The organism is Schaalia georgiae DSM 6843 (assembly GCF_000429245.1).
Classification (GTDB): Bacteria; Actinomycetota; Actinomycetes; order Actinomycetales; family Actinomycetaceae; genus Pauljensenia; species Pauljensenia georgiae.
Window position 1 is genome coordinate 46,163 of the sequence record NZ_AUBM01000007.1, and the last position, 57,671, is coordinate 103,833.

47 protein-coding genes, 4 tRNA genes and 1 pseudogene are annotated in these 57,671 nt (G+C 68.8%); 15 read left to right on the forward strand and 37 right to left on the reverse strand.

All coding sequences use genetic code 11. The features are described 5' to 3' along the window. A partial coding sequence (locus tag G447_RS12840) for a variant leucine-rich repeat-containing protein (protein WP_481133056.1) occupies positions 1–240 on the reverse strand: 240 nt, incomplete at its 3' end. A 159-nt stretch (positions 241–399) separates the two neighbouring features. Here G447_RS12840 and G447_RS0102265 point away from each other — a divergent pair. Both G447_RS0102265 and G447_RS0102270 read left to right on the forward strand, forming a co-directional pair. Then, positions 400–651, forward strand: a complete 252-nt coding sequence (locus G447_RS0102265; RefSeq protein WP_026429885.1) for a hypothetical protein — start codon at positions 400–402, stop codon at positions 649–651. After that, complete coding sequence (locus G447_RS0102270; RefSeq protein WP_026429886.1) at positions 648–1,340, forward strand: MgtC/SapB family protein; 693 nt, start codon at positions 648–650, stop codon at positions 1,338–1,340. Before G447_RS0102265 ends, G447_RS0102270 begins: the two co-directional genes overlap by 4 nt. A 72-nt stretch (positions 1,341–1,412) precedes the next feature. Here G447_RS0102270 and G447_RS0102275 read toward each other — a convergent pair whose 3' ends face one another. From G447_RS0102275 to G447_RS0102290, 4 genes are all read right to left on the reverse strand, one after another. Continuing rightward, the gene (locus G447_RS0102275; protein WP_005871607.1) at positions 1,413–1,973 is read right to left on the reverse strand and encodes a pyroglutamyl-peptidase I; all 561 of its coding nucleotides are present in this window, start codon (positions 1,971–1,973) and stop codon (positions 1,413–1,415) included. A gap of 236 nt (positions 1,974–2,209) precedes the next feature. Next, positions 2,210–2,286: transfer RNA gene (locus G447_RS0102280), tRNA-Met, on the reverse strand. Between the two features lie 167 nt (positions 2,287–2,453). Continuing rightward, entirely contained in the window at positions 2,454–3,239 is a 786-nt protein-coding gene (locus tag G447_RS0102285) for a hypothetical protein (RefSeq protein WP_026429887.1), read from the reverse strand. 152 nt (positions 3,240–3,391) lie between these two features. Then, positions 3,392–6,445: a UPF0182 family membrane protein gene (locus G447_RS0102290; RefSeq protein WP_424141088.1), complete on the reverse strand. Its 3,054-nt coding sequence runs from the start codon at positions 6,443–6,445 to the stop codon at positions 3,392–3,394. A 100-nt stretch (positions 6,446–6,545) separates the two neighbouring features. Here G447_RS0102290 and G447_RS0102295 point away from each other — a divergent pair, with 100 nt between their 5' ends. The 7 genes from G447_RS0102295 (at position 6,546) to G447_RS12760 (ending at position 15,071) form a co-directional block, all read left to right on the forward strand. After that, a complete protein-coding gene (locus G447_RS0102295) occupies positions 6,546–7,115 on the forward strand; it encodes a PPA1309 family protein (RefSeq protein ID WP_026429889.1) in 570 nt (189 codons plus the stop codon). A gap of 233 nt (positions 7,116–7,348) precedes the next feature. Next, the gene (proC, locus tag G447_RS0102300; protein WP_005871606.1) at positions 7,349–8,155 is read left to right on the forward strand and encodes a pyrroline-5-carboxylate reductase; all 807 of its coding nucleotides are present in this window, start codon (positions 7,349–7,351) and stop codon (positions 8,153–8,155) included. A 132-nt stretch (positions 8,156–8,287) separates the two neighbouring features. Next, on the forward strand, positions 8,288–9,649 hold the full coding sequence (locus G447_RS0102305) for a Na+/H+ antiporter family protein (RefSeq protein ID WP_005871602.1): 1,362 nt from the start codon (positions 8,288–8,290) through the stop codon (positions 9,647–9,649). 348 nt (positions 9,650–9,997) lie between these two features. After that, positions 9,998–12,727 carry a valine--tRNA ligase gene (gene valS, locus G447_RS0102310; protein WP_026429890.1) on the forward strand — a complete coding sequence of 910 codons (2,730 nt, stop codon included), beginning with the start codon at positions 9,998–10,000 and terminating at the stop codon, positions 12,725–12,727. Between the two features lie 146 nt (positions 12,728–12,873). Then, complete coding sequence (locus G447_RS12845) at positions 12,874–13,170, forward strand: AAA family ATPase (protein WP_081697834.1); 297 nt, start codon at positions 12,874–12,876, stop codon at positions 13,168–13,170. Beyond that, positions 13,142–14,245 (forward strand): AAA family ATPase, encoded by a 1,104-nt coding sequence (locus G447_RS11890; RefSeq protein ID WP_081697835.1) that lies wholly within the window; start codon positions 13,142–13,144, stop codon positions 14,243–14,245. The genes G447_RS12845 and G447_RS11890 overlap by 29 nt, the downstream gene beginning before the upstream one ends. Positions 14,246–14,945: 700 nt before the next feature. Beyond that, complete coding sequence (locus G447_RS12760) at positions 14,946–15,071, forward strand: hypothetical protein (protein ID WP_279378375.1); 126 nt, start codon at positions 14,946–14,948, stop codon at positions 15,069–15,071. 387 nt (positions 15,072–15,458) lie between these two features. Here G447_RS12760 and G447_RS11895 read toward each other — a convergent pair. Together G447_RS11895 and G447_RS0102335 are read right to left on the reverse strand one after the other, a co-directional pair. Further along, positions 15,459–15,653 (reverse strand): annotated as a pseudogene (locus tag G447_RS11895) (transposase); the annotation flags it as partial. A 296-nt stretch (positions 15,654–15,949) separates the two neighbouring features. Next, the gene (locus G447_RS0102335; RefSeq protein ID WP_026429893.1) at positions 15,950–17,413 is read right to left on the reverse strand and encodes a glycoside-pentoside-hexuronide (GPH):cation symporter; all 1,464 of its coding nucleotides are present in this window, start codon (positions 17,411–17,413) and stop codon (positions 15,950–15,952) included. Between the two features lie 197 nt (positions 17,414–17,610). On the opposite strand from G447_RS0102335, the gene lacZ reads away from it, so the two are divergent. Further along, the gene (gene lacZ, locus G447_RS0102340; RefSeq protein WP_026429894.1) at positions 17,611–20,676 is read left to right on the forward strand and encodes a beta-galactosidase, LacZ type; all 3,066 of its coding nucleotides are present in this window, start codon (positions 17,611–17,613) and stop codon (positions 20,674–20,676) included. Between the two features lie 58 nt (positions 20,677–20,734). Here lacZ and G447_RS0102345 read toward each other — a convergent pair whose 3' ends face one another. After that, on the reverse strand, positions 20,735–21,751 hold the full coding sequence (locus G447_RS0102345; protein ID WP_026429895.1) for a LacI family DNA-binding transcriptional regulator: 1,017 nt from the start codon (positions 21,749–21,751) through the stop codon (positions 20,735–20,737). A gap of 194 nt (positions 21,752–21,945) precedes the next feature. On the opposite strand from G447_RS0102345, the gene G447_RS0102350 reads away from it, so the two are divergent. Beyond that, entirely contained in the window at positions 21,946–23,853 is a 1,908-nt protein-coding gene (locus G447_RS0102350; RefSeq protein WP_026429896.1) for an AMP-dependent synthetase/ligase, read from the forward strand. Between the two features lie 456 nt (positions 23,854–24,309). Here the strand turns inward: G447_RS0102350 and G447_RS0102355 are convergent, their stop codons facing one another. From G447_RS0102355 to tig, 11 genes are all read right to left on the reverse strand, one after another. Further along, on the reverse strand, positions 24,310–24,540 hold the full coding sequence (locus G447_RS0102355; protein WP_131295660.1) for a hypothetical protein: 231 nt from the start codon (positions 24,538–24,540) through the stop codon (positions 24,310–24,312). Positions 24,541–24,698: 158 nt separating this feature from the next. After that, positions 24,699–25,628, reverse strand: coding sequence for a hypothetical protein (locus tag G447_RS0102360; protein WP_026429898.1), 930 nt, complete (start codon positions 25,626–25,628; stop codon positions 24,699–24,701). A gap of 360 nt (positions 25,629–25,988) precedes the next feature. Continuing rightward, positions 25,989–27,191: an ABC transporter permease gene (locus G447_RS0102365; protein ID WP_005872109.1), complete on the reverse strand. Its 1,203-nt coding sequence runs from the start codon at positions 27,189–27,191 to the stop codon at positions 25,989–25,991. Next, the gene (locus G447_RS0102370; protein WP_026429899.1) at positions 27,184–27,879 is read right to left on the reverse strand and encodes an ABC transporter ATP-binding protein; all 696 of its coding nucleotides are present in this window, start codon (positions 27,877–27,879) and stop codon (positions 27,184–27,186) included. Before G447_RS0102370 ends, G447_RS0102365 begins: the two co-directional genes overlap by 8 nt. Next, positions 27,876–29,051: a peptidoglycan-binding protein gene (locus G447_RS0102375; RefSeq protein WP_005872085.1), complete on the reverse strand. Its 1,176-nt coding sequence runs from the start codon at positions 29,049–29,051 to the stop codon at positions 27,876–27,878. The genes G447_RS0102370 and G447_RS0102375 overlap by 4 nt, the downstream gene beginning before the upstream one ends. Next, on the reverse strand, positions 29,048–29,527 hold the full coding sequence (locus G447_RS0102380; protein WP_005872083.1) for a hypothetical protein: 480 nt from the start codon (positions 29,525–29,527) through the stop codon (positions 29,048–29,050). Before G447_RS0102380 ends, G447_RS0102375 begins: the two co-directional genes overlap by 4 nt. Positions 29,528–29,739: 212 nt before the next feature. Next, positions 29,740–30,078, reverse strand: a complete 339-nt coding sequence (locus tag G447_RS0102385) for a chorismate mutase (RefSeq protein ID WP_026429901.1) — start codon at positions 30,076–30,078, stop codon at positions 29,740–29,742. 26 nt (positions 30,079–30,104) lie between these two features. Continuing rightward, positions 30,105–31,364: an ATP-dependent Clp protease ATP-binding subunit ClpX gene (gene clpX / locus G447_RS0102390; RefSeq protein WP_005872113.1), complete on the reverse strand. Its 1,260-nt coding sequence runs from the start codon at positions 31,362–31,364 to the stop codon at positions 30,105–30,107. Positions 31,365–31,720: 356 nt separating this feature from the next. After that, the gene (locus tag G447_RS0102395; RefSeq protein WP_005872095.1) at positions 31,721–32,365 is read right to left on the reverse strand and encodes an ATP-dependent Clp protease proteolytic subunit; all 645 of its coding nucleotides are present in this window, start codon (positions 32,363–32,365) and stop codon (positions 31,721–31,723) included. After that, positions 32,365–32,976 (reverse strand): ATP-dependent Clp protease proteolytic subunit, encoded by a 612-nt coding sequence (locus G447_RS0102400; RefSeq protein WP_026429902.1) that lies wholly within the window; start codon positions 32,974–32,976, stop codon positions 32,365–32,367. The genes G447_RS0102395 and G447_RS0102400 overlap by 1 nt, the downstream gene beginning before the upstream one ends. 216 nt (positions 32,977–33,192) lie before the next feature. Beyond that, positions 33,193–34,545 (reverse strand): trigger factor, encoded by a 1,353-nt coding sequence (gene tig, locus G447_RS0102405; protein ID WP_026429903.1) that lies wholly within the window; start codon positions 34,543–34,545, stop codon positions 33,193–33,195. Positions 34,546–34,708: 163 nt separating this feature from the next. On the opposite strand from tig, the gene G447_RS0102410 reads away from it, so the two are divergent. Further along, positions 34,709–36,121, forward strand: a complete 1,413-nt coding sequence (locus G447_RS0102410; protein ID WP_026429904.1) for an MBL fold metallo-hydrolase RNA specificity domain-containing protein — start codon at positions 34,709–34,711, stop codon at positions 36,119–36,121. On the opposite strand, the gene G447_RS0102415 is transcribed toward G447_RS0102410, so the two are convergent. Then, positions 36,108–36,428, reverse strand: a complete 321-nt coding sequence (locus tag G447_RS0102415; protein WP_026429905.1) for a hypothetical protein — start codon at positions 36,426–36,428, stop codon at positions 36,108–36,110. The two genes, G447_RS0102410 and G447_RS0102415, sit on opposite strands and share 14 nt — an antisense overlap. Positions 36,429–36,454: 26 nt before the next feature. Beyond that, positions 36,455–36,528, reverse strand: a tRNA-Pro gene (locus G447_RS0102420). A 102-nt stretch (positions 36,529–36,630) separates the two neighbouring features. Here G447_RS0102420 and G447_RS0102425 point away from each other — a divergent pair. Next, positions 36,631–36,701: transfer RNA gene (locus tag G447_RS0102425), tRNA-Gly, on the forward strand. A gap of 157 nt (positions 36,702–36,858) precedes the next feature. On the opposite strand, the gene G447_RS0102430 is transcribed toward G447_RS0102425, so the two are convergent. Both G447_RS0102430 and G447_RS0102435 read right to left on the reverse strand, forming a co-directional pair. Beyond that, positions 36,859–37,905 (reverse strand): NAD(P)-dependent alcohol dehydrogenase, encoded by a 1,047-nt coding sequence (locus tag G447_RS0102430; RefSeq protein WP_026429906.1) that lies wholly within the window; start codon positions 37,903–37,905, stop codon positions 36,859–36,861. A gap of 283 nt (positions 37,906–38,188) precedes the next feature. After that, complete coding sequence (locus G447_RS0102435; protein WP_026429907.1) at positions 38,189–38,800, reverse strand: TetR/AcrR family transcriptional regulator; 612 nt, start codon at positions 38,798–38,800, stop codon at positions 38,189–38,191. A 69-nt stretch (positions 38,801–38,869) separates the two neighbouring features. Between G447_RS0102435 and G447_RS0102440 the strand changes: the two genes are divergently transcribed. After that, positions 38,870–40,117, forward strand: a complete 1,248-nt coding sequence (locus G447_RS0102440) for an alpha-amylase family protein (RefSeq protein ID WP_026429908.1) — start codon at positions 38,870–38,872, stop codon at positions 40,115–40,117. A 211-nt stretch (positions 40,118–40,328) separates the two neighbouring features. Here the strand turns inward: G447_RS0102440 and G447_RS0102445 are convergent, their stop codons facing one another. The 14 genes from G447_RS0102445 to leuC all read right to left on the reverse strand — a co-directional run bounded on the left by G447_RS0102445 (position 40,329) and on the right by leuC (position 55,853). Then, the gene (locus G447_RS0102445; protein WP_005869866.1) at positions 40,329–40,751 is read right to left on the reverse strand and encodes a hypothetical protein; all 423 of its coding nucleotides are present in this window, start codon (positions 40,749–40,751) and stop codon (positions 40,329–40,331) included. Positions 40,752–40,809: 58 nt separating this feature from the next. Further along, a complete protein-coding gene (locus tag G447_RS0102450; RefSeq protein WP_026429909.1) occupies positions 40,810–43,767 on the reverse strand; it encodes a hypothetical protein in 2,958 nt (985 codons plus the stop codon). Beyond that, positions 43,764–45,569 (reverse strand): HSP90 family protein, encoded by a 1,806-nt coding sequence (locus tag G447_RS0102455; RefSeq protein WP_026429910.1) that lies wholly within the window; start codon positions 45,567–45,569, stop codon positions 43,764–43,766. The genes G447_RS0102450 and G447_RS0102455 overlap by 4 nt, the downstream gene beginning before the upstream one ends. A 2-nt stretch (positions 45,570–45,571) precedes the next feature. After that, on the reverse strand, positions 45,572–46,045 hold the full coding sequence (locus tag G447_RS0102460; protein ID WP_026429911.1) for a YbjN domain-containing protein: 474 nt from the start codon (positions 46,043–46,045) through the stop codon (positions 45,572–45,574). Further along, positions 46,045–46,488, reverse strand: coding sequence for a hypothetical protein (locus G447_RS0102465; protein ID WP_026429912.1), 444 nt, complete (start codon positions 46,486–46,488; stop codon positions 46,045–46,047). The genes G447_RS0102460 and G447_RS0102465 overlap by 1 nt, the downstream gene beginning before the upstream one ends. A gap of 159 nt (positions 46,489–46,647) precedes the next feature. Beyond that, positions 46,648–46,723 (reverse strand) — tRNA-His (locus G447_RS0102470). A 124-nt stretch (positions 46,724–46,847) separates the two neighbouring features. Further along, on the reverse strand, positions 46,848–47,765 hold the full coding sequence (locus G447_RS0102475; protein ID WP_026429913.1) for an ATP-grasp domain-containing protein: 918 nt from the start codon (positions 47,763–47,765) through the stop codon (positions 46,848–46,850). Between the two features lie 182 nt (positions 47,766–47,947). Further along, the gene (locus G447_RS0102480; RefSeq protein WP_026429914.1) at positions 47,948–49,084 is read right to left on the reverse strand and encodes a D-alanine--D-alanine ligase family protein; all 1,137 of its coding nucleotides are present in this window, start codon (positions 49,082–49,084) and stop codon (positions 47,948–47,950) included. A gap of 30 nt (positions 49,085–49,114) precedes the next feature. Beyond that, on the reverse strand, positions 49,115–50,146 hold the full coding sequence (locus G447_RS0102485; RefSeq protein WP_005869861.1) for an NAD(P)H-dependent glycerol-3-phosphate dehydrogenase: 1,032 nt from the start codon (positions 50,144–50,146) through the stop codon (positions 49,115–49,117). 172 nt (positions 50,147–50,318) lie between these two features. Beyond that, positions 50,319–51,116, reverse strand: coding sequence for a lysophospholipid acyltransferase family protein (locus tag G447_RS0102490; RefSeq protein WP_026429915.1), 798 nt, complete (start codon positions 51,114–51,116; stop codon positions 50,319–50,321). Between the two features lie 162 nt (positions 51,117–51,278). Then, positions 51,279–52,196 (reverse strand): diacylglycerol/lipid kinase family protein, encoded by a 918-nt coding sequence (locus tag G447_RS0102495; RefSeq protein WP_424141089.1) that lies wholly within the window; start codon positions 52,194–52,196, stop codon positions 51,279–51,281. A 3-nt stretch (positions 52,197–52,199) separates the two neighbouring features. Continuing rightward, complete coding sequence (murA, locus tag G447_RS0102500; protein WP_005869884.1) at positions 52,200–53,522, reverse strand: UDP-N-acetylglucosamine 1-carboxyvinyltransferase; 1,323 nt, start codon at positions 53,520–53,522, stop codon at positions 52,200–52,202. Positions 53,523–53,794: 272 nt separating this feature from the next. After that, complete coding sequence (leuD, locus tag G447_RS0102505) at positions 53,795–54,433, reverse strand: 3-isopropylmalate dehydratase small subunit (protein WP_026429917.1); 639 nt, start codon at positions 54,431–54,433, stop codon at positions 53,795–53,797. A gap of 19 nt (positions 54,434–54,452) precedes the next feature. Then, a complete protein-coding gene (gene leuC / locus G447_RS0102510; RefSeq protein WP_026429918.1) occupies positions 54,453–55,853 on the reverse strand; it encodes a 3-isopropylmalate dehydratase large subunit in 1,401 nt (466 codons plus the stop codon). Positions 55,854–56,036: 183 nt separating this feature from the next. Between leuC and G447_RS0102515 the strand changes: the two genes are divergently transcribed. Then, positions 56,037–56,771 (forward strand): IclR family transcriptional regulator, encoded by a 735-nt coding sequence (locus G447_RS0102515; RefSeq protein WP_005869873.1) that lies wholly within the window; start codon positions 56,037–56,039, stop codon positions 56,769–56,771. Positions 56,772–57,671 lie beyond the last annotated feature (900 nt).

Genomic DNA, 57,671 nt, shown 5'->3' on the forward strand with positions numbered 1-57,671 from the left:
CCACTGACCCTGAACCGGCTGAACCTGCCCACCCGGCTGCTGCCACTGACCCTGAACCGGCTGAACCTGCCCACCGGGATGCTGCGCCTGGATCCACGCGACCAGAGCGGGGTAGACGGAGGGGTGCCGCACGACGAACGGGTGCAGGTCCGGACGGGCCTGGGCGATGACCGCCAGGTCATTGGCCGTCAGGCCCGGGTTCGCCATATCGCTGGCCTGCAGCCGCGACGGATCGATCATGATCGTGTAACTCCTTTCGCGCCCCGGTGGTGCTGTGCCGCATGCCTGCACCGGCACCGCCGAAGCCACCCCCATCCTAGCCTCCCCGCCGCTGCGGTGAACGCCCACCGTTCCTGCGCAGCACCCGCCCAACCTTCCGGGCTCCGTTAAACTAATGCGATGAACGCACCCGCCCCGGCACCACGGACGCCAGCGACGACGCGGATCCTTCGCAATCCCAGCATCCGGTTCGCCCTGTCCATCATCCCCGCCACGATCGTGCTCGCACTCGTCGTTGAACCAGTCCAACCCGGTGCCCCCACGTGGCTCGTCGGCGGAGTCGTCGGAGCCATGGGGTACCTGCTGCGACGCCTCACCCAGCCCCACGCGCCTGGGCGCGACGGGACGATCGAGGAGGCGCCCGCCTCGTGAACCCCTACCTCACTGAGATCGCGTGGATGGTACTGGCGCTCGCACTGTCCACCCTGATCGGGCTCGAGCGCCAGATCCGCGGCAAAAGCGCGGGCATCCGCACGCAGGCGATCGTGGGGCTCACCGCGGCGCTCATGGTCCTCGTATCCAAGTACGGCTTCCAAGACGTCCTCACCGACGGCATCACCCGTTTCGACCCGTCCCGAGTCGCCTCGCAGATCGTGTCCGGCATCGGTTTCCTGGGGGCGGGCATCATCCTCACGCGCCACGGAGCGATCCGCGGTCTGACGACGGCGGCCACCATCTGGGAGACCGCGGCGATAGGCATGGCGTGCGGAGCGGGCCTGTGGTGGCTCGCGATCGCCGGTACCGCGTTGCACTTCCTGATCGTCCTGGTGATGAGCCCGGTCATTCAGCGCATCACGAAGCGCGCCCGGGGGAGCAAGACAGTGGTCGCCGTCCGTTACTGGCCCGGCCACGGGATGGTCGCCGAGCTCCTGCAGCAGGTGGGCGCCCTCGGCTGGCAGGTCCACCGACTCTCGTCGCACGCGGACGGTAAGGACAGCCCCACGGTGGCCCGTCTCGTCGTGTCCACCGCGCAGCCACTGGCGACGTCGGCGCTGGTCGCTTCACTGGTCGATCTGGAGGGGGTGCTCGGCGTCGAAGTCGTGGAGGACGACGAGGAGTAACGCCCCGCCGGGCAGTCGGCGCCCGGGGGTGCCCGCCCTGAAACTTGCACGCCGCCCCCGGTCTACCCCCGGTCAGGCGCGCCCAGTCCCCTCCGCCCACGCGTCGAGGGCCTCCGCGAGCCGCACGGTGTCAGTGTCGGCCGGAATGTGGAGGAAACCCGCCGCACCCCCATGGGCTCGTGCGGCTGTCAGCGCCGCGTAGAACACGGAATTGCACACGAAGGTGCCCGCGCTCCAGGACTCCTCCGCCTCGAATCCCGCTGATCGCAACCCAGCGAGGAGCGCCCTCCAGTCGATCGACGCGAATAGCCCGTCAGGCCCGGAAGGATCGACGGGCTCGTGGTCGCATGACAGTCCGTCATTGTCCGTGCCCGTGCGCTCGTTGACGGCGACGCGCTCTACGCACAGGGGCCGACGGGACGCGGCGAGGCCGACGCAGAGGACCGCGCGCGGCCTGATCCGCTCGATGAGCACCCGCACGAGGCGGGGGCCCGCCTCGAAGCCCACCGGCAGCAGGGCGGTGGTGACCCGTGGCGGCCGACGGGCGCTGAGGCGCTCGATGAGGAGTTGCGAGGGATTGACGGCGTGGGGGCCGAAGGGCTCGAAGCCTGTGATGAGAACATCCGCGTCCATGGGGGCACATTACCAAGACCTGGACAGCGCAGCCCCCGCAGCACCGGCCACGCGGACGGCGGCTCTGGTGGTGGTCTGGTCGGCTCCGGCCGAGCGCTCCCCCGCAAGGGACCGGGACCTGGATCGTGGGCGTTCCCTCGTCCCGCGCCCGGATGGGGCGGGGGGCTGGGTTCCTGCCCCGTTCAAGCCGGGCGCGCGGAAGGGCCCGGTCTCGGTTGAGACCGGGCCCTCTGGGTTGGTAGCGGGGACAGGATTTGAACCTGCGACCTCCGGGTTATGAGCCCGGCGAGCTACCGAACTGCTCCACCCCGCGTCGGCTCTGTAGAGTCTAGCGCACCGGTACGGGGGGCACAAACTGAACGCGGTGATGTGGGTCCTAGCAGCGCGCGGGCACTGCTCCAGCGGGGCGCGGTGGCACGTTCGGCACGGCGGGCACTGGCGCTTCCGTCACTCCTGGGGCCCTTGAGAGGTTCGCGGCGGCTACTGGCCGCCGCCCGGGGACTGGAAGCCCTGCGCGCCAGAGCTCTGCGGGCCGCCCGTGTACTGGGCCCCGCCCGGGGACTGGTCAAGGCCCTGAGCCGACACTGGATACCCGCCCTGCGCGGGCTGGGGGAACTGCCCACCGGGGGAGCCGTAGGGCGCCATTGCGCCATAGGCCGGCATGGCGGCACTGGGGCGCCCGTCGGGAACCGCCAGGCAGATCGCGCAGACGACACCGATCCAAGAGAGCACCCATACCACCATCGCGCGCCAATACAACGAGGAGAAGACGTAATCGAACTGCGGGGGGAGGAAGCCGGTGTACCAATCCTCTCCGAGGAGGGTTTGGATCACAGGAGCGAGGACGAAGGTCTCCACGAGCAAGCACCCGGCGAGGGTGTAGCGGGCGGCGCTGCCGTGCCGCGCCAGGAACGTCGCGGCCAGAACGATCATCACGACGTTGAACACGGTCCAGAACCAAGTGGTCCAGTTGACGAGAGCAATATAGTACAACTCGAGATAGCTGAAGTCCCACGGGATAAAGCGGTTCAGGATGAAGCAGAACTGCAGGCAGAGGAGCACACGCGCGCACACGCGCGCACGACGCGAGGTGAACGCGCCCGGGCGGGCGCCCTGCTGGACGGGCGCGCCCGGCGCCGCCTGTCCGTACTGGTAGGGCCCCCCTTGGGGAGAGGCCGGCTGGTAGGGCGTCCCTGGGGGGATGGACGACTGCTGCGCCCCGCCGGAATTGAGATCCACGGAGTACGGGCCTTGGGGAGCGGTCATGGTGCTCCTTCCACTGAGTTAAAGGTTCAACACTGCATGTGCTTTGCATCATAGTAGCAAGCCGCTGCCGCTTGGACCGCATTGCCCCGCCCCGTCGACGGCGGTGGCCCCCGCCTTGACTGGGCGGGGGCCACCGAGGCCGGTGCACCGCTCTAGGAGCCGGGCTGTCCGCCGGTTGAAGCGGCACTCGGGGTCGGAGCGGGCGTGCCCGCAGCGGCCTGTGCGGCCTCAGCGCGGTTCAACGCCTCCTTCAAGCGGTTCTGGGCCTCGCCGTAGGCACTCCAGTCGCCCCTCTTCAAGGCCGAATCGGCGTCCCGCATCGCCGCGGAGGCATCGGCGAGGGCCTGGGCCACCGTGGGCGTGCGGGGCTGGGCCGTGGAACCGGACTGAGCGCCGGACTGCGATCCATCGCCGCCGTCCCCGCCGCCCGGCGACGGCCTCGTTGAGGACCCGTCGTCGGAGATCAGCTGCTTGAGCGATTCCTCCAACGTGGACGCGAAGCCCACCTTGTCGCCGAACGCTGTGAGCACCGAACGGAGCACCGGGTACGAGGCGCTGCCCGTCCCCTGCACGTAGACGGGCTGGACGTAGAGCAGGCCGCCGCCGACGGGAAGCGTCAGCAGGTTGCCCCTGATAACCGTCGAGTCGGCCTGGTTGAGCAGGTTGAGCTGCGTGGCGATCTTCTCGTCGGAGTCGTACTTGTTCTGCACCTGCCCAGGGCCGGGCACAGTCGTCGACGACGGCAGCGCCAGCAGTCTGAGTTTCCCGTAGCCCTCGCGCACCGCGCCCGGCTGGGAGCCCGTCTCCGAATCGACTGCCAAGAAGCCGGCCATCGCCTCGCGCCGCCCCTCGCCGCCGCCTCCGGGGACGAACACGCTGGTGAGCGAGAACTCCGCGCTCTCCTGGCCCGGCATCTGCATGGTGAGGTAGTACGGCGGCTGCAACGAGGTCGAGGCGGGCGCCTGCGAACCGGCGGCCTGGGCGTGGGAGGCGCCAATGGTGGAGGTCTCCTCGGCCAGACGCCACCTGTCACCGCCCGCGTAGAAGCCGGCCGCGTCAGTCACGTGGTAGGTGGCCAGCAGGTTGCGCTGCACCTTGAACATGTCCTCCGGGTAGCGCAGGTGGCTCATGAGGTCGCCGGAGACATTGGCGATGGGCTCGACCGTCCCCGGGTAGATCTTCTCCCAGGTCTTGAGGACCGGGTCCTTGTCGTCCCAGCGGAACAGCCGCACGGAGCCGTCGTAGGCGTCGACGACAGCCTTGACGGAGTTGCGCATGTAGTTGATCTTATTGGCCTGGACGTACTGCCCCACCTGCGTGGCCTGCGAGTCCACCGTCGCGTCGGACAGGGACTCGTGCTGCGAGTACGGGTACTGGTTGGTCGTCGTGTACGCGTCGACCACCCACACGAGGCGCTTGGGGGTCGAGGCGTCGTCGTCCATGTCGACCACCGCCGGGTAGGCGGACTGCTCGAGGGTCAGATAGGGGGCGACCTTCGCCACCCGCTGGAGGGGGTCGCGGTCGTAGAGGATCTGGGACGCCTCGTTGGTCTGCGAGGAGAAGAACAAGTCGGTGGAGCCGAACTTGATGGCGTAGAGGAGCTTGTTCCACACGTTGCCCACCGAGGGGCCGCCGTTGCCGGTGAAGGTCGTGGAGACCTGGCCGCCGACCGCAGTGTCGTCCGGGTAGTCGAGCTCTTGGGGATCGGCTCCTTCGGGTGCGCCGACGATCGAGTAGTCGGGCGCGTTGGGGCTGAAGTAGACGCGCTCCTCGTAGTCGCCCATCTCGCCGACCGAGGGAACGGACTGCTCCCAGTAGGAGGGCAGGCCGTCGCTGGTGAGCTGGTTGCCGTAGGCCGCAATCGCCCCGTACCCGTGCGTGTACACGGTGTGCTGGTTCACCCACGTCTGCTGCTCGGCCGACAGTCCCGCCAGGTTGAGCTCGCGCACGGAGACCACGGTGTCGCGGCGCTCGCCGCCCACGTTGTAGCGGTCGACCTTCATCCCCGAGTTGAAGCCGTAGTACAGGCGGGACTGCTGAAGCTGCTGGACGGTCTTGGTGATGACCTTCGGGTCGAGCAGGCGCACCTGGCCGGTGAGGGCGTCGTTATCGAACTGCCCCGCCGAGGCGGTCGTCGCCGCGTCGTAGTTGGTCTGGTAGTCCACGTCGTCCAGGCCGTAAGCCTCCAGAGTCGCGTCGATGTTGCGCTGGATGTAAGGGGCCTCCAGGGTGCGCTGGTTGGGGCGCACCCTGAACTGCTGGATGAGCGCGGGGTAGGCCATCCCCAGGACCAGGGCGGCTACCACGGTCACAGCGATGCCCGACCCGGGCAGGCGCCACGTCCCGCGGTAGGCGGCGACCACGAAGAGGACAGCGACCAACACGGAGATCACCGCGAGGATCGAATGCGCGGGCAGCGTCGCGTTGATGTCGGAGTACATGGCCCCGTCGATGTTCATGCTGGAGTTCGTGCTGGTGAGCAGTTCGTAGCGGCCCAGCCAGTAGTTCGCGCCGATCATCAGGGAGACGGCGGCGGCCAGCATGCCCGCCTGCAGGCGGGCGGGCTTGGAAGCGTGGGGGCGCGGGGCCAGTCGGACCGTCCCGTAGAGGTAGGAGACGACCAGGCCCGCCACCAGGCAGATCCCGGCGGCGCTCATCAGGAAGGACACTAGGACCTTCAAGGCCGGCAGGGTGAAGACGAAGAAGGAGATGTCGAGGCCGAACTCGGGGTCGACGCGGTCGAAGGACGAGCCGTTGACGAACTGCAGGAGGGTCTGCCAGTTCGCGGCCATGCGCACCCCCGCGGTGAAGCCGAAGAACAGCGCGACGCCCCAGAACGCGAGTTTGCGGACCGGCGCGAGAGCCTTCTGGTAGGCGCGCAGCGACGCAGCGGCTTCCCCCCGCGTCGATGCCTCGCGGTGCTTGTAGGCGTGGGCCATCGACAGGTACACGACGGTCGTCATCACGCCGAAGCCCACCAGGAACAGCCCGATGTGGGCGCCCCACTGCGTCAGGAGCACCCGCGTCGCCCGCATCTGGTTGAACCACAGGACCTCGGTCCACACGATCGAGGCGGCGTAGACGACGCCCGCGATGACGACGAGGGCGGCGACGGTGATCCCGAAGGGCCCGACCCTGGGCGCGGACCTCCGTGAAGCGGGGCGGCGCTCGGGCCGGGCGCCTTGGGCGAAGGGGAAGGAGCTCACGGCGTTGTCCTCTCTGTTGATGTGCAGCTCCGCCCAGTCTAGCGGTGCCGTGCGATCGGGACTGAGGCGGGAGTTGCGCTGTCCGTGAGACGATGGGTCCATGAACGGATCCATGACCCCGACGGCCCCCGAGGTCGCGCTGGCCAACGTAGTGGTCGACATCGAAAAGGGCGCTGCCCGCGCGGGCTGGGACCACGCGCCCACGCTGTACGCGCTGGTCCCCACGGCGCGGCTGCTCGACGACCCCCTGCTGCCCGACGAGGTGGCCGCCCACCTGCGGTCGGGCTGGGACGGCAGCGACGACCATCTGTCGGCCGTCGTCCAGGAGGACATGGCCGACGACGACCTCGAGGAGGTGCTGGGGCACTTGGCGTGGCCGCCCGAGGTGGCGGGGGCCGCGCTGACCGTCGAGCGCGTCGTCGTCCCCCCGGAGGTGGAGGCCCAGGCGCCCAAGGATCCGGAGGCCGCGATCGAGTTCGTGTCCAACCACCCCTCCCGCACGGAGGTGCGCCTAGCCGTCGGCGTCCTGCGCAGCGGGGAGTCGTGGTGCGCGCTGCGCATGCGTCCCTTCGACTCCGATGACAAGGTGGGGCAGGGGTCGGTGCTGGTCCCAGCCCTCGTCGATGCGCTGCGCGTCTCGTTGGAGCCGGACGAGGCGGGAGCCTCGTAGGCCGCAGGCGCCTCGTCGGCCGCGGGATCCGGAGCAGGCCAGGGGCCCGGGCCCCGTGGGCCGCCGCGTCGTCTGCGCCACCGTCAAGCGCGGGAGCAGGCCGGGGGACGCGGGCCCGTGGGCCACTTGGCGGGGCCGCCCGTCTCACCACGTGGCCAAATCCCCACCCGCTGGGCGCCCGACGGGGTACTCTAGGCGCATTCCATTTCTTTGACGATTTCTTGGGAGCGGCAATGAAGTTCGGTTTCGTCGGCACCGGGGCGATGGTGAGCGCCATCGTCCGGGGGGCCGCTGCGGCCGGATTCGACGCCTCCAAGTTCGTCCTTTCGAACCGCACGCCCCAGGACGCCCAGGCCCTGGCCGACGAGGTGGGCGCCACGACCGCCCGTTCCAACGGCTCCCTGGCCCACCAGGTCGACGTGCTGGTGCTGGGCGTAAAACCCGCCGTTCAGCCCGAGGTCATCGAGCAGATCGCCCACATCGTGCGCGAACGCCCGGAGATGTGCGTCGTCTCGCTGGCTGCGGGGCGCACCCTGGACACGATCCTCGAGGACTTCGGGGCGTGTGTGCCCCTGGTGCGCGTCATGCCGAACGTCGCGGCGCAGATCGGGCAGTCCATGAGCGCCCTGTGCTCCGTGGGAGCCACCGACGACCAGGTCACCGCGGTGCGCCGACTGATGGACGCGGTGGGGCGCACCGTGGTCATCGACGAGAAACTGTTCCCAGTTTTCCAGTCCCTGGCCAGTTGCTCGCCCGCGTGGCTGTTCCAGATCATCGACAGCCTCGCCCGTGCTGGAGTCAAGCACGGACTCCCCAAGGACATCGCCGTGCGGGTCGTCGCGCAGGCGATGACGGGTTCTGCCTCCCTGGTGCTCGCAGCATCGGCCGAGGGGCGCGTGCCCGCCCAGCTCATCGACCAGGTGTGCTCGCCCGGCGGCACGACAATCGCAGGATTGCTCGCCGCCGAGGAAGGTGGTTTGTCGGCTTCGCTGGTAGGCGCTGTCGACGCATCCATCCACGCCGACTCCCATCTCGGCTGACCCCGCTCCGGCGGGCATCCCCCGCGGGCCGCGCGCCCGCCGGGCACCACCCCAGCGCACCCGCCGCGCCGCTCCCTCATCCGCGCGTACCCGGCGGTCCGACTGCGCTCCCCTTCCAACACAGGAATAGTCATGTTGGTCTTCAACGCCGTTGTCGTCTCCGTGCTCGTGATGCTGGTCCTCTCAATCGCCCGCGTGCACGTCGTCATCTCATTGTTCGTCGCCTCACTGGTGGGCGGCCTGGTCTCCGGCATGGGCTTGTCGGCGACGATGGTCGCCTTCCAGGAGGGTCTTGCCGGGGGCGCGAAGATCGCCCTCTCCTACGCGCTTCTGGGTGCCTTCGCCATGGCCGTCGCCCACTCGGGCCTGCCGCAGCTGCTGGCGAATTGGATCATCGTCCGCATGAAGAACGCCGACGAGTCCAACCAGGCCAGGATCGCCCGCGGCGCCAAGTGGGGGATCCTGTGCGGGGTGATCGCCATGGGCATCATGAGCCAGAACCTCATCCCCATCCACATCGCCTTCATCCCCCTGCTGATCCCGCCGCTCATCGGCGTGATGAACCGGCTCGGGCTGGACCGCCGCGCCGTGGCCTGCGCGATCACCTTCGGCATCGTCACGACGTATATGTTCCTGCCCGTGGGCTTCGGGCGGATCTTCTTGCACGACATCCTCTACAAGAACATTATCGAGGCGGGCCTGGACGTGTCCGGGGTGAGCCCGACGGCCGCTATGGCGATCCCGGCTGCCTCGATGCTGGTGGGATGCCTGATCGCGTTGCTCTTCTCGTACCGGGGGCGCCGCGAGTACGAGGACCGCAGTGACTCCTTCGGGCGCCCGGCTGAGGAGCCCATCGACATGAAACGGGTGTGGGCCGCTCTGGCGGCCATCGTCTTGTGCTTCGTGATCCAGACGTGGCTGACGCTGGTCGAGTCCGAGGCGGATCCCCTGCTGATGGGGGCCATCGTGGGCCTGTGCGTGATGCTGTCGATGCGCGTGGTGCCCTGGCAGCAGGCGAACGACATCTTCAGCACCGGCATGAAGATGATGGCGATGATCGGACTCATCATGATCGCCGCGCAGGGCTACGCCTCGGTCTTGAAGGCGTCCGGCCAGATCGAGCCCCTCGTCACCGGCACGGCGGCTGTGTTCTCCGGCTCGAAAGCCCTGGCGGCGTTCGTGATGCTGCTGGTCGGCCTGGTCATCACGATGGGCATCGGGTCGTCTTTCTCGACGTTGCCGATCATCTCGGCGATCTACGTGCCCCTGTGCGTGGCACTGGGCTTCTCCCCCATTGCGACGGTGGCGATCATCGGCACCGCGGGGGCGCTGGGCGACGCGGGCTCGCCCGCTTCGGATTCGACGCTGGGACCGACGACCGGTCTCAACGTCGATGGCCAGCACGACCACATGCGAGACACGGTGATCCCCACGTTCCTCCACTACAACGTTCCACTGCTGGTCGGCGGCTGGATCGCGGCGATGGTCCTGTGACCCGCCCCGGTCCGCGCCGGGGGCCGCAGTCGGCGGGGTCGGCCCGTGCGCTCCCGCGCGGGCAGACCCCGCCGAGCACCGTGGCACCACTGGCCCGCGGCGCCCCATGTCGCACACAACGGCCCGAATTACGCAACACGGTAACGCACACAACGGCTTGATCCCACCGTTGTGTGCGGAAGACGTTTCGTAAATCACCTCCCTTGTGTGCGTACCCCCGCTATCCGGTTCCCCGGAGGGGGTGTGATGAAGACTCACGCTCCCCCGGGCGGGGCCGGTGGACCGGGCGCGGTACCGAAAGTACGCTTGTCGGGTACTAGTCCACGACTCGGATGGAGATAACAGAACATGGCAGATCGACCCGATCAGCTGCCCGCCACCGCCCGCGCCCCCCGTGTGCCCGACCGCGCGGCGCCGGAGGGGCTGGAGCACAAGTGGGGTTCGGCCTGGGAGGCCGAGGGGACCTACTCCTTCGACCGCACGGCCGCCCGCGAGCAGGTCTACTCGATCGACACCCCGCCCCCCACGGTGTCCGGCTCACTGCACATCGGCCACGTCTTCTCCTACACGCACACCGATGTCGTCGCCCGCTTCCAGCGTATGAGGGGCAGGGCCGTGTTCTACCCGATGGGGTGGGACGACAACGGGCTGCCCACGGAGAGGCGCGTGCAGAACTACTTCGGGGTCCGCGTGGACGCGACACTGCCCTACGACCCCGACTTCGAGCCGCCGCACGTGGGCGGCGAGGGCAAGTCCATCAAGGCCCGCGACCAGAAGCCTATTTCACGCCGCAACTTCGTGGAGCTGTGCGAGCGCCTCACTGTCGAGGACGAGGCCCAGTTCGAGGCCCTGTGGCGCTACCTGGGGCTCAGCGTGGACTGGAAGCAGAACTACCAGACGATCGGGCGGCGCGCCCGCAAGGTCGCCCAGGCGGCGTTCTTGCGCAACCTGGCGCGCGGCGAGGCGTACCAGGCGGAGGCGCCGGGCCTGTGGGACGTGACCTTCCAGACGGCGGTCGCCCAGGCTGAGTTGGAGTCCCGCGAGTACCCGGGCTTCTACCACCGCATCGCCTTCCACCTCACGGACGCGTCGGCCGCGGCCGAGGCCGCCCGGGCGGGCGCCCCCGTGGAGGACGGCGTCGACGTGTGCATCGAGACGACCCGCCCGGAGCTGCTGGCCGCGTGCGTGGCGCTGATCGCCCACCCGGACGACGAGCGCTACAAGCCGCTCTTCGGCACAACGGTGGCCTCCCCCGTCTACGGCGTCGAGGTGCCCGTCCTGGCCCACCCGGCCGCTGAGAAGGACAAGGGCGCGGGCATCGCCATGTGCTGCACCTTCGGCGACACCACGGACATCGACTGGTGGCGCGACCTGGGCCTGCCGCTGCGCGCGATCCTGCGCAAGGACGGGCGCCTCGTCGCCGATACGCCCGAGTGGATCACCACGGAGGCGGGCCGCGAGGCGTTCGCCGAGATCTCGGGCAAGACGACGTTCTCGGCCCGCGAGGCCGTGGTGGCGCGCCTGCGCGGCAGCGGCGAGCTCAAGGGCGAGCCCACCAAGACGGTCCGCCAGACGAACTTCTTCGAGAAGGGCGACAAGCCCTTGGAGATCGTCACCTCCCGCCAGTGGTACATCCGCAACGGCGGCCGCCCATGGACGAGGCCCGCCTCGGGCGCCGACCTCAACGACGAACTGGTGGAGCGGGGCCGCCAGCTGGAGTTCCACCCGGATTTCATGCGCGTGCGCTACGAGAACTGGGTGCGGGGCCTGAAGGGCGACTGGCTGGTGTCGCGCCAGCGGTTCTTCGGCGTGCCCTTCCCGCTGTGGTACCGGGTGGGCGCGGACGGCCAGGTCGACTACGACTCCGTCATCACGCCTTCCGACGACAGCCTGCCCGTGGACCCATCGACGGACGCGCCGGAGGGCTTCACGGAGGAGCAGCGCGGCGAGCCGGGCGGTTTCGTGGGCGAGCTCGACATCATGGACACGTGGGCCACGTCCTCCCTGTCGCCGCAGTTGGCGTGCGGCTGGTTGCACGACGACGACCTCTTCGCCCGCACCTACCCGATGGACCTGCGCCCCCAGGGCCAGGACATCATCCGCACGTGGTTGTTCTCCTCGGTGGTGCGCGCCGACTTGGAGTTCGGGGCCCTGCCGTGGCGCCACACGGGCCTGTCGGGGTGGATCCTGGACGCCGACCACAAGAAGATGAGCAAGTCCAAGGGCAATGTGGTGACCCCGATGGGCTTGCTGGAGAAGTACGGGTCGGACGCGGTGCGCTACTGGGCGGCATCCGCGCGCCTGGGCCTGGACGCCGCTTTCGACGAGCAGCAGATGAAGATCGGGCGGCGCCTGGCGATCAAGGTCCTCAACGCCTCGAAGTTCGCGCTCACCATGGGCGGCGAGGGCGCCCGGCTGGACCTGGATCCGGCTCTGGTGACGGTGGACCTGGACCGTTCCGTGCTGGCGGAGCTGGCCGGGGTGGTCGCCGAGGCGACCGGGGCCCTGGCCTCCTACGACCACGCGCGCGCCCTGGAGGTCACGGAGTCGTTCTTCTGGACGTTCTGCGACGACTACTTGGAGCTGGTGAAGGAGCGCGCCTACAACCGCGAGGGCGCGTGGGACGAGGCGTCGGCTGCGTCTGCGCGCGCCGCCCTGGCCCTGGCGATCGACACGGTGGTGCGCCTGCTGGCCCCCTACCTGCCGTTCGTGACGGAGGAGGTGTGGAGCTGGTACCGGGAGGGTTCGGTGCATACCGCGCCGTGGCCGACCGGCGCCCCCCTGGCCTCCGCCGCCGGGGACCCGTCTGTGCTTGCCGCGGCCTCCGGCGCCCTGATCGCGCTGCGCCGCGTGAAGTCCGAGGCGAAGGTCTCCCCGCGCACCCCGTTCCTGTCGGTGGTGCTCGAGGTGCCCGCCGCGTCCCTGGGGGCCCTGGAGTCCGTCAAGGGCGACCTGGAGGCCGCGTCGAAGGCCGTGGGCGCGCTGACTGTGTCCGCGTCCCAGGACTCCGAGGCCACCGACGCCGTGGTCGAGTCTTTCGAACTGGGCGAGGCCCCGGCCAAGCGCAAGAAGGGCTGAGCCTGTAGCCGCATTGATTGGCGGGTGTGTGCCCCGGGCCCTGCGGCCCGGGGCACGGCCTTGTTCCGGATCCGTACCTGTCACATTCCGGGCGCAATGTGATACAGTTTACTTGGATTCTGGTGTCGTCTGCTGAAGGTATAGACATGCTCACCCGTTTTGAAGTCTCCGGATTCAAGAACCTTGAGAATGTCACCGTCGACTTCGGACCATTCACCTGCATCGCGGGACCGAACTCGGTGGGGAAGTCGAACTTGTTCGATGCGATCGAGTTCCTGTCCCTGCTGAGTGACCACAACTTCCTCGAGGCCTGCACGCTCATCAGGCCCACGCCCCAGCAGCGCTCAGACATCTCCTCCCTATTTCTCCACCCGAGTCGTCCAAGGCCACGACAACGTCTGTTTAGCAGCGGAAATGATCCTCCCCTCCCCCGTCTCCGATGAGTTCAACCAACAGGTTGAGCCCGAACGCACATTCGTGCGCTACGAGGTCCGACTCGCCGTCCGCCGGGGAGGTCCCCTCTCGACGGGCTTGCAATTGAGACTGGTCGATGAATGGCTTTCGCCGGTCCAATACCCGAAAGACCATCTCCGTTTCCCGGAGTCGCCAACCTACGTGAAGAGGTTCGTACACGGAGCTCACAGATCGCCCCCGCTATCCACCACAGAGGAGAACGGGAACACGATCATCCAGATCCGAAACGGAAACAGGGGCCGGCCCAGGAAGATCGCCGCGGACAACGCACAACGAACTGTGCTGTCGGCGACAGCGTCGGCCGAGAACCCGACTATCCTGGCCGCACAGACTGAAATGAGGTCCTGGCGCTTCGTCGCCCTGGAACCGAGCGCGATGCGCGCCCCTGATGACATGGTCGAGACCCGGCCCATTTCCGCCACCGGCGCCCACATCCCGTCCTCCTTGTTCCGTCAGGAACTCCAAGAGGGGAATGGCAGTAACGTCATGAACCGCGTTCGCGATGCAATCGGAGCACTTGTGGACATACGCCATCTGCGCGTCGTTCAAGACCGATCCCGTGACACACTCGAACTGCGTGCCAAGATTGGGGCGACGCCGGAGCTGCCCGCGAGATCGCTCTCCGACGGCACCCTTCGCTTCCTCGCCCTGTCCGCGATGAAGGTGTCCCGTGACTATTTCGGAATGCTGTGCATGGAAGAACCCGAGAACGGTATCCATCCTTCCAAGATCGTCGACATGCACAGGCTCCTGCGGGGGATTTCCGACCCTACGGAGCACTCGGCCCGACAGGTCATTGTCAACACTCATTCCCCCTATTTCGTCCAAGCCACGAAAAACGATGACATCCTGTGCGCCGTCGGCAAATCGATTCCCGACGGCCAGGGGGGCGTCCTGCGCAGCGTCGGGTTTCACCCGCTCCCCGGCACATGGAGGGCCAGGACCAAACCGGAGGACAGCACGGGAGCCCGTCCCGTCTCGCGTGGCGAGATAGCGGCATTCCTTGAGAACCCGGACAAATGGAACGGCGACGAAGATGAATGAGTGGCATTGCTGCCTCGTGTGCGAGGGCTCTTCGGATGCCGCACTAACCAACGTGTTAGAACTCCTGCTCACCCGCTTGACACGCGAGCCCGCTTCGGTCAGCGCGCGCCTCGACTTGAGGGGTTCAGTCCGCGAGAAGCTCTTCGCACTGCAGACAAATGATGCGGGGCTCTACGACCTAGTCTTCGTCCATCGCGACGCGGACAATACTGGCCTCCAGGCGCGCCAAGAGGAGATCAAGCGCGCCGTGGATTCAGTACAAGACGCCGCAATCACCCCGGTTGTTCCCGTAGTACCAGTGACAATGACTGAGACTTGGGCTCTGGCATCACTTTTCGGTGATCCGGATTGCCGTGCCTGGTTGCGGCGCGAGGCGTCAGTATCCGAGAAGACACTTGAAACCTACCGAGACCCCAAGAATCTTCTCCGTCGCCTCCTCAGTCGCGACGATCCCGATGGCAAGCTTCTACCCAATGGAGTGTTCTCGGTTCGAAGAGCACGCATCCTTGCCGAACTTGACACAGCCGACGGTTCCGCACCCTCCCGCCTCCCAGCGTGGAACGCCTTGAACAAGGTACTCGCGGACGCCGTTGCCCGTGTCCGCCCATGGCTCTCCTAGGGTGATGCGAAGGCACACTGTCCTGATTTCCTCCGAGTTCTACGCCGACGACCTCGAAGTCCTCAGGAGCACAGCGAACGCTTGTCCGGCGAAGGAATCGAACAGTGGTTGCGCGACGATGCCACCCCCACTATCAGGGCGCACGAGTCGCACCCCGAGTCCGGGCACACACTCGACGAGCTCGAAGCCACCCTCGGCCTGAAGTGACTCCCCGGCCGCGTCGCCTGGTCATTTCCGACCACGCTTTCAGCCAGCTGCTGGATCTTCGCGGCCCAGCATTCGTCCCGGTCTACGCTTTCTTGGATTCCGCAGCACTCTCACCATCGCATTCGTCATCTACCCGGAAGCGCTGGTTGTGATGCCCATCGACTCCTCCCGCCGAGAGCACCTTTTGATCGAACACCTTTCTACCTTCGACGGAAAGTCGTCCCGCATGACCAAGAATCCGGGCTACCGTCCCCGGTCTGCCCGAGAGATAGCTCTTCGTATCTAACGGCGCAGGTGGGGTCGCTTGTGGGCGTGGCGGGTGGTGGGCGAGGATGTCCGGGTCAAGTCCAGTGGAGTGGTGTAATCGTTTCGTGTCCTTCGGGTGGGTTATGCGGTGAGTGTGAGTGTGGTGTCCTCCTGGAGGGTGGGTTGGGGTGCGAGTCGGGATTTGGCGAGGACGCCCGGGCTGAGGTGGCGTCGGCCTTCGGCCCATTCGTCGGTTTGCTCGGCCAGGACGGCTCCCACCAGGCGGATGACGGCCTGGCGGTTGGGGAAGATACCCACGAAGTCGGTGCGACGCCGGGTTCCCCCACTCGAACTCCCGGACTCCCCCGCGAAGGAAGTCCCGCAGGAGGCGGGTTCGGCCCGATCCCGGCCCCGATCGCCGCGCCGAGCCCCGGTGACCGCATTGCCATTCAGGTGGTCACCGGGGGCCGGCGCTGGGCCCCACTCACTGCCTACACCGACGCCGTCACACTCAGAGCAGGCGGTCACCGGGGGCCGCGGCGCTGAGACTCAGCCACGCCCCTGCGGTATCCGCTTCTAAGGTTCTCGCCTCGTCGGACCCGTGGGCGGGACGGGCACGTGGGCAGGCCCAGTCACTTCTCTGCTGCGTCCGCTTCTTCCCCTCCCAACGACGTTTCCAGCTGCTCGACGATCTCGGCGTGCTTCTTCTCGCTGAGGGTCACCTTGACCGCGAACACGGCGGCCGAGGCGACGATGATCGCGAGGGGGACGTAGAAGGCCGCGGTTTTGAACGTCGTGATGTTCGCCGCGGTCAGCGAGGCCGGGTCCGCGTCGTTGGTCATGGCCGCGGCGATCGCGACGAATCCGACTATCGAGTTCGACAGCGCGCCCGCGATCTTGTCGAGCATCGGGCGGACGGAGAGGGTCACCGCCTCGTTCCTCCGGCCCGTCTTGAGCTGCCCGTACTCCACCGAGTCGGTGAGGGTGAGGATGGCGGTCATCTGGATGAAGGTCGAGGGGATGTAGAACAGGACCAAGGCGGCGAAGACGACCAGGACGTTGTTCGAGAAGAAGATGAAGAGGACGTAGGCCGCAGCCATGAACGCCATGCCCGCCAGGTACAGGATGCGCCTGGGCACGCGCTTGTTGATGAACGGGTAGAGGGGCGTGGTCGCCAGGCCGATGCCGAAGGCGATGAGCCCCACCACCGAGTAGCTGTTCGGCATTTCGAGGACGAACTTGAACAGGTAGATCATGAAGCCGGTGGTCGCCACATTGGCCACGGAGTACAGGACGTACGACAAGGACACCCACAGGAGCTGGTCGTTCTTCGCGATCGCGGCGAAAGCCTGCACAGGGTTGGAGCTCTCGGCGGCGTGGGCGCGCAAGGGGCTGTCCTGCTCGGTCGTCCCGAACGCGACAGCGAGGCACGTGGTTATCCCCAGTACCGCTATCAACGCCCCGAACCCGGTCCACCCCGCTTGGCTCTCCCCCGTGACCCCGGCGAAGACCGAGCTGAAGAACGCGACGACGGGCACCACTATGGCGGTGACGCCGTTGTACCCGATGGAACCCGTGAATGTGCCGAGGGCCGTGAAGACCCCCCGCTCGTGGGACGAGGACGACAGCGCCGGGATCATCCCCCAGTAAGAAATGTCGCGAAGTGAGTAGAAAATGTCAAGAACAATGAAGACAATGATGAAAACAACGATGAACACCATCTTGTTGGTGTTGACCAGGCCGAACAGTCCGGTGAAGATCGCGAAGAGCAGCACGGACGACACCACGCCCCCGACGACCTGCCAGGGATGGAAGCGCCCGAACCGGGTCGTCGTGTTGTCGACGAGGTTGCCGAGCAGGGGGTCGAGGAAGATCTCAGCGATCCTGATGACGAAGACCAGCACGGTGATGACACCGATGAGCGCCTCGGCCTCCGCCCTCTCGTACTGGGCGAAGAGCGTCTGCGCCGCGTAGTACGTCACGAAGTAGGTGGACAGCGCGTTGTAGAACGCCGCCTGTCCGAGGTTGCCGAAGGCGTAGCAGATCCTCTGGACCAGGAGGGGGCGGATCCTGGAGCCGTCCGGTGCGGTTGACATGTTCTTCTCCTTCGAAGTCGGCGAAACTCACCTACCCACTGAAGTATACTAGTTTACCTACAGATGTAAACTCACTCAGCCGTATCCACCTTGAACTGCACAACAGATCTTGCCATCACACCCCAAATGCCTGTAGACTCAAGGGTAATTCGGTTTACCTGATCAGCAGCGCCGCCATCACTCAGGAGGTAGATCCTATGCCATCCGCAGCCCCCACACCCTCAGCCCAGTGGCTCACAGACCCCACCGTGTTCGCCGTGAACCGGCACCCACAGCGGTCGTACCACCGCACCGACGCCCCCAGGCAGTCCCTCAACGGCCCATGGGAGGTGCTCGACACTGACGCACGCGCCATCGACGTCGCCGATCCCGAGTCGCCCGCCTCCGTACTGCGATCCGCATCGGATCGGATCGCCACCATCCCCGTCCCCTCCACCCTTGAGACGAACGGAGGGTGGAGGCCCGCGTACGTCAACATCCAAATGCCCTGGGATGGGCACGCGGACCCGGAGGCCCCCTCGGTCCCAGACACCAACCGCGTCGCCCTCTACCGCCGCCTCTTCACCCTCGATGAGGACCTCCGGGGGGCCGCGCTCGACGGCGGAACCGTCCTGCTCTCATTCGGGGGTTTCGCCACCGCGCTCTACATCTGGTGCGACGGCGTGTTCGTCGGCTACTGCGAAGACGGGTACACCGCCAGCGAGTTCGACATCACCCGCCTCCTCGGCGGGGCGTCCACCGACACCATCCACGAACTCGTTGTCGCGTGCTACGAGCACTCCAGCGCCTCGTGGCTCGAAGGACAGGACTCGTGGCGTTTCCACGGCCTGTTCCGGGGCGTCTGCCTCACGGCCCTGCCCCCCACCCACGTCAACAGCGTCCGCATCGACGCCGACTTCGACCACCACAGCGAGGTCGGCCGACTCCACATCAAAGCGGATGTCGTCGATCCCCTCGGGGGCGCATCAATCCGCGCGGAGCTCTTCGACTACTCCGATGCGCCCGTGTGGAGCACCGAAACGCCCCGGAGCGCGGCGGCGGACCTCGTGTCCGACGGGATCCCCCAGATCGCGCCGTGGTCCGCCGAGTCCCCCACCCTCTACCGCCTCCACCTTGACGTCATCGACCGCGATGGGCGCACGTGCGAAACGGTGGCCCTCAACGTCGGTTTCAGGCGCTTCGGAATCGAGAACGGCATCATGACGCTCAACGGGCGGCGCATCGTCTTCAAGGGCGTCAACCGCCACGAGTTCCACCCGCGCAAAGGGCGCGCGCTCGACGAGGCGGACATGCTGGCCGACATCCGCTTCTGCAAGCTCCACAACATCAACGCGATCCGCACCAGCCACTACCCCAATGACCCCCGCTTCTACGACCTGTGCGACGAGTACGGGATCTACGTCATCGACGAGGCCAACCTCGAGACCCACGGAACGTGGACCCTCCCCGGAGACGTCCCGACGCCCGACACGGCCATCCCGGGGTCGCGGACGCAGTGGCAGGACGCGTGCGTCGACCGTCTCGAGCGGATGATGGTCCGCGACTACAGCCACCCGAGCGTTCTCATCTGGTCACTGGGCAACGAGTCCTACGGAGGTGAGGTCTTCCGCGCCATGAGCCGACGTGCCCATGAACTCGACCCCGCGCGCCCAGTGCACTACGAGGGGATCACCTGGGACCGGGAGTACGACGACGTGAGCGACATCGAGTCCCGCATGTACGTCCACCCGGACAAGATCGAGCAGTACCTCGCGTCCTCGCCCGCCAAACCGTACATTTCCTGCGAGTACATGCACGCCATGGGGAACTCGGTCGGCGGCTTGGGCCTGTACACGGACTTGGAGCGCTACCCCCATTACCAGGGAGGGTTCATCTGGGACCTGATCGACCAGGCCCTGTGGCATCCGGCGACCCCCGCGAGCGCCGGGGAGTTCCTCGCCTACGGAGGGGACTTCGGGGACCGGCCCTGCGATTGGGAGTTCTCCGCGGACGGGTTGCTCTTCGCCGACCGCACCCCCTCCCCCGCTGCGCGCGAGGTCAAACAACTGTACTCGGATTTCTCACTCGTCCCGTCCACAACCGGAGTCGATGTCACGAACCGGTCGCTGTTCACGTCCAGCGGCGCCTACGACCTGGTGTGCTCGCTCCTGGTCGACGGCGAAGCGGTCTGGCGGATCACAGTGTCTTCTGATGTCCGCCCCGGTGATCGCGCCACCGTGCCCTGCCCGTGGCCCATCGACGAGTACTCGGCCCCCGGCCGCCAGATCGTCCTCGTGGCCTCGCTGGTCCACCTCCATCGGACCGCGTGGTGCCCGGCGGGGCACGAAGTGTGCTTCGGCCAGTCCGCGCTCCCCCTCGCCGCGCCCCCGTCCCCCCTGGGCGCCGCCGATCGGAAAGACGCGTCGTACACGGTCGGACGCTGGAACATCGGGATGAGAACGGGCGGTGAGGAGGCGCTCTTGTCCCGGACGGCTGGAGGAATGGTCCTCTGGGCGAAGGACGGCGGCCCCCTCGTGCTCCATCCCCCAAAGCTCACGACGTTCCGGCCCCTCACGGACAACGACCGGGGTGCCTCCCACGGCTTCGAGCGCGCGGTCTGGACCGTCGCGGGCAGGTACGCCCGCTGCTCGGATGTCTCGGTGCGCCAGGAGGACCGCGGTGTCGAAGTCGCCTACTGCTACGAGCTCGCCGCCGTGGGCATCCCGGTCTCCGTGGTCTACCGCCTCAACGACGACGGAACGATCAGGTTCACCGCCTCGTACCCGGGGGCTCCGGATCTGCCGACGCTTCCCTGCTTCGGCATCGAGTGGGCGCTTCCGCCGTCGCTCTCCCGTTTGCGCTTCTACGGCATCGGCCCCGACGAGACGTACATCGACCGGCTCAGCGGAGGCCGCCTCGGGATATGGTCGCGCTCCCTCTCAGAGGACCTCACTCCTTACGTGGTGCCGCAGGAATGCGGGAACCACATGGGCGCGCAGTGGGCGGAGGCCAGCGACGAGCAGGGGAACGGGATCCGGGTCGTGAGCGCGACCGGCAGCCCGTTCGAGGTCTCCCTCCTACCGTACTCGAGCGCCCAGATCGAGGAGGCCGTCCACTGGTGGGAGCTCCCCGATCCCGGGCGCCGTCCGGCGACCCACTTGCGGCTCCTCGCGGCCCAGATGGGCGTTGGGGGCGACGACTCCTGGGGCTCCGAAGTCCACCCGGAGTACCTTGTGCCGTCCGAGCAAGCGCACGTCCTGGACGTCGTCCTGTCGATGCTGTGAACTGCGCCGCTGGTGCCCGGGACCGTGCGCTCCGGCCCCGGGCACCAGCGGGCGCGCCCTAGACCGCCGAGGCGGGAACGAAACTCGATCGGACCACCAGCTCAGTGGAGATCAGGACATGGTGGCGCTGCTCGTAGCGGCCGATGATCGAGTCGGAGAGGAGGAGGATCGCGGACTCGGCGAGCTCCTCGCGGTTGATCGCGTAGGAGGACAGCGGCGGGGCCGTGTACTCGCACACTTCGAGGTTGTTGATCGAGACCACCGCGACGTCATCGGGCACACGCATTCCAGCCGCCACGAGGCATTGGAGCACTCCAACGGCCAGCGGATCCGCGGCGACGACGACCGCGTCCGGCGCAGGACCGGTGGAGTCCGCCAGTATCTGCTCCATCTGGCGGCGGCCGTTCTCCACCGTGAAAGAGCCCTCCGCGCAGACCCTCGCCTCGGCGGACAGCCCCAGGCGCTCCATCCAGTTGACGAACGCGAAGGTCCTGATGTCCTCCTCGTAGAAATGCATGCCCATGATATGGCCATCGCCTCCGACGAAGGAGATCCGCCTGCGTCCCTGGTCCCTCAGCGCGTCGATGGCGTCGAGGACCGTCTGCTGGAGGTCGGGGCGCACGGAGTGGAACAGTGTCGGCGCTGGATTGATATCAATGAAAACACCGTGGGGCAGCGCGGCGTGGAGCTTTTCAAGGTCGCCCCCCTTCAAAGGGGAGGGGCCGACCGAGATGAAACCGGAGAAGCGATCGGCCGCGCCGATGAGCGAATCGCAATCCGGGAAGGACGCGAGCGACATCATGTGCTCGGAGGCTTTGACTTTCAGCGCCTCGCGGACGTCGAAGAAGTAGGCGTCGTGGAGCCCCCGCTCAGGATCGACGTTGTCGAGGATCGCCACGTTCTGGGGGATTCCCACGCGCCTGCCCTTGAGCGCGTACCCCATCTCGTTGCCGACCTCGATAATCCTGCGGCGCGTGTCCTCCCGGACTGAGAACGTGGGATCCCCGTTGAGCACCCGTGACACCGTCGCCTTCGAATACCCGGTGGCGGCGGCGATATCACTGAGGCTGACCATTTGCTACCCTCCTTCGAGAACAGTTCCTCCGCGGTGTTCGCGCCGCTGAGGGCCTATTCCCGCAATCGGTTCCCTAGTCTAGCGCGTGCCCGTATGGCGATCCGATCGCCACCAACCGGATCCGATCCCACCCCTGCCCCACCCTACGGTGCCGTAAGATAGGGCCCATGCGCGCCACGGACGAAGGAACAGACATGAGCGACAACCCGACCCCCGCCTCGTCGGAAGACAGCGCCACGGAGCTCGAGGCCGTGCCCGCGCCGACCAGCGAGGGCGCCACGGAGGCACTGGAGTGGCACGCCCCCACGCTGGTGCGCATCGACGAGACCTGCACGATCCCCCGCCTGCTTCAGGACCGCGTGGGCCGCAGCCCCCGCCGCCCTCTCATCCTGCGCAAACTGGGCATGGGCGACACGTGGCGGCCGGTGAGCGCCCGGGACTTCCACGAAGAGGTCCAGCAGGTGTCCGCCGGGCTCATCGCGCGCGGGCTGGAGCCCGGCCAGAGGGTCGCGATCATGAGCCGCACCCGCTACGAGTGGACGCTGCTCGACTTCGCGTGCTGGTGCGCGGGCCTGGTCCCCGTTCCCATCTACGAGACGAGCTCCATCGAGCAGGTCGCCCACGTGCTCTCCGACGCCGACGTCGACCTGGTCGTCACTGAGACCGTGTCCCTGGCGGAGATCGTGCGCACGGCCGCCGAACGGGCCGGGCGCCACCACGTCGTCGTGCTCTCCTTGGACTCAGAAGCCATCGAGACCCTGGTCGCCGACGGCGCCGGCGTGCCCCGCGCCACCGTCGCCGCGCGCACCGGGGCCCTGACGAAGGACGACATCTCCACGATCGTGTACACGTCGGGGACGACGGGCACCCCCAAGGGCACGGTGCTCACCCACGAGAACTTCACGAACCTGTGCCTCAACTCCCACGCGTGGATGCCCGAGATCGCTGCGGGCGAGGACTCCCGCCTGCTGCTGTTCCTGCCGCTCGCCCACGTGTTCGCGCGCTTCCTGCAGGTCTTCCAGATCAGCGGCAACGGCGTCATGGCGCACGTGTCGAACATCAAGAACCTGCTGCCCGACCTGGCCTCCTTCCGGCCCTCCTACCTGCTGGTCGTGCCGCGCGTCCTGGAGAAGATCTACAACTCGGCCGACGCGAAGGCCACGAAGGGCGCGAAGAAACGGGTCTTCCGGTGGGCCGCCCACGTGGCCATCGAGTACTCCAAGGCGCTGGACACCCCACAGGGCCCTTCGCGCTCACTGCGCGCCCAGCGCGCCCTGGCGGACAAGCTGGTGTTCCAGACCATCCTCAAACTGGTCGGCGGGAACGCCCGCTACATCGTGTCGGGCGGGGCGCCCCTGGCGACCTGGCTCGGCCACTTCTACCGGGGCCTGGGCATCCCCGTCCTGGAGGGCTATGGCCTGACGGAGACGGTGGGCCCCGTCTCGGTCAACACCCCGCGCCTGTCGAAGATCGGCACCGTCGGCCCGGCCCTGCCGCCCATGTCCTTCAAAGTCTCCGACGAGGGCGAGATCCTGCTCAAGGGCCCCTCGGTCTTCCACGGCTACAACAACGACCCCGAGGCCACCGCCGCCTGCTTCACCGAGGACGGCTGGTTCAAGACGGGCGACCTGGGCTCCCTGGACCGCGACGGGTACGTGAGGATCACGGGCCGCGCGAAGGAGATCATCGTGACCGCCGGCGGCAAGAACGTCGCCCCGGCCGCCCTGGAGAACCCGATGCGCTCCCACCCGCTGATATCCCAGGTCCTGGTGGTCGGCGACCAGCGGCCCTTCGTGGCAGCGCTCATCACCTTGGACGCGGAAATGCTGCCCGTGTGGCTGGAGTCCCACGGCCTGCCGGTCATGAGCGTCGCCGAGGCGGCCACGAACGTCGAGGTCCTGGCATCCTTGCAGAAGGCGGTGGACGGGGCGAACGAGCATGTCTCGCGCGCCGAGTCGATCCGCAAGTTCAAGGTGCTCACCTCGGACTTCACCGAGGCGAATGGCCTGCTCACCCCGTCGTTGAAGGTCAAGCGCACCGTGGCCGTGCGCCGCCTGGCCCCCGTCATCGACGAGCTCTACGGCGGCCCCGTCGAGGAGTGAGCCGCTTCCGGCGCGGGCAGGCCGGCTGCGGCCTCCGTCGTCGCGGTGATGTGGTGGGGCGCTGTACGGGTGCCGTAATGGTCCAAAATGCGTCTGAGTTTCGCCGTGTTTCGGCGGTGCCGGGGCGCAGTGTTCCATTTTGCGTCTGAGTTCGACGGTTTCGGGCCGATTCTCGCGATTTTGCCTAGACTCAGACGCATTTTGGAACAGCCACCCGGGAATCCCCCGGAAAGGCCCGAAACTCAGACGCATTTCGGACCACCCGGGATGCTGCCGCCTGCCGGTGCGCCTTCTGCCGCGGTCCCAATGGCTCTGGCGGGGCAAGCACAGCCGCCGCCCGCCTTCCCCCGAGGCGGGCGTGCTGGCACTGGTAGGGGCAGCGGCACCGCAGCCCGTTGGCGCGCCTTCTCCCCTCCCCGGTCCCAATGGCACAATTCGGGGCGGCTGACCGGCTGCTCAGGCGGTCCAGCGGACCTCGTGGGGCGCGGGAGTGGTGGGGAGGATCCCGAACGCCCATTCGATCTGGCTGCGCTCCTGCTGCACGCGCGGGTTGCGCAGGGGCGTGTAGGCACCAGTCTCCCGCGTGTAGCCCTTGGCCGCGCCCCAGTTCCAGATGCGCCAGCAGTGAAGGACTGCGAGGGAAACCACTTCATCCCTCGACAAGCGGTACCACGCGAGATTGCGCATCCTGATCCACCGGCCGTCCGGGGCGACGACGCAGACCATGGCCATGGGCAAGCGGCGCCGCACGTTGAGGAGAACGGGGAACAGTGACGGTGTCGGCGTCCAGGGGGATCGGGCCGCGCGCCGAGGCCCTGCACTTGCAGCGTTTGCCCCGCAACGGGTCAACCGCGGACGATGCCGTAGAGGTGCTCTTGTTTGGACCGCATGGCTTGCTGGATGCCGAGGCCGCTGAGTTCCACGTACTGGCCGGTCTCGCGGGTGAAGCCCTTTGCAACCGCCCAGTTCCACAACCGCCAGCACTGCGTGATGCCCTTCACTTCCATTTCCGCCACGTCGATCCCGGCCCAGGCGGCGCCGGTGAGCGGCATGGCCCGCCCGTCGGGAATGATAACGCGGACGGACGCCTCGCTGACGAGAGAGCTGGCCCCCCTGCGCTTCCTCTCGACCCGCACGTAGAACCCGGTCCGCGAGGTCGGCCACGGGATGTCTGCCGACCGCACCATGTTCTTGGCGTGGAACCCGGTGGCGTCGATGGTCATCGACGAGGAGCGGAAGAGGAACCCGCCGAAGAGCAGGAACGCCCCGAATATGCCGAGGACGACGATCCCCAGGACAGTCCCTTTCCCGCCGAGGTAGATCACGTTCCAGATCGATCCCAGGATGAAGGGAACGGAGAGGACGAACGCCAGCCACGCTGCGCCCGTCGCACTCGGCATCACAATGGAGTCCGCCGTCAGGGGAATGGGGGCAGTGTCGTCGCGCTGGTACTGGTAGACACCGCCCCCCTGGCCGGGCGCGCCGCCCGCCAGAGCCCCTTGGGCGTACGCCTGCCCGCCCGTGGGCTCCCGACCGGCCCCGGCCCCTCCGGGCGCGCCGTACTGCTGGGCAGAACCACCGGATGCCGCGTAAGGCTGAGACGAACCATCCGGAACCCCGTACTGCTGGGCCGGTCCTCCTGGCGGCGCGTAGGGCTGGGCCGAGCCGCCGGGCGCGCCGTACTGCTGGGCAGAACCTCCGTAGCCGGGAGCTCGGCCGCTCCCCTGTCCGCGACTATCGGCGTTCGGATCGGGCTGGGCGTAGGGCGATGTCATAGGCTGCCTTTCGACTCGATTCTGTTCGACGGTACCACTGTTGTAGGGGGCAGGGGCAAACTCGGGACGCCCGACCGGTTCCACTCGCGAGCGCCGCCGCACCCGCTCCCTTCCCACTCGCGAGCGCCGCCGCACCCGCTCCCTTCCCACATGTGAGTGCCGCCGCACCCGCTCCCTTCCCACATGTGAGTGCCGCCGCACCCGCTCCCTTCCCACATGTGAGTGCCACCGCACCCGCATGCACGCCCGCGCCCGTCGGCACATGGCCGACGGGCGCGGGCGTTCCCCATCGCGCATTCCCCGCCAAGCGCTCCCCATCAGGCGGGAGCTCCCCATTGGGGGCATCTGGGGCTCGAGTCGCTACTGGGCGTTGAGCGCCGCGGTGGGCGGTGTGCGCGAGGCCCTCACTGCGGGGTAGAGGCCTGCGACTGCCCCGATCCCGACTGTCACGGACAGGCCCGCGACAACCACGTACCACGGCAAGGTGAATGGCCATCCGTTCGCCGCACTCATCCCGAAGGTGACGCCGATGCCGAGCACGCACCCTGCGGCCCCTCCCAGGAACGCCAGCAGCAGCGCCTCAGCCAGGAATTGGACGAGGATGTGCCCGCGCATGGCCCCAAGCGAGCGCCGCAGGCCGATCTCCCTGCGCCTTTCCAGAACGGAGATGATCATCGTGTTCGCCACGCCGATGCCACCGACCAGCAGGGCGATCGAGCCGACCCCCACCAGCAGCGCCGTGAAGGTCTGGTCCGCGGCGTTCTTCGCGGCCAGGGCGTCAGAGGGCCGCGAGACCTTGACGGAGGTCGGGTTCTTCGGGCTGAGCGTGGGGCCCAGGAGGGCGCGCACGTCCTCGACCCTGTCCTCAGTGGAGCGCTCGTAGACAGTGGTCGGCTTCCCGTCGAAGCTGAACTGCTGCTCGGCGATGCTCGACCCGATCAGGGCTGAGTTGTCGAGCTCGGGCGCCAGGGTCACCGGATCGAGGATGCCGACGACTGTGAACGAGGTGTGCCCGATCCACACCTGGGTGCCGGGCTCAACGACGCCGAGGCGGTGGGCGGCTTTTGCTCCGAGGACCGTCGCCGGGTAGGTGGCCGTCGCTTCGTTGAGCCACGTCCCCCGGGCCACGGAGCCCGCCACCACGTCGAGCAGGGACTGCTCGGCAGCCATGGTGAGGATGCCGCCTGTAGCGTTCTTGTCCGCGAGGCGGGAGCGGTAGACGGACACCCCCGACAGGGTGGCCGTGGAAGTCGCCTTCTCCACCCCGTCGATGAGCCGTATCCTGCCGACCGCGTCACCCGGCAGGCGCGTCGACGACCCGGACAGGTCCTCGCCGGCCTGGGCGGTGAGCATATTGGTGCCCAGCGCCCGCAGCTGCTCGGCGAGCTGGGCCTGGCTGGAGGTCGACACGCCGATGACGCCCACCATCGCCGCAATGCCGATGGCGATGCCCAGGGCCGACAGGACGGCCCGCGTGGGGCGCGAGCGTATGCCCGTTCCACCGAGGCGCGCCACGTCGGACCAGCGCAGCTTCGAGTACATCGATTTGGAGCCCTCAGACATAGGCCACCTCCTTCGCGGCGGAGTCGTGGACGATGCGTCCGTCCTTGATGGCGACCTGGCGGGGCAGTTGCATCGCGAGGTCGTTGTCGTGCGTGATGACGACGATGGTCGTCCCCTGCTCGTGGAGCTCGTGGAGCAGTTCCACGATGGACGCGCCCGACACGGAGTCGAGGTTGCCCGTGGGTTCGTCCGCGAGCAGCAGCGGGGGGTCCCCCACGACCGCGCGGGCGATGGCGACGCGCTGGCGCTCGCCGCCCGACATCTGGTGGGGCTTGTGGTGGAGCCGGTGCGACAGCCCGACCCGGATGAGGGCTTTCTCCGCCTTCTGGCGGCGCTCGGCCCGGGACACGCCCAGGTAGAGCAGGCCGTCGGCGACGTTGTCAATCGCCGTCATGCCCTCGCTGAGGTGGAACTGCTGGAACACGAAGCCGATCAGGTGCGCCCGCAGTCCCGACAGCCTGCGGTCCGACAGGCGCGACACGTCGATCCCGTCGATCTCCACAGTACCCGAGGTGGGGCGGTCCAGTGTTCCGATGAGGTTGAGCAGAGTGGACTTGCCCGACCCGGAGGGGCCGACGATGGCGACGAACTCACCCCGTTCGATCGAGAGGCTGACCCCGGCGCACGCCGCCACGGGCGGTTGGCCGTAGGTACGGCGCACGTCGTGCAGTGAGAGTATTCGGCTCATCGGTCGGGCACCACCACACGCTGATTCTCAGACAGCTCGTCACTGGTCACCTCAACGCGGTCCCCGGCGAAGAGACCGGTCTTGACCGGCACCTTCCGGATGGTGTTGTCGTCGTTCACCACCTCGACGCCGAACTGGTCGGGCGTGAGGGCGATGAGCGCGCCCAACGGCACGGACAGGACGTTCTCGCGCTTCTCACTGACCAGGCCCAGCGACACAGACGCCTCCTGGAGCCCTTCTGTCGCCGAGGGGTCGTCGGGCGTAACGGTGATCGGGATTACGCGCTCCTTGTCGCTTGCGGAATCGGAACCAGAGCCAGAACCAGAGCCCGAACCGGAGCCAGAGCCGGAGCCCTTCTGCTCGCCGGACGCAGATCCTTTGTCGGTGGGCGGTTCCACGGTGGCGATCGTCCCCGTGGTGGTCTGGCCGCCGGGCAGGCGGATCTTGACACTGTTGCCCACGACGCCCAGTTTCTGGTCAGCCAGTTTGAGGTTGGCGCTGATCACCTGGCGGGTGCTGGAGACGTTGAACAGGTCGGTCTCCGGTGTCGCGCGGTCACCGAGGCGGGCGATCATCGTGCCGACCCGCAGATCCTCGGGGGCGAAGACCACGCGGCCCAGCGGGAGGATCCCGTTCTGCGTGAGTCCCTTGTCCTTCTGCCACTTCTGGATGGCGGCGCGCGTCAGCCAGTCGTAGCGGGTGTTCGGCTCGCCGGTGAAGTACCCGAGTTCTTTGAGCGCGGTCTCCAGTTGGGTGACGTCGTCGCCGTTGCTCATGTCGGGCTCGAAAGTCCTCCAAGCGGGGGTCGCTCCGCGCATGAAGTAGGTGGGCTCGTCGCCGACCTGCTGCATCATGTCCCCCTGGTGGAGCGTGGTGCCCGGAGTGGGGAGTTTCGTGATGACGCCTTCGAAGGTGCCGCGGAACTTGTACTGGTCCGCGTAACGCAGGGTTCCCACTGCGGTCGTCTCCCCCTCAAGGGTGCCGCGGGTCACCACGTCGGTGCTTCCCGTGAAGACGTTCCCCTCCGACTGGTTCTGCTCACCGCCGGGCAGTTTGCCCAGCGCGTAGGCTGTTCCCACCCCTGCGAGAGCGACCGCCAGGACCGCACAGGTGCCGACGACGAGCATCCGGCGCTTACGCGGCGGTTTCGTTTCCGTCGAGTCCGTCGTCATTTGGTTTGGGCCCCCTGGTTGTTGAAGCACTTCTGCAGGGCGTCCTGCGGGACGTCCTTGACGTTGAGGCCCTTACCCGGCTCCGGATCCGGCACGTCGTAGCCAAGCCCGCGCAGGCACTCAGCGCCCTTGACGAGCTGCTGCTGAGCGTCAGCGTCCTTCGTGAGGTCGTTCTCCTCGCCCAGCGCCGGACCGATCTCCTTCTGGCACTCGTTGAGGGCGTTGTTGAACGCCTCCGAGGTGTCGGAGAGGTTGTCCGGGGTCAAACCGGTGTCGGGCACGTCGAAGCCCTTCCCGCGCATGCACTGCGCGAAGACCAGGTTCGCGTCGTCCGCGGACTTGACGGTGCTCGACGAGCTGGCGGAGGGCTTGCTGCCAGCGTTGCCCGAGGCGCCGTTGGAGCAGGCGCCGAGGACGCCCACGGCGACTGCCAGGCCGATTGCGGCGAAGGCACGGGCGGGGCGGTGTTTCTTCATGGGAAAACTCCTTGAATGTACGTGTCTTTGCGGCGGATCACGCTCGCAGTTGATCATTCAAGACGGCATCCCTGGAAGTTTCCTTAAAGGAACCCTGGAGACAGACCAGAAATAACCTCTCCCAGTAACCGTCAAGCCGGGAACTGCTCTCTCCTAGCACCAAAAAACGGCACCCGTCACAATTCGGTAACGAATCGACGAGGCACGCCCCGCTACCCGGCGCCGTTGTACTCGGCTTTGATGTCCTCGTGGTGGCGGATAACCTCGCGCACCATGAAAGACAGGAACTTCTCCGCGAAGTCCGGGTCCAAGCCGGAGCCGACCGCCAGTGCCCGCAGGCGCTCGACCTGGCGCGCCTCCCTCTCAGGATCGGCCGGGGGCAGGTCGTGGACCGCTTTGATGTGCCCCACGCGCTGCGTGCAGCGGAAGCGCTCAGCGAGGATGTGGATGAGCGCGGCGTCGATGTTGTCGATGGTGCGGCGCGCGTCGGCGAGTGCCTCGGGAATCCCCGTCACGCCGCGATCGGCCGGGCCCGCCGTATCATTCCCCATTGATCCGCTCCCCATCACAGGGCCCCTCAGGCGCTGCGCACCCGCTCGGAGGAACGGTCCGTGTACAACTCGGCGGCGCCGACGCCGTTGACGTGCTCGCGCGTGATGACCACGCGGGCCACGTCGTCGCGGCTGGGCAGCTCGAACATGAGGTCCGACAGGGTGCGCTCCATGATGGAGGACAGCCCCCTGGCACCGGTCTTGCGCTCGTTGGCCTGGGCCGCGACGGCCAGCAGGGCGCCACGGGTGAAGTCCAATTCGATGCCGTCGAGCTCGAAGAGGTGCTGGTACTGGCGCACCAGCGAGTTGTTGGGCTCCGTGAGGACCCGGACCAGATCCTCCTTGGTGAGCTCCTTCGTCGATGTCAGGATCGGCAGGCGGCCGATGAACTCGGGAATCATCCCGAACTTGTGGAGGTCCTCGGCGTTGACGGCCTCGTAGAGGTCCCCCATCTCCGAGGCGGACTTCAGTTCGGAGGCGAAACCCGTGGAGCGCTGCCCCAGGCGCGCCTTGACGATCTCCTCGATGCCCGCGAAGGCGCCGGCGGCGATGAAGAGGATTCCCGAAGTGTCGATCTCGAGGAACTGCTGGTGGGGGTGCTTGCGCCCCCCCGACGGCGGCACCGAGGCGACAGTGCCCTCGATGATCTTCAGGAGGGCCTGCTGCACGCCCTCGCCGGAGACATCGCGGGTGATGGAGGCGTTCTCAGCCTTGCGCCCGATCTTGTCGATCTCGTCGATGTAGATGATGCCGCGCTCGGCCTTCTTGATGTCGCCATCGGCCTCCTGGATGAGTCGCAGCAGGATGTTCTCCACGTCCTCGCCCACGTAGCCCGCCTCGGTGAGCGCGGTGGCATCGACGATGGCGAAGGGGACTTCGAGGAGGCGGGCGAGCGAGCGGGCCAGGTGGGTCTTCCCGGTGCCCGTGGGCCCCAGGAGCAGGATGTTCGACTTGGTGCCGAGCATGTCCTCCTCATGGCCGGCCTCGCGCGAGCGCACGCGCTTGTAGTGGTTGTAGACGGCGACTGACAGCGCGCGCTTGGCCCTGGTCTGACCGATCACCCATGAATTGAGGAACTCATTGATCTCGCGGGGCTTGGGCAGGGGCGAGGCCGCCGAGGACGAGGGCTGCTTGCCGAGCTCCTCCTCGATGATCTCGTTGCACAACTCGATGCATTCATCGCAGATGTACGCGCCGGAGCCTCCGATGAGTTTGCGCACTTGCTTCTGGCTCTTCCCGCAGAAAGAGCATTTCAGCAGTTCTGCGCCATCAGTGAGTCGAGCCACGGGACCTCCAAGGTTGTTGGGATACCGCCCTGGGACGGTGCCGGTACGCCGGCGGTGTTTCAGTCGTTCAAACTATTGCAACGATAGCGCACACGGGGAAACACGCAAGGCTTTTCCCGCGAAAAGTCGCGATTCCCCCTTCCCCCCCTCGGCATCGCGCGGTCCGTCTCCACACCCATCCGCCACTGTGAATGGACCACAGCATCGGCCATGGCGAGAAACTACTGACTTACCGACAGGTTAGTTTTTCTCAAACCCTTCGCCAGTTTCCATGACCGGCGTCACGAACTCGCATTCACTAAACGAGAAGGGCCCGTGGCGTTCGATAGATACCGAACACGCCACAGGCCCTTCCGTCACTGGGCTTTGCGCGATTCCAGCACCTGGTCGATCAGCCCGTAGTCGGCCGCCTGCGGAGCGGTCAGGATCTTGTCGCGCTCGATGTCGCGGCGCACCTGTTCGACCGGGGTCCCGGAGTGCTTCGCCAGGGTTTCCTCCAACCATGCGCGCATCCGGTCAATTTCGTCCGCGACGATCTGGATGTCGGAGGCCTGCCCCTGCATGCCCTCCATGGCCGGCTGGTGGATGAGGACTCGCGCGTTGGGCAGCGCGAGGCGCTTGCCGGGACTGCCTGCCGCGAGCAGGACCGCTGCGGCGGAGGCGGCCTGCCCCAGGCACACGGTCTGGATCTGCGGCTTGATGTACTGCATCGTGTCGTAGATGGCCGTGAGCGCGGTGAACGAGCCGCCGGGGCTGTTGATGTACATGGTGATGAGCGAGTCGGGATCCTGGGACTCCAGGACCAGCAGCTGCGCCATCACGTCGTCCGCCGAGGCGTCGTCCACCTGGACGCCGAGGAAGACGATGCGGTCCTCGAAGAGCTTCGTGTAGGGGTTCTGGCGGCGGAATCCGTAGGCCGTTCGCTCCTCGAAGTCGGGCAGCACGTAGCGGGCCTGCGGCATCTGCCGGGCAGCGGCCTCGAAGTAGGGTCGGGTGGTCATCAGAACTGTCCTCCTCGGGTGCCGATCTCCTGCGGGCCCTCGATCAGCCGGTCGACGAAACCGTACTCCAGGGCCTCGCGGGCGGTGAACCAGTGGTCGCGGTCGGCGTCGGCCTCGATCTGCTCCACGGACTTGCCGGTGCGCTGCGCGGTGATCTCAGCGAGTTCCTTCTTCATGCCCAGAATCAGGTCCGCGTTGATGCGGATCTCCGTCGCCGAGCCCCCTGCCCCGCCCAACGGCTGGTGCAGCAGGACCCGGGTGTGGGGGGTGATGTACCGCTTGCCGGGAGCTCCGGCCGTCAGCAGGAACTGCCCCATCGAGGCGGCCAGGCCCATGCCCACAGTCACCACGTCCGGCTTGATGTACTGCATGGTGTCGTAGACCGCCATGCCCGCGGTCACGGAGCCGCCGGGGCTGTTGATGTACAGGTAGATGTCGCGGTCGGGGTCCTCGGCCGCCAGAAGCAGCAGCTGAGCGCAGATCGTGTTGGCGTTCTCGTCGCGGACCTCTCCGCCGAGCCATATGATGCGCTCCTTCAGAAGGCGCTGGTAGACAGAGTCCCCCAGCCCCATGATGCTCTCGGCGCCAGGGCCGGCCATGTGCACGCTCACGCGCTCCTCCTCCTATACGTAGACCCTCTTCCCGGGTCAGGCTGCTACCAACGTAGCGGTTCCCGGTCCCGCACGCGTCCCAGCACGGGCCTTTTCGCTTTGAGCGCAGGTTCACCGCAATCCGCGCGGGAGCGGGGACCGGCTTCGGGGAGGCGGGATACGGCGGGGCCCGCGCCTACTGGCGCGGGCCCCGCCGACACTGGTGGGCCAAGGGCCTCACTCGGCGGCGTCCTCCGGATCCTCGGAGGCTGCTGCCTCGTCGGAATCCGCCCCGCCGACGATCTCGGCGTTCTGCGCAGCGGCCGGGTCCTCGCCGAAGAACTTCGACAGGTCCACGTCCGCTCCGGCGGGATCCTTCACGGTGACGCGCTTGAGGGCCTCGATGAGGGCCTTCGAGCGGCCGAGGTCGGCGACGACGTTCGCCATCTGCTGGGAGGAGGAGAACAGCTGGTTGATATCGACGCCGTAGTTCTGCGACATCTGGATCGCGTAGTCGATGAGCTCCTGCTGGGAGACCTGCACGTCGAACTCCTTGGCGACGGCCTCCGACAAAAGCTCGGCGCTCATTTCCCTGACGACCTCGGCGCGGAGGGCGTCCTGGTCGGCGGACTCTCCCGCGGCCTCGACGCGCTGGGAGACCTCGTGCTCGACAGCCGACTCGGGCAGCTGGATCTCGACCCGCTCCAGCAGGAGGTCGATGAGGCGGTCGCGGGCCTGGAGGGCCTGCTGGGACTCCTTGGACTGGGCGGCCTGCTTCCTCAGGTCCTCGGTGAGCTCGCCAATGGTGTCGAACTCGGAGACCATCTGCGCGAAGTCGTCGTCCGCCGTGGGCAGCTCGCGGACCTTCACCGACTTGACGGTGATGGAGACCTCCGCCTCCTCGCCCTCGTGGTCGCCGCCTTTGAGGACGGCTGTGAAAGCGACCTCGTCGCCGGCGCTGGCGCCGGACAGCGCCTCGTCCTGGCCGTCGAGCATGTCGCCCGAACCGATCTCGTAGGACACGTCGGACACGGAGTCGACCTCTTCCCCGCCGATGCGGGCGACCAGGTCGATGGTCGTGAAGTCCCCGGTCGCTGCGGCGCGGTCAACGGTCTTGAGGGTCGCGAAACGCCCGCGCAGCTCCTCGAGCTCCTTGTCCACGTCCTCGTCCGCGACCTCGGTCGAGTCCACCACGACCTCGATCGACTCATCGATCGCGGGCAGCTCGAAGGGCGGCACGACGGCGACCTCGGCGGTGAACACCAGCTGGCCGCCCTGAGGGCCACTCGTGTTGGGGATCTCGGTGACCTCGACCTCGGGCTGGGCCATGGGGCGCAGATCGTTGCTGGCGACCGCGCTGGAGTAGTGCCCGGGCAGGACCTCGTTGACGACCTGCTCGATGACGGCGGCCCGCCCGAAACGCTGGTCGATAATGCGCGGGGGCACGTGCCCCTTGCGGAACCCCGGGATGTTGACTTGGCCGGCGATGTCCTTGTACGCCTTGTCCATTTCGGACTTGAGCTCCTCGAAAGGTACCTCAACGGTCAGGCGAACCCTGGTCGGTTCGAGTGTCTCGACACTACTCTTCACGTGCGTATGCTCCGTTACGTCTGGCTGATTCCGGGCCCTTCCGGGCACATAACCCGTCCAGTCTACGACAGTGCCCCGCCCGTGTCGCCGCGCCACCTCGTTTAGTGGGCAAACGCGCCCCGCAGCCCTGGTCTTCCGCCATGATTTCGGGCACACTGGATCCATGGCAACGACGCTCACATTCCTCGGCGGGGCACGCACCGTGACCGGGTCGAAGTACCTGCTCACCATCGACCCGCCCGATGGCGCCCCGGACCGCCCGGGCGCGGGGCCGCGCCGGATCCTGGTCGATTGCGGACTCTTCCAGGGGATGAAGAAGCTCCGCCGCGCGAACTGGGCGCCCTTCCCCGTGGATCCGGCGTCCATCGACGACGTGCTGCTCACCCACGCCCACATGGACCACACCGGCTACCTGCCCCGCCTGGTCAAGCACGGGTTCCGCGGCTCGATCTGGGGCACGGACGCCACCCAGGCGCTCACCGAGATCGTCCTGCGCGACTCGGCGTACCTGCAGGAGCGGGACGCCGACTTCGCCAACGAGCACGGGTTCTCGCGCCACGAGAAGGCCCTGCCCCTGTACCGCATCGGCGACGTGGCCAAGACCCTGCCGCTCATGCGCTCCGTCGAGTTCCACCGGCCTTTGGACCTGGGCGACGGGATCGAGGCGACCTGGTACCGGGCGGGCCACATCCTGGGCTCGGCGTCGATCCGGGTCACCACCCCGGATGGGGCCGTCCTGTTCTCCGGCGACCTGGGGCGCACCACCCACCCGGTGCTGCGCAGCCGCGAGATCCCCCCGGGGGCCGACGTGGCGCTCATCGAATCCACCTACGGCGACCGCGAGCACATCGAGCCCGCCTCGCCGCACGAGGCCTTCGCCGCCGCCGTCCGCCGCACCGTCTCGCTCGGCGGGTCGGTGCTGGTGCCCGCGTTCGCCGTGGACCGCACCGAAGTGGTCCTGGCCGCCCTGGACCTCATGGCCGCCGAGGGGCGGATCCCCCCGGTCCCGGTCTACGTGGACTCCCCCATGGCCCTGCGCTCCCTGGAGATCTACCGCGCCCCCTCCCAGGCCGGCGAGCTGCGCGACGCCGCCCAGCTGCGCTTGCCCCACCTGCACCTCACTCAGTTGCGCACCGTCGAGGAGTCCAAGCGCCTCAACGCCCTGGGCACTCCGGCGATCATCATCTCCGCGTCGGGCATGGCCACGGGCGGCCGGGTCCTGCACCACCTGGCGAGGATGCTGCCCGACCCGCGCAACTGCGTCGTCCTGACGGGCTACCAGGCAGTCGGCACGCGGGGGCGGTCGCTGGCCGACGGCGCCCAGTCCCTCAAACTGCTCGGCATGGAGGTCGGTGTGCGCGCCAAGGTGGTCCGCGACGAGGAGTTCTCCGTCCACGCCGACGCCTCCGAGCTGGAGGACTGGGCCCGCGGCCTGTCCCCCGCCCCGAGCAGGATCTTCTGCGTGCACGGCGAACCCGACTCGGCGAGCGCCCTCGCTGCCGCACTGCGCTCCCGTCTCGGCCTCGACGCCGCCGTGGCCTCGCCCGGACAGACGATCACGATCACCCAGGGGTGAGGCCCGCCGACGGCACGTCGGCAGGCGCGGAGGCGATGGGCCGCGAGCGCCCGCGCACCACTGCGGCCAGCACGGCGCCCGGCACCGCGGCGACTCGGCGCACCCCCATGAGGATCGCGGCGTGCGAGGCCCGGGCCTCGTCGTCGTCCGCAGCAGTGAAGCGGGCCGTGGCACGGGGCTGGCCCGATACGACCGCGATGTCCCAGGACTCCAGGCGCACCGCGCTGCGGGCCGCCGCCTCGACCTCGCGGGGGTCGTGCCCGGCGCGCACCGCGCCCACTGCCATGATCGACCGGTACGACGGCACAGGACCCCCTTGGTTTCCGTTCGAAGTCGGGGTGACAGGATTTGAACCTGCGACCCTCTGCTCCCAAAGCAGATGCGCTACCAAGCTGCGCCACACCCCGGCGGGGGCACTCCCCCCTGCGCAATCATACCCACGGGCCGCGCCCGTTTCGCAATTCGCTGCCCGGTCCGCTAAGGTTGGGGGGTCCCCGACCAGGGGGCGCGCGGATGTAGCTCAATGGTAGAGCCTCTGCCTTCCAAGCAGATCACGCGGGTTCGATTCCCGTCATCCGCTCCGTGGCGCTGGCCCCGGACCCAATCGGTCCGGGGCCCTCGTGTTCCCCCGCTCCCCCGCCCGGAACAGGAGCGGCCGCGCCCCGGACGCGCGGGCGAAACCGGGTGGCGCGCCGGGAACCAGTGCCGGGCGCGCCCGGCGCGGACCGTCCAGCGCGTCAGAAGGTCGCGGTGTCGATGACGTAGCGGTAGCGGACCTTCGAGGCGACGACGCGGTCGTAGGCGCCGGTGATGTCCTCGCCGCCGATGATCTCGACCTGGGGCGCCACACCATGGGCGGCGCAGAAGTCCAGCATCTCCTGCGTCTCGCGGATCCCGCCGATCTGGGAGCCCGCGAAGGATTTGGCGCCGTTGACGAACGCCCGCAGCGGCAGGCGCACCGGCTCCTCGGGCAGGCCGACGTCGACGAAAACACCGTAGGGGCGCAGCGTGCCCATCAGGCCCTCGTAGTCGAGGTTGTTGGCGCTGACGGTGCAGATGATGAGGTCGAAGGATCCGCGCAGGGCCTCGACGGCCCCCTCCTCGCTGGTCGCGTGGAAGGCGGAGGCGCCGAAACGGCGCGCGTCGGCCTCCTTGGAGCGCCCGTGGGAGATCACGCTCACCTCGGCGCCCATGGCGGCGGCGAGCTTCACGCCGACGTGCCCCAGGCCGCCCATTCCGACGATGGCGACGCGCGTGCCCGGCCCCGCCCCGTACCGGCGCAGCGGCGAGTACATGGTGATCCCCGCGCACAGCAGGGGCGCGGCGGCGTCGAAGGGGATCTGGTCGGGGATGGCGCAGGCGAACTCCTCCGAGACGGTGAATCCCTGCGAGTAGCCGCCGGTCGTCGGGTTGCCGTCGGCGTCGGCGCGGTAGGTCCACAGCGTGCCGGGCGTGCCCGTGCACCACTGCTCGTAACCGGCGCCGCACATTTCGCACTGGCCGCACGAGCCCACCATGCAGCCGACGCCGACCCGGTCGCCGACGGCGAAGCGGGTGACGCCCTCGCCGACCGCCGCCACGACGCCGACGAACTCGTGGCCGGGGACCAGCGGGTAGTCGACGGGCCCCCACTCCCCCCTGGCGGTGTGGATATCGGAGTGGCAGATGCCCGCGTACTTCACGTCGAAGTAGATCTCCCCCGGTCCGGGCTCGCGCAGGTCGATCGTGGTCTTGTGGAAACGGGTGGTCGCGTCGTCGCACGCGTAGGCGAGTACCTGGGGCATCGTTGCTCCTCCAATAGTGGGGCCGTCTCTTCAATCCTACGCCACACACCTGTTTTTGACCGGACAAAGAAAAAGGCCAGTCGCATCCCCGGGAAGGCGACCAGGACCCGGGACGACAGCACCCCTGCGCACTGGCGCCCACAGCCCCCGCGCCAAACCGGTCCCCCACGCACCGGTGGTCAAACACCCCGCGTCACACGCCCAACTTCTCGGACACTCGTCGGTTGCCCGCGCGAACCGGTGGTCAACCACCCCGCACCACACCACGGGGGGAGGGCCGCCGTCAAGCTGCCCAGTCACCCAGCGCCCCGCCGAGGCACCCGAGCGCCGCCTCGACTAGCGCCCACCGCTCGGCGGGAGGACAGCCCTTGTCGACCCACCGCAGGCACGCGGCGTCCACGAAGCCGTAGTACCCCCACAGCGCGTACTCGTGGCGCACCTGCTCGGAGGGGGCGAGGAGGCGCGCGAGGCGCTCCACGTAGTCGGCACGAACACGGACGCGCAGTTCCGCGGCGGCCTGCGGCTCCCCCCTCGACCCGCGCAGCGGCGCCGCCCAGGCGTCCGGGTGGCTGGCGATGTGGTCGAGGTAGACCAGGGTCGCCGCGCCGACGCGGTCGCGCACGGGGACCCCCTCGTCGAGGGCGTCGAGGGCTGCGGCCTGCTTGTCCAACAGGTCCTCGATCGCCATTTCGACGACCTGGGCGTAAAGCTCCTCCTTGCCGGCGAAGTAGCGGTAGACCAGGGAGCTGGAGGCCTGGGCGTCGGCGGCGATGGAAGCAATGGTCACATCGGCGAAGGGGCGCTGGGCGAAGGCGGCCGCGGCTGCGGCGAGGATCGTCTCGCGCCGCGAGTCCGGGTCGAGTCGGCGCCGGGGGGCGCGGTCTTGTCTCACCATATTGCCCATCCTATCGTTAGTGATATACGATCACTAAGCTTAATGAACGAGATTCACTAGGAGTTCCCCATGGACTGGAAACACCACGCGATCTGGTGGCACGTCTACCCCCTGGGATTCTGCGGGGCGCCGGTCCACGAGGCCGACCCGCACCCCGGACCCCGCCTGCGCGCCCTAATGGGTTGGCTCGACTACGCCGTCGAGCTCGGCTGCTCGGGCCTGCTGCTCGGTCCCGTCTTCGCCTCGGCCACGCACGGCTACGACACCCTCGACCACTACCGCATCGACCCGCGCCTGGGCTCCGACGCCGACTTCGACGCCCTCGTGGGCGCCTGCCGCCAGCGGGGCCTGCGCATCCTGCTCGACGGGGTCTTCTCACACGTGGGAAGCGACCACCCCCGCCTGCTGCGCGCCCTGGCCGAGGGCCCCGGCAGCGGGGCGGCGTCCATGTTCGACATCGACTGGGAGGCCCCCGGCGGCCCCGCCCCCCGCGTCTTCGAGGGGCACGCCTCCCTGGCGCGCCTCGACCACGCCTCGTCCGCCGCCGCCGAGTACACGGCAGATGTCATGTGCCATTGGTTGGACCGCGGCGCCGACGGGTGGCGCCTCGACGCCGCGTACTCCGTCAGCACGGACTTCTGGGCGCGGGTGCTGGCCGGAGTGCGGGCCGCCCACCCCGACGCGTTCTTCCTGGCCGAAGTCATCCACGGCGACTACGCGGGCTTCACCGCCGCCACGGGCGTCGACACGGTCACCCAGTACGAGTTGTGGAAGGCCGTCTGGTCCTCGATCAAGGACCGGAACCTCTTCGAACTCGACTGGGCGCTGCAACGCCACAACGCCTTCCTCGACTCGTTCACGCCCAACACATTCATCGGCAACCACGACGTGACGAGGATCGCCTCAGTCGTCGGCTCCGACGGGGCGGTCACCGCACTGGCGATCCTCATGACCGTGGGCGGGATCCCCTCCATCTACTCCGGTGACGAGCAGGGATTCACCGGCGTCAAGGAGGAGCGCGCCGGCGGCGACGACGCCGTGCGCCCGGCGTTCCCCGCCTCGCCGGACGAACTGGCGCCCTGGGGGTGGGGCGTCTACCGCGCCCACCAGGACCTCATCGGCCTGCGCCGCCGCAACCCGTGGCTCACCACGGCGACCACGTCGGCCGTCGCCCTGGAGAACCAGCGCTACACCTACAGGGTGCGGGCGGCCGACTCCAGCGCCCACTTGGACGTCTCCATCGACCTGGACCCCGCGCCCCGCACCACCATCCGCGACGGAGGCGGGACCGTCCTGTGGGAGCAGGCCGGGCACTGAGCCGAGGGCCCACTGCAACGTGCCGCGACGGCGGGCGCGCCATGAACAGGGCCGTCGGGCTCTGTCCGCACCACTTAGACCTGTTGTGCACCACTTAGGGTCAGAAGGCCCTCTGGTTCTCCCGGCGTGTCGGCGGCCTAAGTGGTGGACGGACGCGCTAAGTGGTGCGGACGGGCGCCGCACAACCGCACGCGGACGCGCGTCCGCCCCCCTACTCCCCTTTCGTCGCGGTGATGTCGAAGAACGCCCAGAACGCGCCCAGAAAGCAGCCGATGAGGAGGAAGTACCACTGCATCACGACCAGGTTCCCGGTCAGCAACTGCGCGAGCGAGACCGCCAGCATGACGACCGCGCCGACTCCGAGCCCCTTGGCCAAACCAAGCAGCTCAACGGTGGGAGGCGGCTGCGGGCACCCCCGGCCCACCCACCTGACCAGGCGGACGACGGCGGCGATCCCAACGAGGACGGCCGCTGCCACGACGACGGACCCCCGGAGCACCAGATCCCCGCGTTCCGGGGAGTTGAACATCAGGAGCAGGCCATGGCCGAACACCATGAAATCGAAGAGGAACACGGCGTGAACGAGCCTGCCCTGGCGGCGCGGCATTATCGACAGCTGCTGGAAGAACCTCATGCGCCCACCGGACTGCCCAGCCCGGTCCCGCCGAGCGCCGCCCCGCGCCCCGTGTCCTTCACAGTTCCCCGCCTTCCAGCCTCCGCTCCACCACGGCGGCGTACCGCAGCGGCCCTTGGTCCTTCCAACGGGGCGCGGCGTACACCCGCCGGATGCGGGCGATCACGGCGCGGCACCCGTCGGTGTCGCCCATTCTTTCCAGGCACCACAGCATGCAGTGCAGGGGCCGCGCCATCGCCTCCAGGTCGTTCTTCACCATGTACCCCGCGCACGCGGCCTCGCAGTGCTCGACGGCCTCACCGAATTCACCACTGGCTGCGAGCAACGTCGCGTACTGGTCGTGCCAGGCCCCCATCTCGTAAGCGCTGGAGTAGTCGCCGTCATCGCCCAGGGGCGCGATCGCGGCGCGCGACTGCTCCATGAGGGCCCGCACCTCGTCGAGGTGGAGGCGGGCCTCCTCCTGGGCGAGGCCCCTGATGGCCGTCCTCGCGGCGTCGCGGAGGCAGCGCCCCCGCAGCACGCGGTCAGCGAGGCCGTCGCCGTCGTGGAGGCAGGCGGCCTCCGTGTAGGCGCGGACCGCCCCATCGCGGTCATCCAGGGCCTCGGCGGCTTCAGCGGCGCGCCGCAAGTGGGACGCTGCGGCGCCCCGGTCGCCGCCCTCGATGTCCCGCTGCGCCAACTCGCGGGAGTTGTCGAACACGCCCTGGTGCTCACCGAGTTCCATGAGGGCGTGGCAGAGGGTCTCGCGCAGCGCGTACTCCAGCGGGGTGCGCCCGCACCCCTCCACGAGGCCCAGGGCGGACTCGACGACCTCGGCGCACTCCAGGTGGCGCTCATCGCGCATGAGCACCTCCCCCAGGTACCGCAGGGTCGAGGCGGCGCGCACGGGCATGCCTACGGCCAGGCAGACGTTGACGATCTCACGGAGCTGGGCGATGGCCTCGCGGAACTCCGCCATCGCGTCGGAGGCGTCCGCGATGACCTTCCTGGCCCGCATGGCGGTGATCGGGGGGCACGGGTCGTGGCCGCGCATCACCTCGTAGGCGGCGGCGCAGGCCTGGTAGGTCCTGCCCCGTTCCAGCAGGATCCTGGCGCGGTTGAGGCGCACCAGGTCCTCCGCGTCACGGCGGTGCTCAGCACATCCCACGAGCGCCTCCGTGCCCTCCAGCGCGGATCCGGCGCAGTCGCGGTCGCCCACCGAGGACGCGAGCCCCGCGATCACGGAGAGGGCGGAGGAGACAGCGGCCGCGTGCGCGCAGGCCTGGGCGGGTCCGCAATCCTCTGCGGCGCAGGCCAGGGCGGTGTCGGCGAGGCGCCGCACCTCTTCGATGCGCTCGTCCCTCAGGACGACGCCCCCACTGGGACGCGCGTCCCTCAGCAAGGAGGCATCGATGAGGACGCCCAGCGCGCGCAGCACGCACGCGCAATACCCGTCGGCCCCGGCACCCGGATCCCCGCTGGCGCGGTCGAACGCGCCTGCCACGGCGTCCCGCGCCTTGCGAAGCCACTGGGACGCTCCGTCGTGGTCCCCGACATTGCGGCGCATCGATGTCAGCAGCATGAAGCGCTCGATGTCGCGCCCGTCCATCGCCTCCAGTTGCGGGCCCAAACCCCGGGCGCACGCCTGGTCGACCACGAAGGAGCCCTCCGCCCCGTCGCCGGGGTCGAGGAAGGTCGCGGCGTAGCGCTCCAGCGCCTCCTCGGCGCCCGCCAGGGGGGCGGGGCGCGTTGTATCGACGGCGGGGTAGGGCGGCGCGTCGTCGTCGCCCGCCAGCCGCTCGTTCGCGGGGGCCGGCGGCTCGGCCGGCACCACGGTCCCGTCCTCAGCGAGGCGCTCGCCCTCAGGAAGCTGTTCGCCGGCCTCCAGCAGGCCGATCCCCGCGTCGGCGAAGGCGTCCTCGGCGGCGCTGAAAACGGGGCGGTCGAGTTCGCGCGCGGTCCACGACGTGAGGAATCCGTTGCCGTTGCGCTCGTCGAAGAGCCCGGCGACGTCGAGGGCCCATTGGCGGACCCGCGCCTGCGCCTGAGACAGCGTCGCGGCCGCATCCAGCGCCTCGGCGGGGCACCAGGGGCTGTCCCCCGCGACCTCCACGCCGAGTTCCTCGTCCCCACGGCCCGCGGCCACCGCCTCGCGCAGGACCACGGCGGCGCCGCGCAGCAGCAGGAGCAGGGAGTAGGCGCTGTCGGCGCGCGACGCGAAGGGCAAGGACTCGCGCAGGACCCTGACGCCGCGGCCCACGTGGCCGGACAGGGCCAAGTACTGCATGTGCCGCGCTAGTCCGTTCGTGAAATTCGGGTTGAAGCGCTGGAAGCGGTAGGAGCGCACGTGCGCGTCCCACGCGGCCTTGGGCCGTCCGCTGGCCAGCAGGGCCAGCAGCGCGGAGGACTGGATGTTGGCGGGCTGGTGGGAGCACCCGAGCTCACCGCTGAGGACGGGCACGGCGCTGGCCACGGCACGCTCCCAGTCCTCCTCCGCGCTCGCCACGATCACCTGGCGCTCAGGGTCGCACGCCACGCAGTCGGACAGGCGGTCGCGCCCCGTGGCGCGCCAAGCGGCGATGTCGCGGCGGACGGCCTCCATGTCCCCGAGGCTGAAGTCCACGTACACGGCAGCGCCGTGCACCGTGTGCATGGAGGCGCTGTGCGCGCGGTAGAACCACTCCAGGCCCTCCATGAGGCGGCGCACCTGGTCCACGGGCACACGGGGGTTGTCGGCGGCGCACCCCACGATCCACTTGTACCGCCATTCGAAGTGGAACAGGCGGCGCCCGGTGAGCAGTTCCGGGTGCTCTTCGAAGGCGGCCAGGCACCACGCGAAGGGCGCCATCGCCTTCCAGCCCTCGTTGCCGTAGGCATAGGCGTCGGCCAGCGCCAGGTGCGCGTCGGCCCGCAGCCCCAGGTCGTCCACGTCCAGGGACCACGCGGCCGCCTCGGCCACCTGGGCGGACCTGGCGGGCCCCCAGCCCATTGTCTCGGCCTGCGCGAGCCTGTGGCGGATGTCGTCGGCTGTGGTCATGGTCCGTCCTTCCGTGGGTGGTCGAGCGCCGCGTCGATGAGGGCCCCCAGGACCTGCCCGGCCCACGCGCGCTCCTTCGGGCCCAGCGCCTGGCGGCCCTGGAGCAGGCACTGCACGTACAGGCCGCGCAGCACCTGGGCGGCGACCGCCCCGCCCGCGTCCAGAGCGGCCAGTCGCGCAATCAGTGGGTTCGTGCGGTTGAGGACCATCCGGGGAGGCCGGGTGCGCGCGAAGGGGTCGTCGATGCCCAGCAGCTGCGCCCACACTCCCGAGGCCGCCTCCTTCGAGGCGCGGGCGATCTGTCGGCCCGCCAAGTCCGGGTCGGGCAAATACAGGGCGGGCATGGTCGCGGGCTCGAATCGCCGCATGACGACCTCGCAGTCGCGGGGGTCGATGGCCCGCCGGGCGGCGAGCATGAGACCCGCCGCCTCGGCCTCCTCCGTCGGGGAGCACGGGCTGAAACTGTCCAGCAGGCGTGCGGGGTCGACAAGCGCGATGTCCGCGCCCGACCCGCCCAGCGCGGGACTGGCCAGGAATGCGGAGAGCACCTCCTCCTCGTAGGCGTAGCCCGCGTTCACCAGGACCACGCCCTGGCTGGCGGCCACATCCGCGAGCGCGTGGTACTGGTCGACCGTGCGCGTGTAGCGCACCGGGACGCCGAGGTCGGCCAGTTGGGCCAGGGTCCTGGGGCCCTGGGTGGTTTCGAAGGGGACGTGCTCGACCACCAGTTCGAGGACGAACCCGTCCGTCGTCGCCACCGACCGCAGGCCCATGGCGTGGGCGGAGACGAAGGCGGCGAAACGGGTGGGCGCGTGCCGGGCCAAGTCGTCCAGCCAGGCGCGCACCCGCTCGCCGACCGCCGCCCGGGCGTCCTCCAGCGCCTCGTCGTCGACCAGTTGCTCGCGCGAGGCCGTCAGGCGCAGGTGCGCGGAGTCGGCGACGACCCACGCGAAGTACGCCCACGGGGGCGCCAGCCCGTAGGCGCTGTGTGAGACCAGCATTCCCTTCGCGTAGACCGTGTGGCGCGCGTCGCCGACGCGCCCTTCCTGCGGGCTGATCGCGATGGCGCCGCGCAGCCCTGCCGCTGCGACATCGAAGTCGATGACGTCGATGGGGGCGAACCCCAGGTTCTCCTGGCACCACTGGGCCCGGTCGCGCCCGCCCACCCTCCACACGGGCAGGGCCCTGCCGTGGCGGGTGACCGCTCCCCCGCCCCGGACCTCGATATCGGCGTCCAGCAGCGAGGCGAACTCGTCGACCAGGGCGCGCACGGTGGCGGGCTCCATCCACGCCTCACCGGGGAAGGGGCGCAGGACGACCCGGGTCCCGGGGCCGGGAGGGAGGCTCTGGGCCTCGTGGGCGGGCGCGGGGCGCACGCAGTAGGTGCCGTCGGCGCTGCCCGTCCACTCGATGGCGCCGTCGGCCCCCGCCCGGGCTGAGCGCGACACCACGGTGATGTCCGGGCTCACCATGAAGCAGGAGAGCAGTCCGATGCCGAACTGCCCGAGGAAGTCGGCGCGCGCCAACCCCAGTTCGTCGCGTTTCGACGAGGCCCCGATGGTGGACAGCAGGGAGGCGGCCTCCTCCTCGGTGAGGCCGATCCCCGTGTCCGAGCAGGCGAGGCCCCCGTCTCCGACGGTGAGGACGATGCGCGCGGGGCAGTCCGGCTCCAGTTGGCGCCGGGCGGCGATGGCGTCGACCCCGTTCTGCAGCAGCTCCCGCATGTAGACGCGGGGGCCGGAGTAGAGGTTGCGGGAGAGCAGGTCGACCATGCCCCGCAAGTCGACGTGGAACTGCGCCACGCCTACCCCGCTTCCTTCTCGTCGTCTATTCCCAGGACCTCGCGCAGGGCTTTGAAGCGCTCCACGGTCGTGGTGGTCATCATGCCCAGGTAGTCGTGCAGTTGCTCGTCGTTCGCGCCCGCCTCGATGTTCACGAGCGCGCGCGTCGCCACGGTGGTCGCCTCGCCCTGGGAGGGCAGGACGAAGACCGAGGGGACCCAGCAGGACTCGTTGACCTGGGTGGCCGCGGCCGCCACGCGTTCCTGGGAACCGGGGCCGTGCCCGGTGCCGTACGTTTCGCGTCCCCTGACGCTGAGTAGGCGCGGAGAGGGGATCTCGATGAGGAACTGGGTCCGCCCGGCCCCCGTGTGGATCTCGTCGTAGTCCTCGCCCCTCCTGCGCTCGTACTCCCAGCCGATCCGCTCCAGCCAGGCGGCCACGCGGTCCATCGTGACGGGGGGCGTGGCCGCGTTGTCCGGGTCCGTCCACCACGCCATCAGCGGGCCCCCTGCCGTTGGGCCAAGTCGGGGAGCGCTTCCGCCGCCTCCTGCAGTGCTCCCCCGATCACGGATACCGCCATGTTGAGGTAGCCCGCGAGCTGCTCATTGCTCATGCCCTTCCCAATGAACGCAGTCGTCTGGGCGAACAGGTGCCGCGGTGGCGCCGTCCGCGAGGAGATCCCGAGTTTGGCGACCACACCGTCGAGCGTGTCCTGGCGGATGTGCGCGTCGACGCGTTCGAGGTCGGTGTCCGCCAGCTCGGGGTGCCAGTACCCGCGCACGGGCAGCAGGTCGCTGAGTTCAGCGCCCAAGAAGATGTAAATGGTGAACTCCTCGAAGCGGAGGACGATATTGCGGTCGTCATCGATGGTGTAGCCCAGGTCCTGGCTCCACAGCCAGTCCGCTATGCGCGCCGTCGTCACCTGTGGCTGTGCGCTCATGCGTGCGGACCCCCTTCGTGTTCCGTACCCACTCTAGACCCGGTATCCCACCGGGACAAGGGAGTTACCGCGCAAGCGGTCGGAGTCCGGTGGCGGCCCCGGGATCTGCTGGCCCGGGAACGGCAAAACCCCTGGAACCTAATGGTCCCAGGGGTTTGCTGGGGTGGCTGACGGGACTCGAACCCGCGACGTCCTGGACCACAACCAGGTGCTCTACCAACTGAACTACAGCCACCATTCGGCCCGGAGAAGGGCAACGGGAAGAGACTAGCACCCCGCCCCAGCAGGAGGGAAATCAAGCGGCCCGCACCGGCGGTGGCGTGCGCCATAATGCGCCGCAACGGGGCGCTCCGCTCCCCTCACCAGTGGGCGCGGGCGGAGATCGCGTCAGCGAAGTTGCCCAGAGCACGCGGGGTCGTCCCCAGGTAGAGGTCGGCATCCACCAAGGAGACCTCCATGACCATGAAGGACCCGTGCCCGTCGGGGACCAGATCCACCCTGTTGAAGAGCAGCAAGTCGTCGTGCCCGTTGCGCTCGCGGACGTAGTCGTGCAGGACCCGGCGGATCTCCTCGCCCCACTTCCACGCGACTGAGTCGGCCGGCTCGGCGGTGACCACCGCCTCGTGGACTGTGGGGTCGGTGACGGAAGCGGGGTGCAGGGCCGCCCGCTTCTCGACCGCGTGGGAGACCAGTCCGTTGAAGAACACCAGCGAGATCTCGCCGTGGACTTCGATCTCCTCCATGTAGCGCTGCACCATGACCGAGCGCCCCTCCCGCAGCAGGGACTGCACCTGGCGCATCGCTGCCTGCCGCTGGGAGATCGACAGGGTCGTGTAGCGCCCGATGTCGCGCACGCCCGAGGAGACTGCGGGTTTGATGACGAACTCGCCGAAAGCGGGGAAGCGCGTGTGGATCTGGTGCTTGGACAGACTGTGCTCCGGCTCCAGCCAGGAGGTGGGGATCGTGGGCATGCCGCGCGCCGCCAAGTCGCGCAGGTAGTGCTTGTCGGTGTTCCAGTCGAGCACGTCCGCCGGGTTCAGCACGCGGCGCAGGCCCCTGGCCCATTCGAGGAACGCGGAACGGTCCGCCGCGTAGTCGGACACCGAGCGCACGACGACCATCCCGGCGTCATCCCAGTCCACGTCGGGATCGTTCCACACCGCGATCCGGGGGGCGCAGCCCCGTTGGGCGAGCTCATCGGGCAACCCCTCTTCCCCGTGGAAGAGGTTCGGCATCGACGCGCAGGTCACCAGCGTCACTTTCGGCTTGGAGGTCATAGGACCAGGGTAGCCGACCCCGGTCTACCCCGCGTGCGGTTTCCACCGGCGGCGGACGCCCACGGCACCGGCGTTCCCACGGGTGCGCCAACCGCCCCCCGCGCGCGGCGGCAGGGAGCAGGAAACGACCAGGGGGATGCGGGTCTCGAGGACCGCCCCGTGCGCCGGGGCGGGGAGCCCCCTCAGCGCAGGCTGACGGTGCGCGCGGCCGCTTCCTCCAGCAGCGCGTCGATGAGGGCGGGGTAGTCGACCCCGGCGGCGGCCCACACCTGCGGGAACATGGAGATCGGCGTGAAACCGGGCATCGTGTTCACCTCGTTGACCAGCACCGTCCCGCTGTCCTCGTCGAGGAAGAAATCGACGCGGGCCAGGCCCTCGCACTCGAGGGCGTCGAAGGCGCGCAACGCGGTCTCCCGCACCCGTTCCTCGTAGGCGGGGGCGACCTTCGCCGGGCACACCAGGCCCACGACATCGTCGACGTACTTGTGCTCGTAGTCGTAGAACTCCCCGTCGGGCACCTCGATCTCACCAAGGGGCGCCGTCGCGCTGCGCCAGTCGGCGCGGCCCCCCAGGACGCCGCACTCGACCTCGCGGCCGACGACGCCCGCCTCGACGATGACGCGCGGATCGTGGTTCTGGGCCTCCTTGACGGCCACCGCCAGCCCCTCGGGGGACTCCACCTTCGAGATCCCCACAGACGACCCGGCACGGCACGGCTTGACGAAGACCGGGAAGCCGAGGGCGGCGGCGCGCTCCAGGCACGCGCCCTGGTCCGCCTCCCACTGCAGCGGCGTGATCAGCTCCCAACGGCCCACGTCGATGCCCGCGCCCGCCAGCACGACCTTCGTCAGGTGCTTGTCCATGGAGACCGCGCTCGAGGCGACCCCGCATCCCACGTAGCGCACCTCCGCCATCTCGAGCAGCCCCTGGATGGTGCCGTCCTCGCCGTAGGGGCCGTGAAGCAGCGGGAGCACGATGTCCACGCGGCCCAAGTCGCGGGCGCCGACCACCCGGGCCCCCGGATCGGCGGGGTCGCCGTCGTAGGAGAGCTCCACCAGGCTGCCGCCCCCGGGGGTCAGCGCCACCCGCGTCGCCCCCGCCTCGACGCTCCGCCCCTTGCCGTCCTTGAACTCCAGGAGCGCGGGGTCGTCGCTGGCGCGCACCCACTGGCCGTCCTTGGTGATCCCCAGGGGGACCACGTCCCATTTGTCGCGGTCGATGGCCCTCAGGATACCCGCGGCGGTCGCGCACGAGACCTCGTGCTCGCTGGAGCGGCCGCCGAAGACGATGAGGACGCGTGGGCGTTCGAAGTCAGTCATGCCTCAAGGGTAGCGGCATCCGGGGACGGCTCAGACCAACGTGATCTTCCACCCGTCCATCTTGCGGGGGCGCGAGAGCAGCATGTGGCCCATGTCCTCGATGGTGGCGTCCCCCTCGACGACGCGGACAACGGCCTCCGTGATGGGCATGTCCACACCGGCCCCGCTGGCCAGCTGCAGGATCGGGCGCGCCGACGCCACGCCCTCGACGACGCCCGGCGAGCGCTCCAGGGCCTCCTCCAGGCTCATCCCCTCCCCCATGCGGTGCCCCAGGGAGAAGTTGCGCGACAGGCGCGACGAGCACGTGGCGATCAGGTCGCCGATGCCCGCCAGCCCCGCGAAAGTGGCCGGATCGGCCCCGAGCGCGGTCCCCAGGCGGGTCATCTCCGCCAGGCCCCGGGTCTGCAGCGTCGACCGGGTGTTGATGCCCAGGCCCATGCCCTGCGCCGCTCCGATGGCCACGGCGATCACGTTCTTCGTGGCGCCCGCGATCTCGGTGCCGATCACGTCGGTCGACACGTAGGGGCGGAAGTACGGGGTGTGGCAGGTGGAGGCGATGCGCTTGGCGAGCTCCAGGTTCTCCGAGGCGACCACCGTCGCCGTCGGGTTCTCCTCCGCGATCTCGCGCGAGAGGTTGGGCCCGGACAGGACGGCGATGCGGTCCTCGCCGACGCCGGCGCTGTGGGCGATGACCTCGTCCACGCGCTTGAAGGACGACAATTCGATGCCCTTGGCCAGGGAGAGCACGCCCGCGTCCGGGTCGATCGCGCAGGCGGCGGCCTCCATCGTGGGGCGCACGGCCTTGACGGGCACGGCGACGACCACCAGGTCCGCGCCGGAGACCGCGCCGCGCAGGTCGGTGGTGGCGCGCACGGAGCCGGGCAGCTCGATGCCGGGCAGGTACGCGGGGTTCTCGCCGTCGTTGATGAACTCGACCACGGCGGCGTTGCGCCCCCACACCGTGACCCCGGCACCGGCGTGGGCAACCACCCTGGCGAATGTCGTTCCCCACGCGCCCGTCCCCAGGACTGCCACGCGACCGTACCCGTTCTCCTCGCTCATGCCCCCAAGGGTACTCGGTCCCGTCGCGCGGGCGCAGCGACTGCGCGGGGCCGCGCTCCCCGGCGCCGGGTCCGCGGGCGCCCGGCCGACAGGGGCCCGGGCGGCATCCCGGGGCGCTGCTCCCCCTCGCGGTCCTTGGCGGGCAACGCCAAGACCATCGGGGCGCGGGGCGTCACTCCCCCTTGCTGGCGCCCTTGCGCTCCTTCTTCGCCCTCTTGCGCTCCTTCTTGGCGCGCCTGCGCTGCTCGTGCTCCCACCACGGCCCCGCTTCGGTCTTCGGGTCCCAGATCTCCTCGGGCGCCTCGACGCCCCGGATCCGGGCCACGCCCTGGCGCACTGCGAGCGCAATGCGCCGCGTCGCCTCGTCCACCGCCGCGTGATCGTCCGAGCCCGCCTCGCTCATGAGGTCTGACAGGTCCACGGGCGCGCCGAAGCGGTACGATAGGGGGCGGCGGGGCTTGAGGTTGATCCTCTTGGAGTTGTAGGGCTCCATGATCCTCTGGGCGCCCCACTGCGACACGGGGATCACGGGAACGCCGGTGTCCAGGGCCAGGCGGGCGGCACCGGACTTGAAGGCCATGGGCCACTCCTCGGGGTCGCGGGTGAGTGTGCCCTCCGGGTAGATGCCCACCACCTCCCCCGCCGCCAGGGCCTCGCGCGTGGGCGCCAGGACCGCCGCCGGGTTCTGATCGCGGTCGACGGGGATGAGGCCCATGCCCTTGAAGACCCACCCGAAGAACGGGACTTTGAACATCGAGCGCTTCGCGAGGAAGCGCACCGCCGTATCCCGTTTCATGAAGTACCAGCACAGGCACAGCGGGTCGACGTTCGACAGGTGGTTGCTCACCAGCAGGAAGGCGCCCTCAGTCGGCAGGTTCTCGGTGCCCTCGGCGTCGAAGCGCACCCACGGGGTCATGATGGGGGTGAGCACGCACTTGGCGAATCGGTAGAAACCGGTGACTCGACTCATGGGCGCAAGTGTATCCGAGGACCCCTGCCCCGGTCCCGCCCCTGTGCGCGGCCCGCATCACCCCCCATCCGAGCGGGGCGGGGCGCCAGGGGGCCGGGAGCAGCGCGCTGGGGGGCTGGACGCCCGACGGGACCGGGAGGCGGGCGCGCCGCGCGGAACCGGTCAGACCAGCACGCGCACGACCTCGGACGCCACCTCGACCGTGAAGGGAACCGTGGCCACCACGTCGCCGTCGGCCATGGCGGTCATCCCCTGCGGCTCCAAGAACTCGACGAGGCGGGCGCTGCTGACGCGGATGCGCGGGTCGTGGGCGCCCCGGCCCGCGACGACGCGGGCAAGGACCGGAAGCGCAGAACGGGTGGGGATCGGACCGACGTGGCAGACCTCCAGGACGCCGTCGCACATGTCCGCCCCAGGGACCAGGGCGATCCCGCCGCCGAAGCGGCCCGAGTTCGACACCGAGGCGATCCACCCGGACAGGTCGCGCTCCTCGCCGTCCACGCGCGCACGGATCGGCGCGGGCCTGTGGGTCGCAAGAGCAGCGAAGGCCCCGTAAGCGTAGGCGAGGGGACCGTTGGAGAGAACGGACCGGTTCGCCAGCAGGTTCGCCCGCGCGTCCAGGCCGAGCGAGACGATCCCCAGTGCCAGGCGGCGGCCCGCCCCATCGCCGCGCACCCACATTCCATCGATGGCGCGCACGGACCCGTCGATCGCCCCGCGGTCCGAGCCCAGCGGTGCCAGGCCCGAAGCGCGCTGGAGGGGATCCGCCCCCACGCCGAGCGCGCGGCACAGGTCGTTCCCCCGCCCGCCGGGCATCGGAGCAAGGACTGCGCCGCGGTCGTGGCAACCTTGTGCCACCGCAGCCAGGAACCCGTCCCCGCCCAGGGCGCCGACGGCATCCGCCCCGGGATCCACCATCGAAGCGGGGTCATCGCCCGCAGTGGTCACGACCACCTCGACGTCCCAGCCCCCACCCCGTAGCGCTGCGACGACCGCCGGACCCACGCGCAGCGCCCGTCCGCCGGCCGACATCGACGACACGAGCAGCCGCATCGCCGGACGGCCCGGTCCCACTGCCACGGGTCAGTCCACGTAGCTGACGCGGGCGTCGAGTTGGTGGAGCTTGCGTGTGAAATGCTCGTACCCGCGCGAGATCACGTCGATCCCGGACACCGTGGAGGTCCCCCGGGCCGCGAGTGCGGCAATGAGGTGGGAGAAGCCGCCGCGCAGGTCGGGCACCTCGATGTCCGCGGCGTGCAGGGGCGTGGGCCCGGAGATGACTGCGGAGTGGAAGAAGTTGCGCTGCCCGAAGCGGCACGGCGTCCCACCCAGGCACTCGCGGTACACCTGGATGGTCGCGCCCATCTGGCGCAGGGCCGAGGCGAAGCCGAAGCGGTTCTCGTACACGGTCTCGTGCACGATGGACAGCCCGTCGGCCTGCGTGAGGGCGACGACCAGGGGCTGCTGCCAGTCCGTCATGAAGCCCGGGTGGACGGCGGTCTCCAGGGCGATGGAGTGGAGGCGCTCGCCGGGGTGGTAGAAGCGGATTCCGTGGGCGTCGATGTCGAAGGCGCCCCCCACCTTGCGGAAGGTGTTGAGGAAAGTCGTCATGTCGGGCTGGAGGGCGCCGCGCACGTAGATGTCCCCGTGTGTGGCCAGGGCGGCGGCGGCCCACGAGGCGGCCTCGATGCGGTCGGGCAGGGCCGTGTGGCGGTAGCCTCGCAGCTTCTCGACGCCCTCGATGCGGATCGTGCGGTCCGTGTCGACGGAGATGATCGCGCCCATCTTCTGCAGGACGTTGATGAGGTCCATGATCTCGGGCTCGATGGCTGCGCCCCGCAGGGTGGTGATGCCCTCGTTGCGCACAGCGGTGAGCAGGGTCTGCTCCGTGGCGCCCACGGACGGGAAGGGCAGCTCGATGATGGCGCCGTGCATGCCCGAGGCGGGCCGCCTGATGCGCACGCCGTCGGGGCGCTTGTCCACGACGGCCCCGAACTTGCGCAGCGTGTCGAGGTGGAAGTCGATGGGGCGCCCGCCGATGGCGCAGCCGCCGAGCTCGGGGATGAACGCCTCGCCGAGCTGGTGGAGCAGGGGGCCGCAGAAAAGGATCGGGATGCGGGAGGCGCCGGCCAGCGTGTCAATGTCGGAGCGCGAGGCGATCTTGACGTTCGTGGGGTCCAGCATCATTGTGCCGCGGTCCTGGTCGAAGTCGGCGGTCACTCCGTGCAGGCCCAGCAGGTCGGAGACGACGTCGACGTCACGGATCAGGGGGACGTTGTAGAGCTCGGACGGAGTGTCGGCCAACAGGGAGGCCACCATCGCCTTGGGCACGAAGTTCTTCGCGCCGCGCACTGTGATCTCCCCGCGCAGTGGGTGGCCGCCCTCGACTCGCAGCACCGATGACATAGTGGTCGCTCCTGGGTTGGTTGAAGTGCCTGGCCACTACTCTAGGCCACCGGGCTTCGCCCGGGGATCCCGTGGCCGGTCGTCTCGAACACACGGGCGGCATTCGTTGGGCGCTCCGACTGCCGACGCCCGGCGCCTCGCGGAGCACTGCTGGGTCAGCGGCCCGGCCAATGGCCCGGTCCGTCGGGTGCGCTGCCAGGCGGGCGCGGCCGCCGCGCGCGTTCAGGCGCGGCCGCACTGCCCACAAGGAGGCGCAGCGGCCCGGCCATGGGTCAGCCGATTCCACGCGCCGAGGCGACTTCCTCCTTGGGCAGGGTCCTGGCGGGCAGCGTGGCCGGTTTGAAGCCGGGGCACCCCGCCTCGTAAGCGGCGATCTCGTCCTCGTGGCGCAGCGTCAAGGCGATGTCGTCGAGGCCCTCCATGAGGGTCCAACGCACGTAGTCGTCGATCTGGAAGGTGCCCGAGATCGCACCGGCGCGGAAGGTCTTATCCTCCAGGGACACGGTGATCTCGGTGCCGGGCTCTACCTCGAGGAGCTTCCACAGGGACTCGCAGTCCTCCTGGGAGACGACGCCCGCCACCAGGCCCTGCTTACCGGAGTTCCCGCGGAAGATGTCGGCGAACTTGGGCGCCAGGACGACGCGGAACCCGTAGTCCTTCAGCGCCCACACCGCATGCTCGCGCGAAGAGCCGGTGCCGAAGTCGGGGCCTGCGACCAGCACGGAGCCGTTGCGGTAGGGGCCCTGGTTGAGGACGAAGCCCGGGTCGGAGCGCCAAGCCGCGAAGAGCGCGTCCTCGAAGCCGGTGCGCGTCACCCTCTTGAGGTAGACAGCCGGGATGATCTGGTCGGTGTCCACGTTGGACCGGCGCAGCGGCACGCCAACGCCCGTGTAGGTGGTGAACTTCTCCATAGCGTTGCTCCTGGGCCGGTCAGAGGTCGGCGGGCGAGGACAGGGTGCCGCGCACTGCGGTCGCGGCGGCCACCACGGGGGACACCAGGTGGGTGCGGCTGCCCTTGCCCTGGCGCCCCTCGAAGTTGCGGTTCGAGGTGGACGCGGAGCGCTCCCCCGGGGCCATCGTGTCGGGGTTCATCCCCAGGCACATCGAGCACCCCGCGTTGCGCCACTCGGCGCCGAACTCGCGGAAAACGCGGTCCAGGCCCTCGCGTTCGGCCTGGAGGCGCACGCGCGCGGACCCCGGGACCACCATGACGCGCACGCCGTCGGCTTTACGGCGCCCCTTGAGGATCCCGGCGGCAGCGCGGAGGTCTTCGATGCGCCCGTTGGTGCAGCTTCCGATGAACACGGTGTTCACGGCGATATCGCGCATGGGGGTGCCGGCCTGAAGGTCCATGTACTCCAGGGCCCGCTTCGCGGCCGCGCGCTTGTTCTCGTCGGCGAAGTCCTCCGGGCTGGGCACGGCCGCAGACAGGGGGACGCCCTGGCCGGGATTGGTCCCCCACGTGACGAAGGGCTCGATGTCCGTGCCCTCCAGGACCACCTCGGAGTCGAAGACGGCGTCCTCGTCGGAGGCCAGGGAGCGCCAGTACTCGACCGCGCGGTCCCAGTCCTCGCCCTCGGGGGCGTGGGGGCGGCCCTTGATGTAGGCGAAGGTTGTGTCGTCGGGGGCGATCATGCCCGCGCGGGCTCCGGCCTCGATGGACATATTGCAGATCGTCATGCGCCCTTCCATGGACAGCTCCCGGATCGCCTGTCCGCGGTACTCCAGGACGTAGCCCTGGCCGCCGCCCGTGCCGATCTTGGCGATAATGGCCAGGACGATGTCCTTGGCGGTGGACCCCGCGGGCAGGGAGCCGTTGACGGTGATGGCCATCGTCTTGAAGGGGGCCATGGGCAGCGTCTGGGTGGCCAGGACGTGCTCGACCTGACTGGTGCCGATCCCGAAGGCGAGCGCCCCGAAGGCGCCGTGGGTCGAGGTGTGGGAGTCGCCGCACACGATCGTCATGCCGGGCTGTGTGAGGCCCAGCTGAGGGCCGACGACGTGGACAATGCCCTGGTCGGCGTCGCCCAGGGAGTGCAGGCGGATCCCGAACTCGCGGGCGTTCTTCCGCAGTGTGTCGATCTGCGTGCGGCTGGTGATGTCGGCGATGGGGCGGTCGATGTCGACCGTGGGAGTGTTGTGGTCCTCGGTGGCGATCGTCAGGTCGGGTCGGCGAACCTGGCGCCCGGCGAGACGCAGTCCTTCGAAGGCCTGGGGGCTTGTGACTTCATGCACCAGGTGGAGGTCGATGTAGAGCAGGTCGGGGGCGCCATCGGCGCCCTTGGACACGATGTGGTCGCGCCACACCTTCTCCGCCATTGTGCCGCTCATCGTCTGGCCCTCCCCCTGCTGCTCGACTGCGGTGGATCATTCGCGCCTCCGCTCCCCCATCCAAGCGCGCATCTCATTTCCCGGGCCAATAGTCTCACAGAGTGGGATTCCAACAGTCAGAACCCGTACTGTTTCACATTTTGGAGGGTTGCCATCTCACTAATTGAGACCGAAAATAGGTGCATGGAAGAGCAAACATCGAGCGGCGTCGGAGTCCTCGACAAAGCGGCGCTGGTCCTCAACGCCCTTGAGCCCGGCCCTGCGACACTCGCGCAACTCGTTTCCACCACGGGCCTCGCACGGCCCACCGCACACCGGCTGGCCGTCGCCCTCGAGTTCCACCGCATGGTCGCGCGCGACATGCAGGGCCGTTTCATCCTGGGCCCCCGCCTCCAGGAGCTGTCCACCGCCGCGGGCGAGGACCGTCTACTCGCCGCCTCGATGCCCGTCCTCCAGGCCCTGCGCGACCACACCAAGGAGTCCTCGCAGCTCTTCCGCCGACAGGGCGACTACCGGGTCTGCGTCGCGGCCTCCGAGCGCGAAATGGGGCTGCGCGATTCGATCCCCGTCGGAGCCACCCTGTCCATGAGCGCGGGCTCCGCCGCCCAGGTCCTACTCGCCTGGGAGGAGCCCGACCGCCTCCACAGGGGCTTGTACGGCGCCTCCTTCAACGCCACCATGCTCTCCGAGGTCCGCCGCCGCGGCTGGGCCCAGTCCGTCGGCGAGCGCGAGCCCGGCGTCGCCTCCGTTTCCGCTCCCGTGCGAGGCCCCTCCGGGCGGGTGCTCGCGGCACTGTCGATCTCTGGCCCCATCGAGAGGATGGGACGCCAACCCGGTCGCCAGCACGGCCCCTCCGTCATGGCCGCCGCCAACCGCCTCTCCGAGTTCCTCCACAGCGTCGACGAGGCCGACTTCTAGGGCGTACCGCGCAAGCGACCAGGTTCACTATCTTCCAGGGCGCGCCGCCCGAGCGACCAGGTTCACCGCGTTCCCCGCAGGTCCAGCCCTCGTTCCTTCTTGGTGTCGCACACAAGGAAGGGAATTAGCAAACACGGGGCCGCACCAGGCGGCTTGTTTCTGCCCTTATGCGCGGCGCGCGTCAAGTGAATCGAAGGCCTTGTGTGCGCACCCCCAGGGGCAGCGGACAACCCGGGGGAGCCGGACTGGGAACCAGCTGTCAAGCCCTGGCGGGAGAGGGCATCCCCTGGGCGTGGGCGCGCATTGCCGGCACTGGCGCGCGTTGTCGACAATGTGAGGGGGTTGTCGACACCGTGAGGGGGATATAACGCGCGTCGGTGTCGATAACGCGCGTCGGTGACTGCAACCATCGTCGACGCCGGTGACCGTTGTCGACGGTGACGACCGTCCTCGGCGCCGATAGCCGTCGTCAGCTCCAAGTGCGACGGTCGCCCGGGCCTACTGGCACGGCAAGCCGCCTACTCCAATGCACCTTGCCCACCCCGGTGTGGCTCACGTACCCGTGGGAAGAACAACGGAGCCCGTTTTCACAGCGATACCACCTGGCCAGCGAGTGGCTGGGGCACGGATACCCCACGTCGTGGGCTGTTTTCAAAGAGATATCGCGCTTGTAAAGCGCTACCACACTTTGCAAGCGTTATAACACTTGCAAAGTGACGGTATCCCTTTGAAAACTCGACTTCGCTTGCAAAACAGCCCCCACACCAGCCTGACGGGCGCAGCTTCCCTTTGAAAGCGCGGCATCGCTTGCAAAACGAACGGTGCCCGGCCCCGACCGGGCCACTTCTCAACGCATGATTTCGCCGAGGGGAACCCGAGCGGCCAGGCCCGGCATCGACC

Excerpts from the sequence above, each read along its gene's own strand:
- G447_RS0102265 (WP_026429885.1), top strand. The coding sequence starts at position 400 with ATGAACGCACCCGCCCCGGCACCACGGACGCCAGCGACGACGCGGATC.
- G447_RS0102275 (WP_005871607.1), bottom strand. The coding sequence starts at position 1,973 with ATGGACGCGGATGTTCTCATCACAGGCTTCGAGCCCTTCGGCCCCCAC.
- G447_RS0102285 (WP_026429887.1), bottom strand. The coding sequence starts at position 3,239 with ATGACCGCTCCCCAAGGCCCGTACTCCGTGGATCTCAATTCCGGCGGG.
- G447_RS0102295 (WP_026429889.1), top strand. The coding sequence starts at position 6,546 with ATGAACGGATCCATGACCCCGACGGCCCCCGAGGTCGCGCTGGCCAAC.
- proC (WP_005871606.1), top strand. The coding sequence starts at position 7,349 with ATGAAGTTCGGTTTCGTCGGCACCGGGGCGATGGTGAGCGCCATCGTC.
- G447_RS0102305 (WP_005871602.1), top strand. The coding sequence starts at position 8,288 with ATGTTGGTCTTCAACGCCGTTGTCGTCTCCGTGCTCGTGATGCTGGTC.
- valS (WP_026429890.1), top strand. The coding sequence starts at position 9,998 with ATGGCAGATCGACCCGATCAGCTGCCCGCCACCGCCCGCGCCCCCCGT.
- G447_RS12845 (WP_081697834.1), top strand. The coding sequence starts at position 12,874 with ATGCTCACCCGTTTTGAAGTCTCCGGATTCAAGAACCTTGAGAATGTC.
- G447_RS11890 (WP_081697835.1), top strand. The coding sequence starts at position 13,142 with ATGATCCTCCCCTCCCCCGTCTCCGATGAGTTCAACCAACAGGTTGAG.
- G447_RS0102335 (WP_026429893.1), bottom strand. The coding sequence starts at position 17,413 with ATGTCAACCGCACCGGACGGCTCCAGGATCCGCCCCCTCCTGGTCCAG.
- lacZ (WP_026429894.1), top strand. The coding sequence starts at position 17,611 with ATGCCATCCGCAGCCCCCACACCCTCAGCCCAGTGGCTCACAGACCCC.
- G447_RS0102345 (WP_026429895.1), bottom strand. The coding sequence starts at position 21,751 with ATGGTCAGCCTCAGTGATATCGCCGCCGCCACCGGGTATTCGAAGGCG.
- G447_RS0102350 (WP_026429896.1), top strand. The coding sequence starts at position 21,946 with ATGAGCGACAACCCGACCCCCGCCTCGTCGGAAGACAGCGCCACGGAG.
- G447_RS0102355 (WP_131295660.1), bottom strand. The coding sequence starts at position 24,540 with ATGCGCAATCTCGCGTGGTACCGCTTGTCGAGGGATGAAGTGGTTTCC.
- G447_RS0102360 (WP_026429898.1), bottom strand. The coding sequence starts at position 25,628 with ATGACATCGCCCTACGCCCAGCCCGATCCGAACGCCGATAGTCGCGGA.
- G447_RS0102365 (WP_005872109.1), bottom strand. The coding sequence starts at position 27,191 with ATGTCTGAGGGCTCCAAATCGATGTACTCGAAGCTGCGCTGGTCCGAC.
- G447_RS0102370 (WP_026429899.1), bottom strand. The coding sequence starts at position 27,879 with ATGAGCCGAATACTCTCACTGCACGACGTGCGCCGTACCTACGGCCAA.
- G447_RS0102375 (WP_005872085.1), bottom strand. The coding sequence starts at position 29,051 with ATGACGACGGACTCGACGGAAACGAAACCGCCGCGTAAGCGCCGGATG.
- G447_RS0102380 (WP_005872083.1), bottom strand. The coding sequence starts at position 29,527 with ATGAAGAAACACCGCCCCGCCCGTGCCTTCGCCGCAATCGGCCTGGCA.
- G447_RS0102385 (WP_026429901.1), bottom strand. The coding sequence starts at position 30,078 with ATGGGGAATGATACGGCGGGCCCGGCCGATCGCGGCGTGACGGGGATT.
- G447_RS0102395 (WP_005872095.1), bottom strand. The coding sequence starts at position 32,365 with ATGACCACCCGACCCTACTTCGAGGCCGCTGCCCGGCAGATGCCGCAG.
- G447_RS0102410 (WP_026429904.1), top strand. The coding sequence starts at position 34,709 with ATGGCAACGACGCTCACATTCCTCGGCGGGGCACGCACCGTGACCGGG.
- G447_RS0102430 (WP_026429906.1), bottom strand. The coding sequence starts at position 37,905 with ATGCCCCAGGTACTCGCCTACGCGTGCGACGACGCGACCACCCGTTTC.
- G447_RS0102435 (WP_026429907.1), bottom strand. The coding sequence starts at position 38,800 with ATGGTGAGACAAGACCGCGCCCCCCGGCGCCGACTCGACCCGGACTCG.
- G447_RS0102440 (WP_026429908.1), top strand. The coding sequence starts at position 38,870 with ATGGACTGGAAACACCACGCGATCTGGTGGCACGTCTACCCCCTGGGA.
- G447_RS0102445 (WP_005869866.1), bottom strand. The coding sequence starts at position 40,751 with ATGAGGTTCTTCCAGCAGCTGTCGATAATGCCGCGCCGCCAGGGCAGG.
- G447_RS0102450 (WP_026429909.1), bottom strand. The coding sequence starts at position 43,767 with ATGACCACAGCCGACGACATCCGCCACAGGCTCGCGCAGGCCGAGACA.
- G447_RS0102460 (WP_026429911.1), bottom strand. The coding sequence starts at position 46,045 with ATGGCGTGGTGGACGGACCCGGACAACGCGGCCACGCCCCCCGTCACG.
- G447_RS0102465 (WP_026429912.1), bottom strand. The coding sequence starts at position 46,488 with ATGAGCGCACAGCCACAGGTGACGACGGCGCGCATAGCGGACTGGCTG.
- G447_RS0102475 (WP_026429913.1), bottom strand. The coding sequence starts at position 47,765 with ATGACCTCCAAGCCGAAAGTGACGCTGGTGACCTGCGCGTCGATGCCG.
- G447_RS0102480 (WP_026429914.1), bottom strand. The coding sequence starts at position 49,084 with ATGACTGACTTCGAACGCCCACGCGTCCTCATCGTCTTCGGCGGCCGC.
- G447_RS0102485 (WP_005869861.1), bottom strand. The coding sequence starts at position 50,146 with ATGAGCGAGGAGAACGGGTACGGTCGCGTGGCAGTCCTGGGGACGGGC.
- G447_RS0102490 (WP_026429915.1), bottom strand. The coding sequence starts at position 51,116 with ATGAGTCGAGTCACCGGTTTCTACCGATTCGCCAAGTGCGTGCTCACC.
- murA (WP_005869884.1), bottom strand. The coding sequence starts at position 53,522 with ATGTCATCGGTGCTGCGAGTCGAGGGCGGCCACCCACTGCGCGGGGAG.
- leuD (WP_026429917.1), bottom strand. The coding sequence starts at position 54,433 with ATGGAGAAGTTCACCACCTACACGGGCGTTGGCGTGCCGCTGCGCCGG.
- leuC (WP_026429918.1), bottom strand. The coding sequence starts at position 55,853 with ATGAGCGGCACAATGGCGGAGAAGGTGTGGCGCGACCACATCGTGTCC.
- G447_RS0102515 (WP_005869873.1), top strand. The coding sequence starts at position 56,037 with ATGGAAGAGCAAACATCGAGCGGCGTCGGAGTCCTCGACAAAGCGGCG.